48 protein-coding genes (1 of these 48 running past the window's edge) are annotated in these 57,671 nt (G+C 62.2%); 27 read left to right on the top strand and 21 right to left on the bottom strand.

Annotated features, from left to right (window positions below; all coding sequences use genetic code 11):
• Positions 1–432: the end of an EamA family transporter gene (locus SM766_RS17770; RefSeq protein WP_368948626.1), read on the top strand. Its footprint begins 471 nt before the window's first position; the window shows 432 of its 903 coding nt (coding positions 472–903); the start codon falls outside the window, past its left edge; the stop codon is at positions 430–432.
• Between the two features lie 30 nt (positions 433–462).
• Here the strand turns inward: SM766_RS17770 and SM766_RS17765 are convergent, their stop codons facing one another.
• Positions 463–1,194 (bottom strand): NUDIX hydrolase, encoded by a 732-nt coding sequence (locus tag SM766_RS17765; protein ID WP_065271120.1) that lies wholly within the window; start codon positions 1,192–1,194, stop codon positions 463–465.
• Positions 1,195–1,222: 28 nt separating this feature from the next.
• Positions 1,223–1,627, bottom strand: a complete 405-nt coding sequence (locus SM766_RS17760; protein WP_065271119.1) for a DUF983 domain-containing protein — start codon at positions 1,625–1,627, stop codon at positions 1,223–1,225.
• Between the two features lie 196 nt (positions 1,628–1,823).
• Here SM766_RS17760 and SM766_RS17755 point away from each other — a divergent pair, with 196 nt between their 5' ends.
• From SM766_RS17755 to SM766_RS17740, 4 genes are all read left to right on the top strand, one after another.
• Entirely contained in the window at positions 1,824–2,318 is a 495-nt protein-coding gene (locus SM766_RS17755; RefSeq protein ID WP_368948625.1) for an EF-hand domain-containing protein, read from the top strand.
• 67 nt (positions 2,319–2,385) lie between these two features.
• Positions 2,386–2,958 carry an RNA polymerase sigma factor gene (locus SM766_RS17750; protein ID WP_425537297.1) on the top strand — a complete coding sequence of 191 codons (573 nt, stop codon included), beginning with the start codon at positions 2,386–2,388 and terminating at the stop codon, positions 2,956–2,958.
• Entirely contained in the window at positions 2,951–3,355 is a 405-nt protein-coding gene (locus SM766_RS17745; RefSeq protein WP_368948624.1) for a hypothetical protein, read from the top strand. Before SM766_RS17750 ends, SM766_RS17745 begins: the two co-directional genes overlap by 8 nt.
• The gene (locus tag SM766_RS17740) at positions 3,352–3,906 is read left to right on the top strand and encodes a periplasmic heavy metal sensor (protein WP_368948623.1); all 555 of its coding nucleotides are present in this window, start codon (positions 3,352–3,354) and stop codon (positions 3,904–3,906) included. The genes SM766_RS17745 and SM766_RS17740 overlap by 4 nt, the downstream gene beginning before the upstream one ends.
• A 54-nt stretch (positions 3,907–3,960) precedes the next feature.
• Here SM766_RS17740 and SM766_RS17735 read toward each other — a convergent pair whose 3' ends face one another.
• Positions 3,961–5,361: a diguanylate cyclase gene (locus SM766_RS17735; RefSeq protein WP_368948622.1), complete on the bottom strand. Its 1,401-nt coding sequence runs from the start codon at positions 5,359–5,361 to the stop codon at positions 3,961–3,963.
• Positions 5,362–5,475: 114 nt separating this feature from the next.
• Here SM766_RS17735 and SM766_RS17730 point away from each other — a divergent pair, with 114 nt between their 5' ends.
• The 4 genes from SM766_RS17730 (at position 5,476) to SM766_RS17715 (ending at position 10,602) form a co-directional block, all read left to right on the top strand.
• Entirely contained in the window at positions 5,476–5,760 is a 285-nt protein-coding gene (locus tag SM766_RS17730) for a DUF3572 domain-containing protein (protein WP_274834746.1), read from the top strand.
• A 39-nt stretch (positions 5,761–5,799) separates the two neighbouring features.
• The gene (locus SM766_RS17725; RefSeq protein WP_368948620.1) at positions 5,800–6,510 is read left to right on the top strand and encodes an HAD family hydrolase; all 711 of its coding nucleotides are present in this window, start codon (positions 5,800–5,802) and stop codon (positions 6,508–6,510) included.
• 214 nt (positions 6,511–6,724) lie between these two features.
• Positions 6,725–8,284, top strand: coding sequence for a trimethylamine methyltransferase family protein (locus tag SM766_RS17720; protein ID WP_368948619.1), 1,560 nt, complete (start codon positions 6,725–6,727; stop codon positions 8,282–8,284).
• 434 nt (positions 8,285–8,718) lie between these two features.
• Positions 8,719–10,602: a methyl-accepting chemotaxis protein gene (locus SM766_RS17715; protein ID WP_274839941.1), complete on the top strand. Its 1,884-nt coding sequence runs from the start codon at positions 8,719–8,721 to the stop codon at positions 10,600–10,602.
• A 177-nt stretch (positions 10,603–10,779) separates the two neighbouring features.
• Here SM766_RS17715 and SM766_RS17710 read toward each other — a convergent pair whose 3' ends face one another.
• On the bottom strand, positions 10,780–12,996 hold the full coding sequence (locus tag SM766_RS17710; RefSeq protein WP_368948618.1) for an NADP-dependent isocitrate dehydrogenase: 2,217 nt from the start codon (positions 12,994–12,996) through the stop codon (positions 10,780–10,782).
• A gap of 398 nt (positions 12,997–13,394) precedes the next feature.
• Between SM766_RS17710 and SM766_RS17705 the strand changes: the two genes are divergently transcribed.
• Both SM766_RS17705 and SM766_RS17700 read left to right on the top strand, forming a co-directional pair.
• A complete protein-coding gene (locus tag SM766_RS17705; RefSeq protein ID WP_368948617.1) occupies positions 13,395–14,555 on the top strand; it encodes a metallophosphoesterase family protein in 1,161 nt (386 codons plus the stop codon).
• Positions 14,552–17,179: an AAA family ATPase gene (locus SM766_RS17700; protein ID WP_368948616.1), complete on the top strand. Its 2,628-nt coding sequence runs from the start codon at positions 14,552–14,554 to the stop codon at positions 17,177–17,179. Before SM766_RS17705 ends, SM766_RS17700 begins: the two co-directional genes overlap by 4 nt.
• Before the next feature lie 30 nt (positions 17,180–17,209).
• Here SM766_RS17700 and SM766_RS17695 read toward each other — a convergent pair whose 3' ends face one another.
• Positions 17,210–17,719 (bottom strand): SH3 domain-containing protein, encoded by a 510-nt coding sequence (locus tag SM766_RS17695; protein WP_425537534.1) that lies wholly within the window; start codon positions 17,717–17,719, stop codon positions 17,210–17,212.
• 245 nt (positions 17,720–17,964) lie between these two features.
• Between SM766_RS17695 and SM766_RS17690 the strand changes: the two genes are divergently transcribed.
• The 7 genes from SM766_RS17690 (at position 17,965) to SM766_RS17660 (ending at position 27,669) form a co-directional block, all read left to right on the top strand.
• Positions 17,965–18,951, top strand: coding sequence for a 2-hydroxyacid dehydrogenase (locus tag SM766_RS17690; protein WP_065273552.1), 987 nt, complete (start codon positions 17,965–17,967; stop codon positions 18,949–18,951).
• Positions 18,952–19,031: 80 nt separating this feature from the next.
• Positions 19,032–20,822, top strand: coding sequence for a gamma-glutamyltransferase (gene ggt, locus SM766_RS17685; protein ID WP_368948615.1), 1,791 nt, complete (start codon positions 19,032–19,034; stop codon positions 20,820–20,822).
• 130 nt (positions 20,823–20,952) lie between these two features.
• Entirely contained in the window at positions 20,953–22,356 is a 1,404-nt protein-coding gene (locus SM766_RS17680; protein ID WP_065271106.1) for an FAD-binding oxidoreductase, read from the top strand.
• A 228-nt stretch (positions 22,357–22,584) separates the two neighbouring features.
• Positions 22,585–25,092, top strand: a complete 2,508-nt coding sequence (locus SM766_RS17675; RefSeq protein ID WP_368948614.1) for a GcvT family protein — start codon at positions 22,585–22,587, stop codon at positions 25,090–25,092.
• A 171-nt stretch (positions 25,093–25,263) separates the two neighbouring features.
• Positions 25,264–26,502 (top strand): PQQ-dependent sugar dehydrogenase, encoded by a 1,239-nt coding sequence (locus SM766_RS17670; RefSeq protein WP_490363369.1) that lies wholly within the window; start codon positions 25,264–25,266, stop codon positions 26,500–26,502.
• Positions 26,503–26,597: 95 nt separating this feature from the next.
• The gene (locus SM766_RS17665; protein ID WP_065271103.1) at positions 26,598–26,945 is read left to right on the top strand and encodes a CidA/LrgA family protein; all 348 of its coding nucleotides are present in this window, start codon (positions 26,598–26,600) and stop codon (positions 26,943–26,945) included.
• Positions 26,938–27,669: an LrgB family protein gene (locus SM766_RS17660; protein ID WP_368948613.1), complete on the top strand. Its 732-nt coding sequence runs from the start codon at positions 26,938–26,940 to the stop codon at positions 27,667–27,669. The genes SM766_RS17665 and SM766_RS17660 overlap by 8 nt, the downstream gene beginning before the upstream one ends.
• 6 nt (positions 27,670–27,675) lie before the next feature.
• On the opposite strand, the gene SM766_RS17655 is transcribed toward SM766_RS17660, so the two are convergent.
• From SM766_RS17655 to SM766_RS17635, 5 genes are all read right to left on the bottom strand, one after another.
• Positions 27,676–28,266 carry an HD domain-containing protein gene (locus SM766_RS17655; protein ID WP_065271101.1) on the bottom strand — a complete coding sequence of 197 codons (591 nt, stop codon included), beginning with the start codon at positions 28,264–28,266 and terminating at the stop codon, positions 27,676–27,678.
• An 85-nt stretch (positions 28,267–28,351) separates the two neighbouring features.
• Positions 28,352–28,690 carry a carboxymuconolactone decarboxylase family protein gene (locus SM766_RS17650; protein ID WP_368948612.1) on the bottom strand — a complete coding sequence of 113 codons (339 nt, stop codon included), beginning with the start codon at positions 28,688–28,690 and terminating at the stop codon, positions 28,352–28,354.
• Positions 28,691–28,763: 73 nt separating this feature from the next.
• Entirely contained in the window at positions 28,764–29,420 is a 657-nt protein-coding gene (locus SM766_RS17645; protein WP_368948611.1) for a DUF938 domain-containing protein, read from the bottom strand.
• Positions 29,420–30,496, bottom strand: coding sequence for an NAD(P)/FAD-dependent oxidoreductase (locus tag SM766_RS17640; protein WP_368948610.1), 1,077 nt, complete (start codon positions 30,494–30,496; stop codon positions 29,420–29,422). The genes SM766_RS17645 and SM766_RS17640 overlap by 1 nt, the downstream gene beginning before the upstream one ends.
• Positions 30,497–30,498: 2 nt before the next feature.
• Entirely contained in the window at positions 30,499–31,449 is a 951-nt protein-coding gene (locus SM766_RS17635) for an aldo/keto reductase (RefSeq protein ID WP_368948609.1), read from the bottom strand.
• Positions 31,450–31,578: 129 nt separating this feature from the next.
• Between SM766_RS17635 and SM766_RS17630 the strand changes: the two genes are divergently transcribed.
• Entirely contained in the window at positions 31,579–32,193 is a 615-nt protein-coding gene (locus SM766_RS17630; protein ID WP_368948608.1) for a CDP-alcohol phosphatidyltransferase family protein, read from the top strand.
• Between the two features lie 45 nt (positions 32,194–32,238).
• Here the strand turns inward: SM766_RS17630 and SM766_RS17625 are convergent, their stop codons facing one another.
• The 9 genes from SM766_RS17625 to xdhA form a co-directional block, all read right to left on the bottom strand.
• On the bottom strand, positions 32,239–32,556 hold the full coding sequence (locus SM766_RS17625) for a hypothetical protein (protein WP_368948607.1): 318 nt from the start codon (positions 32,554–32,556) through the stop codon (positions 32,239–32,241).
• 211 nt (positions 32,557–32,767) lie between these two features.
• Complete coding sequence (locus tag SM766_RS17620; protein WP_065271094.1) at positions 32,768–33,841, bottom strand: BMP family ABC transporter substrate-binding protein; 1,074 nt, start codon at positions 33,839–33,841, stop codon at positions 32,768–32,770.
• 71 nt (positions 33,842–33,912) lie between these two features.
• Positions 33,913–34,833, bottom strand: coding sequence for an ABC transporter permease (locus SM766_RS17615; protein ID WP_274832287.1), 921 nt, complete (start codon positions 34,831–34,833; stop codon positions 33,913–33,915).
• Positions 34,833–35,105, bottom strand: coding sequence for a hypothetical protein (locus SM766_RS17610; protein WP_368948606.1), 273 nt, complete (start codon positions 35,103–35,105; stop codon positions 34,833–34,835). The genes SM766_RS17615 and SM766_RS17610 overlap by 1 nt, the downstream gene beginning before the upstream one ends.
• Positions 35,105–36,187 (bottom strand): ABC transporter permease, encoded by a 1,083-nt coding sequence (locus SM766_RS17605; RefSeq protein ID WP_065271092.1) that lies wholly within the window; start codon positions 36,185–36,187, stop codon positions 35,105–35,107. Before SM766_RS17605 ends, SM766_RS17610 begins: the two co-directional genes overlap by 1 nt.
• Before the next feature lie 39 nt (positions 36,188–36,226).
• Entirely contained in the window at positions 36,227–37,744 is a 1,518-nt protein-coding gene (locus tag SM766_RS17600; protein WP_065271091.1) for an ABC transporter ATP-binding protein, read from the bottom strand.
• The gene (gene xdhC / locus SM766_RS17595; protein WP_368948605.1) at positions 37,741–38,703 is read right to left on the bottom strand and encodes a xanthine dehydrogenase accessory protein XdhC; all 963 of its coding nucleotides are present in this window, start codon (positions 38,701–38,703) and stop codon (positions 37,741–37,743) included. Before xdhC ends, SM766_RS17600 begins: the two co-directional genes overlap by 4 nt.
• Positions 38,693–40,990 (bottom strand): xanthine dehydrogenase molybdopterin binding subunit, encoded by a 2,298-nt coding sequence (gene xdhB / locus SM766_RS17590; RefSeq protein ID WP_368948604.1) that lies wholly within the window; start codon positions 40,988–40,990, stop codon positions 38,693–38,695. Before xdhB ends, xdhC begins: the two co-directional genes overlap by 11 nt.
• Positions 40,987–42,348 (bottom strand): xanthine dehydrogenase small subunit, encoded by a 1,362-nt coding sequence (gene xdhA / locus SM766_RS17585; protein ID WP_368948603.1) that lies wholly within the window; start codon positions 42,346–42,348, stop codon positions 40,987–40,989. The genes xdhB and xdhA overlap by 4 nt, the downstream gene beginning before the upstream one ends.
• Positions 42,349–42,741: 393 nt before the next feature.
• On the opposite strand from xdhA, the gene dnaE reads away from it, so the two are divergent.
• Entirely contained in the window at positions 42,742–46,254 is a 3,513-nt protein-coding gene (dnaE, locus tag SM766_RS17580) for a DNA polymerase III subunit alpha (RefSeq protein WP_274832291.1), read from the top strand.
• A 142-nt stretch (positions 46,255–46,396) separates the two neighbouring features.
• The gene (locus SM766_RS17575; protein WP_368948602.1) at positions 46,397–47,995 is read left to right on the top strand and encodes a putative bifunctional diguanylate cyclase/phosphodiesterase; all 1,599 of its coding nucleotides are present in this window, start codon (positions 46,397–46,399) and stop codon (positions 47,993–47,995) included.
• A 95-nt stretch (positions 47,996–48,090) separates the two neighbouring features.
• On the opposite strand, the gene SM766_RS17570 is transcribed toward SM766_RS17575, so the two are convergent.
• Positions 48,091–48,285, bottom strand: a complete 195-nt coding sequence (locus SM766_RS17570; RefSeq protein WP_065271085.1) for a SlyX family protein — start codon at positions 48,283–48,285, stop codon at positions 48,091–48,093.
• Between the two features lie 133 nt (positions 48,286–48,418).
• Here SM766_RS17570 and SM766_RS17565 point away from each other — a divergent pair, with 133 nt between their 5' ends.
• The 4 genes from SM766_RS17565 (at position 48,419) to hisG (ending at position 52,628) form a co-directional block, all read left to right on the top strand.
• A complete protein-coding gene (locus SM766_RS17565; protein ID WP_368948601.1) occupies positions 48,419–49,222 on the top strand; it encodes a crotonase/enoyl-CoA hydratase family protein in 804 nt (267 codons plus the stop codon).
• Between the two features lie 139 nt (positions 49,223–49,361).
• On the top strand, positions 49,362–50,849 hold the full coding sequence (hisS, locus tag SM766_RS17560) for a histidine--tRNA ligase (RefSeq protein WP_065271083.1): 1,488 nt from the start codon (positions 49,362–49,364) through the stop codon (positions 50,847–50,849).
• Positions 50,850–50,853: 4 nt separating this feature from the next.
• On the top strand, positions 50,854–51,942 hold the full coding sequence (locus SM766_RS17555) for an ATP phosphoribosyltransferase regulatory subunit (protein ID WP_347509252.1): 1,089 nt from the start codon (positions 50,854–50,856) through the stop codon (positions 51,940–51,942).
• Positions 51,939–52,628: an ATP phosphoribosyltransferase gene (hisG, locus tag SM766_RS17550; protein ID WP_274836264.1), complete on the top strand. Its 690-nt coding sequence runs from the start codon at positions 51,939–51,941 to the stop codon at positions 52,626–52,628. The genes SM766_RS17555 and hisG overlap by 4 nt, the downstream gene beginning before the upstream one ends.
• 60 nt (positions 52,629–52,688) lie before the next feature.
• Here hisG and SM766_RS17545 read toward each other — a convergent pair whose 3' ends face one another.
• On the bottom strand, positions 52,689–53,120 hold the full coding sequence (locus SM766_RS17545; RefSeq protein WP_368948600.1) for a DUF1489 family protein: 432 nt from the start codon (positions 53,118–53,120) through the stop codon (positions 52,689–52,691).
• 351 nt (positions 53,121–53,471) lie between these two features.
• Between SM766_RS17545 and SM766_RS17540 the strand changes: the two genes are divergently transcribed.
• Positions 53,472–55,766, top strand: a complete 2,295-nt coding sequence (locus SM766_RS17540; protein WP_368948599.1) for an adenosylcobalamin-dependent ribonucleoside-diphosphate reductase — start codon at positions 53,472–53,474, stop codon at positions 55,764–55,766.
• Between the two features lie 514 nt (positions 55,767–56,280).
• Complete coding sequence (locus SM766_RS17535) at positions 56,281–57,321, top strand: hypothetical protein (RefSeq protein ID WP_368948598.1); 1,041 nt, start codon at positions 56,281–56,283, stop codon at positions 57,319–57,321.
• Positions 57,322–57,671 lie beyond the last annotated feature (350 nt).

The following is a 57,671-nucleotide window of genomic DNA, read 5'->3' as shown; positions in this document are numbered from 1 at the left end:
GCCTCACTGCTGGGGCTTGGCTCTGGTGTGCTTTTCGCCTTTTCCGCCGTCAGCTATCGCGGGGCATCACTGCAACTGGGCGATCTGGACCCGATCTTTCGTGCCGGAGTGACGCTGGCATCGGTTGTCTCCTTGCAGACAGTGCTGATGCTGATCTGGCTGGCGCTCAAGGAAAAGGGTGAGATTACCCGCGTCTGGCAGGCGCGCCGGGTTGCGGTCTGGGTTGGTTTGACCAGTATGGGCGGTTCGTTCTGCTGGTTCTGGGCCTTCACCTTGCAAAACGCTGCCTACGTCAAGGCGCTGGGACAGATCGAACTGGTGCTGTCGCTGCTGGCCTCGGTCCTGTTCTTCCGGGAGAAAATCACCGTCCGCGAAATCACCGGCATGGGACTGCTGATCCTGTCGATCCTCGCGTTGGTGCTGGCGATCTGACCTTCCGCCGTCACGGAGGGGTGAGCAGGTTCAGGAGCTTTCCGGCATCGGATAGCCCTTCAGCCGCAGGAACAGGCTGGTTTCATCATCGTTGCGGAAATAGGGTACGCTGTCCGGCGGATTGGTGTCGCGGATGCGGCCAGTCACCTCGGCCAGAACCACTTCGGTGATAAAGGGCAAATCGAAGGTACGAACCTCGCTGAGCGGGATCCACTGCAGATGCGACAGCTCGTCCGAGGCCTGTGAGAAATCATCGAGATCGCCGACAATGGCATCGGCATCGATCAGAAAGAACCGCGCATCAAACCGACGGGGGCGGCCCGGCGGCGTCAGTGCCCGGAACACGAATTGCAATGCCCGCGCCGAAGGCAGATGGCCGCTTTGCGCAAAGGCCTGCCAATCTTCGGGAACCGGATCGCTCCAGTCCCCCGGCGTACCCAGCAAGAGCCCGGTTTCCTCCCACAGCTCGCGGATCGCGGCAATGGCCAGTGCGTGGTGCAGATCGTGCGGCGCCTGTTCGGACAGACGGTCGCGGCAGACTGCGGGCAGAGGATCGGCCAGCGGCACGGAACTGTCTGCCAGATCCACCGCGCCGCCGGGAAAGACGAACTTGTTCGGCATGAAGGCAGCCTTGGCGCCACGCTGGCCCATCAGGACCTGCGGGTCATCGGCCATCCGATCACGTACGGCGATCACCGTCGCCGCGTTGCGGATTGCCGTTTTGTCCTGACTTGTTACGCCCTGAACCTCTGCGCTGCTCATCTGCCTCTCCCCTTTGTTTCCAAAGGGTTCAGGTTCTGTCTTCGAACCCGTGCATCCGCCGCGCCCATTGATAGGCGACGACAACCCCCTTCAGTCTGGGGAGAAGATACAGCGACGAAGCCAGACAGCCAATCGAGAAAACTGTGAACGTTACGAGAGGTGCCGGCCGCCAGGCGAAATAAACCACATGCAGCAGCGGCGCCATCAGGTGGCCCACCACCAGAATGGTCAGATAGGCGGGGCCGTCATCGGCGCGGTGGCCGGACAGATCGAGGCCGCAATTGCTGCAGCTGTCGTTCACCTTGAGGTAGGAATGCAGCAGTTTGCCTTTGCCGCATTCGGGGCATTTCTGACGCCAGCCTTTCAGCAGGGCAGGCATTGTCTCGCGTTCGGTATCGGTGTCGGGGGCCATCACGGCTTGGGACTCAGTCATGAAATATCCTGTGTTGCAAACGCATGTTTGCGCGCTTCTTGCCCGAGGGAAAGGGGGGCGCACAAGGTCTGCGGCTGGATGCCGCAAAAATAGCAGGCAAAAGTAAATCACATTTTTGCGACGGAAAGATCGGGCTGCGGCGTTTCTTCTATGCATCGGGCAGCACAGGGCTGCTACCAATCAAAGGGAAGATGACATGAAACATACGCAGTTCATCGCCGCTATCGTTGCAGTTGCCGGCCTGGCCGGAGCTACGGCTGCTCTTGCTCAATCGGGTCCCGGCCATCACGGCCCCAAAGTGTCGTTCGAGGAACTGGATGCCGATGGCAATGGCGCGGTATCGCCCGAGGAAATGACCGCCCACCGTGCGGCCCGTTTCGCGCAGGTTGATGCGAATGGTGACGGCAAACTGTCGGTCGAGGAAATGCAGGCCGAGGGTGCGCGGCGCGCAACCCAGCGTGCGGCGCGGATGATGGAACGGTTCGACAGCGATGGCGATGGCGCGCTCAGTCAGGATGAGTTGCCTGATCACTCCAAGCGTGGTGATATGTTCTCTCGGATGGACAAGGACGGCAATGGCGCTGTGTCAAAGGAGGAGTTTGACCAGGCCCGGATGAACCGTGGTGGTATGCATCATGGCGGCAAGGGCGGCAAGAATTGCGGTCAGAAACAGGGCATGGGGCAGAACTGATCCTTCAGGCGTGCTGCAAAGAACGGATACATCAGCGGGCAGGGCTTCCTTGGAAGGCCTGCCCAAGGTGAGCGCGTCGCCGGATGACGAGGTGCTGCTGGAGCTCTTTGCCCAGGGCGACCAGCGCGCGGCAGCCCTGCTGACCGAGCGGCTTGGCCCCCGTGCATTCGGGGTGGCCATGCGGGTTCTGGGCAACCGGGCCGAAGCAGAGGATGTGACACAGGAGGCGATGATGCGCCTGTGGCGGATCGCTCCGGAGTGGCGGCGCGGAGAGGCGAAGATCTCGACCTGGCTCTACCGGGTGGTGATGAACCTCTGTATCGATCTGAAACGTCGCCAGCGCGGCGGGTATCTGGACCTGGACGCGGTCCCCGACCCGCCGGATCCGGCGCAAAGCGCGCCCGAGGCGATGCAGGACGGGGCCCGCCATGATGCGCTGCAGGAGGCGCTAATGCAATTGCCCGAGCGGCAGCGTCAGGCAGTGATCCTGCGCCATCTGGAAGAGCTGGCAAATCCGGAGATCGCCGGAATTATGGATATTAGCGTTGAGGCGGTCGAAAGTTTGACCGCCCGGGGCAAGAGGGCGCTGGCGGCACTGCTTGCCGGGCGCCGGGAAGAGTTGGGGTATCACGATGGCTGACACCGAAAAAGATATCGACCTGCTGGAGGCGCTGTTCGAAGAGGCGCGGCGGGACCAGCCGACATTGCCGGATGACCTGAGTGCGCGCATTCTTGCGGATGCAGCGGATGTTCAGGCCCGGCAGGCGGCGGCTTTGGCCGTGCCCCCCGCGCAAAACCCGGCCGCGGCATTTGCCGCATCCGCAATCGGGATGTGGCGCCAGTTTCGCGCTGCGGTTGGCGGATGGCCGGCCATGGGTGGCATGGCGGCCGCCTGCGCTGTCGGGCTGTGGATCGGACTGGCGCCGCCGTCTTTCCTACCGGACCCGGCCGAGTTCACGCAGCTGTCCGTGGATACGACAGCACTGCCATACGATAGTTACGACCTGGCCGTGATGCTGGGTGAGGAGACAGAATGAGCACTGACGGACAAACCCCGGCCTCTTCGAATGCAGCGCGTCCCGGCTCCTCTGGCGGTGGAACGGGTGAACCCCGGACTGGAATGCGGCTTTGGTTGAAGGTGCTTCTGGCCGTGTCTCTTGCTGCCAACCTTGCGGTGGCGGGGCTCGCGATCGGGGCGTTCATGCGCTGGCATGACGGATCGCATCCGGGCAAGCGTCCACCCTCGGTCGGGTCGATGATCTTCCGCGACCTGGACCGGGAGACCCGGACAGAACTGCACCGTCGCGCCGAAGGGGATCATGGCAGCTATGGGGCCCGCCGCCGCGCCGAGGGCGAGGCGGTCATCGCGATCTTGCGGGGGGATCCCTTTGATGCCGGGCAGTTGGCCAGGGTCCTGGAGCAGCAGGCCGACAACCGGCGGGCCTTTCAGATCTCGGTGCAGCGGGCCTGGATCGCCCAGGTGGAGGCCATGACTGCAGATGAACGCGCCCGCTATGCCGAGCGGATGCGGGAGATGCTGCGCCGACATGCGGAATGGCACAAGGCACATAGGTCCGGGAAACCCTGATATTGCTGCGCAACGTAGGCAGTGCTGGAAACTAATAGCAGCGGTGAGGAGCGCTCAGGCGACTGCTGTGTCGGGCCGTGACAGGGTGACCTGGTTGCGGCCTGAGTTCTTGGCGCCATAGAGCGCCTGATCTGCCTTGGCGATCAGAGAGGTGACATTTGTCATCTCCTTCTCAGAACCATCGCCAATGACCGCGCCGATGCTGATCGTCACCGCGATCGGTTCATCAATTTCTGGCACATCAAAGGGAGTGCTGTTGATCGCGTTGCACAGGGCAACGGCGGCCTCGCTCGCTTCCTGTTCATTGGCGCCGGGCAGGACGATCATGAATTCCTCGCCGCCAACCCGCGCCAGCAGGTCCACCGGGCGCAGGTGGCTTTGCAGCCGACGGGAGGCTTCGATCAGAACCGCGTCGCCGGCTGGGTGGCCATAGCGGTCGTTGATCTGCTTGAAGTGGTCAAGGTCGGCCAGCATCAGGGCGAATTTATCGCCGCTTTCGGCGGCGCTGCGGGCGGTGCGGTCCAGAAATGGTTTGGCATAGCGGCGGTTGAAGAGCCCGGTCATCGGATCTTCGACAGCGGCGCGCAGCCCGTTGCGGACGCTGTCGCGCAGCAGGTCGTGGCGGTGCTTGTATTGCAGCTGGGTGCCAAGACGCAGCGCCAGTTCCTCGACGTTGAACCCGTTTTGCAGCACATCATGGGCGCCGCGGTCCAGCGCTTCGGCGGCGATATGCGCATCGGCCGGATTGGGCACTGCGATGACCACCGACTGACGGGTGGTGGCCCGGGCTCTCAGATCGGCCAGAAGCCGCAGGCCGACGCCCGACGACATTTCGTTCAGCTCGATAATGAAAACATCGGCGACGGGATCGCTCATCAACGGCTGGATGTCACCGATCTGATGGGTGCGGATGTCATGCGGCACGTGGTGGGACAGACGGTCCTGCCAGTCCCGCGCGGTCTGGATATCCTCGGCCACCAGCGCCACCGTTGCCTTGATGTTGTGGGGGGCGCGACTGCGGTCGGTCAGGGGCAGGACAAAGCCATGCGAGGCATCGCGCTGGAGGTTCAGTTCTTCATTGGCGCTGCGGGTGCGCAGCAGGCTGCGGATCCGGGCCTGCAGGATCACATCGTCCAGCGGCTGCGGCAGCACGTCGTCGATCCCTGCCGAAAGCGCCTCAAGCCGCCGCATGGGGTTATCCGTGCGGCTGACGGCGATCACCGGCACATCCGCCAGGCTGTCGTCGCGGGTCAGTTCCCGTTTCACATCTGCGGCGCTGCCATCGGGCAGGGAGTTGGCGGTCAGAACCAGATCGGGGCGGCAGCCACGGGCAATTTCCAGCACACCGGAGACCTGTGTCGCCAGCACGACATCATAATAGGCGGCAGCAAGCTGCACCTTCATCATGATGCGGTTGGTTGATACACCGTCTATGACCAGAATGGTTCCCTGCACGCGCAATCCTTTCGAGGCATGCGTTTCGATGACTAGAAGTTTTCACCTCTGCTGGTTAATAAACCCTTTCATATTTTTATTAAAATGGCCGCAAAGTGTCAGGAAGGTGCCGATATGCAGTTTTCCGCCGATCAAGCTGAAACCATTGCCTTGCAGGCCCTGGCCTGGCTGTCCGGAAATGACGAGTTGTTCCCGGTGTTTATGGGCGCAACCGGTGCCAGCGAGGACGATTTGCGCAGTCGCGCCACCGATCCGGAGTTTTTGGGCTCGGTGCTCGATTTCTTAACGATGGACGATTCCTGGGTGATGGAATTCTGTGACAGCCTGGGCCTTAGTTATGAGACGCCAATGCACGCGCGGATGGCGCTTCCGGGTGGTGCGCAGGTTCACTGGACCTGATATGCAGTGCTCAGACCCTATTGTGATCAGGATCTTGTGATGCCGGTAGATGCTTTTCTGTTCGACAAGGACGGAACCCTTTTTGATTTTGCTGCCACCTGGAACAGCTGGGCGGCCGGGGTGCTGAAAAGCCTCGCGGGCGGGGATGTGGCCCTCGCAGGCGTCATGGCCGATACGCTGCGGTTTGATCTGAAGCGGGAGTGTTTCCATCCGGACAGTTTCGTGATCGCGGGCACCAACGGTGAGGTGGCGGCGGCCCTGGCGCCCCATGTGCCGCACATGAGCGAGGCCGAGCTGGAGCGGTTTCTGGCCGAAGGTGCAGCCAATGCGGTGCTAGCCGAGGCCGTGCCGCTTGCCGATTTCCTGGACGGGCTGCTGGCGCGGGGCAAGGTGCTGGGGGTGATGACCAATGATGCCGAAGTGTCGGCGCTGAGCCAGCTTGAGCGGGCAGGGGTTCTGGACCGCTTCACCTTTGTCGCCGGGTTCGACAGCGGCCATGGCGCCAAACCGGATGCCGCGCCGCTTCTGGCCTTCTGCAAGGCCTGCGGGGTTGCCCCAGAACGCACCGCGATGGTTGGCGACAGCCTGCATGATCTGCAGGCGGGGGCGGCGGCGGGCATGCGCCGTCTTGGGGTGCTCACCGGAATGGCCAGCCATCAGGATCTGGCGCCTCACGCCGATGCGGTCTTGCCGGACATTGGCCATATTCCCGAATGGCTCGACCGCGCGGGCCAGCCAGCGGCGCAATAACCTGCGATCCTGACGTGATGTTGCTGTGCGGATCTGTCCGCGCAGCCAAAAATTTGGGCTGAACTGTTCACTTGTGTCCAGAAAATGCCTCCATGCACCCCGGGGAGTGAAAAAACGACAGCGGATGTCGTGAACGGAAAGGTTGCAGGCCTCGTTCTCGGGCCAGTTGAACGGCGCAAGAAAACACAGACGCTTCAACAGGACGGAGGTCATCATGGCACGAGCAACAGCGGGACGCAGGCGCGGCGGCGGCAGAGCAGGCGCGGCGGCCCGGCGCGGAGACGCGGCACTGGCGCAGATGCCCTGGTCGATTCCGGTGAACATTGATCGTCCCATTGAACCGCTTAGCCCGGAAGGCGTTGAAGCCATCCACGATGGCGCCATGCGCATCCTCGAAGAGATCGGTATTGTCTTCCTCAACCCCGAGGCGCTGGAGATCTTCAAAGAAGCAGGCTGCCGTGTAGAAGGCGATCTGGTGCGGATGGACCGCGAGTTCGTGATGGAGATGGTGGGCAAGGCGCCGGACAGCTTTGACATCACCCCGCGCAATCCAGAGCGCAGGATCCCGATTGGCGGCAATCATATCCTGTTCGGCAATGTTTCCTCCCCGCCCAACTACTGGGATATGGAGCTGAACAAGAAAGTCGCGGGCACGCAGGAGCAGTGCCGGAACCTTCTGAAGCTGACGCAGTATTTCAACTGCATCCATTTCGCCGGTGGATATCCGGTGGAGCCCGTGGATATCCATGCCTCTGTGCGCCACCTTGATGTGCTTTATGACAAGCTGACGCTGACCGACAAGGTGATGCACGCTTACTCGCTGGGCAAGGAGCGGGTTGAGGACGTGATGGAGATGGTGCGCATCGCCGGGGGGCTCAGCCATGAAGAGTTCGAGACCCGCCCGCATATGTACACCAACATCAACTCGACCTCGCCGCTGAAGCATGACTTCCCGATGATCGACGGCTGTCTGCGGTTGGTCCGCAAGGGGCAGGCGGTGGTTGTGACGCCCTTTACCCTGGCCGGGGCGATGGCGCCTGTCACCATGTCAGGTGCAGTGGCGCAATCGCTGGCGGAATCGCTTTGTGCCATTGCGTTGTTCCAATATGTGCGGCCCGGCACGCCCTGTGCGATTGGCACCTTCACGTCAAATGTGGACATGAAATCCGGTGCTCCCGCCTTTGGCACGCCGGAATACATGCGCGCCACCCAGATGACCGGCCAGATGGCGCGCTACTATGGTCTGCCGATGCGCTCTTCCGGGGTCTGCGCGGCCAATGTGCCGGATGGGCAGGCCATGTGGGAAACTTCGAACTCCCTCTGGGCGGCGGTGCAGTCGGGCACCAATATGGTCTACCACGCCGCTGGCTGGCTGGAGGGCGGTCTGATCGCCAGCCCGGAAAAGTTCATCATGGATTGCGAGGTGCTGCAGCAGATCCAGCGCTACTTGCAGCCGCAGATCTGCGCCACCGGCCCCGAGGAGATTGCTCTGGATGCCATCCGGGAGGTCGGCAACGACGGGCACTTCTTTGGCCTGAAACACACCCAGGACCGCTATACGGATGCATTCTATCAGCCGTTCCTCAGCGACTGGCGCAACTATGAAGCCTGGGAGGCGGCAGGTGCAGTCTGGACGCCGGAGCGGGCGCATAAGATCTATAAGGACATTTTGGCCGATTTCGAGGCGCCGCCGATGGACGACGCGATCCGCGAGGAACTGGGCGATTTCGTGGCCCGTCGCAAGACCGAAGGCGGCGCACCCACAGATTTCTAATCAAAATCGGCGACAGGGAGTCATAAGGGAAACGCCAAGCGTGGGGTCAAAATGACCCGTGGTCCTCTGATTCCCTGTCTTTTTGTCCAAATGGCCAGAAAGTTTGCATGCGCAGATTTTCTGATTGCTGCTGTCTGCCCGGATTGTGAGCCGCGGGTCTGACGCAGAGCAGGGCGGTCTCAGTTTTGATGACCGCGATAGCTTGTGTTTTCCTTGCAGTGTTCGTGGCTTACGCAGACTCTCTTGGCAGAGTCCCGTGTCGGAATAGTGAAAGCCTGGGATGGTTTCCCGGCTGGTTTCCTGAGGTATTTGGCCGAATTTCGTGCGCTTTCAGGGCCGCGTTGGCTAAAACCACCGACGTTAATCTAAGAGAAAATTAGGGAAGTATCTCTAACCTTGCATGTAAATGAGCGTCACTAAAGGACCAGTCTACTATGCCTACGTTTCTCTACCGATTGCCGGCCCGTATCTATGCGCTGGCAGGATTGGGGGTTGCTCTTGCCGCCGCTTTGACCTTTGTGCTCCTGACCCGCGCTGTCGACAACGCCTACGAGATGCGGGAAAAAGAACTCGACAGCCTGACCGATGCCATGGTCAGCGTGCTGGCCGATCTGGAGGCGCAGGTTCAAGCAGGTTCCCTGACCCCGGAAGAGGCCCAGGAACGCGGGATCGCCGCGGTTGAGACGCCGCGCTTTGGCACGGCGGGATATTTCTTTGCGCTGAACCGGCAGAACTACATGGTCGCCCATCCGGTCGCCAAGCAGCTGATCGGCAAGGATCAGACCATGTTCGAAGACGTCAATGGCGTCCTTGTGTTTCAGGAATTCCAGAAGATCGCGGATTCGACGGGCCACGGTCCGCTCATTTTCCACTTCAACAAGCCTGACTCGGACATCCCTGAGGCAAAGATGGGCTATGTGAAGCTGTTTGAGCCCTGGGGCTGGATCGTTGGCACTGGCGCCTATGTAGCCGATATCGAGGCGGATGTTGCCGCCATGCGCAATTCTGCCCTGATCGCGCTGGTGATCGGACTGGCAGCCATGGGGGTTGCAGCCTTCTTCCTGGCGCGCAGCGTGATCAAGCCGGTTGAACGGATCAAAGATCGCATGCAGTCCATGGCCGAGGGGGACACCAGTGCCGAGATTCCTGGATTGGCAAGCCACAGCGAGATCGGCGATATGGCGCGCACGCTGGACGTGTTCCGTACCTCTCTGATCCGCCAGAAAGAACTGGAAGCAGAGCAGAAAGAGCGCGACCAGGCTCAGGCTCAGGTGGTGCAGACTTTGACCAGCCGCCTGTCGGTTCTCGCGAATGGCGATCTGACCGTGCGTATCGACAGCGCCTTCCCGGAGGATTACGAGCAGCTGCGTATCGACTTCAACCGGACGGTCGAAAATCTCAGCGATACCGTGTCGAAAGTGGTGGAATCCGCGTCCAGCATTCGCAACGGCGCGGCTGAGATCAGCCAGTCTTCGGATGATCTGTCGCATCGCACCGAAAGTCAGGCCGCAACGCTCGAAGAAACCGCTGCTGCGCTGGATGAGCTGACCGCGAGCGTAAAATCCGCTGCCGAAGGCGCACGTAGCGTCGAAAACATTATGGATGAGGCCAAGCAGGAAGCCGAAAACAGCGGCGTCGTGGTGCAAAGCGCGGTTTCGGCGATGACTGAAATCGAGCAATCCTCGACCCATATCGCCCAGATCATCAGTGTTATCGACGATATCGCCTTCCAGACCAACCTGCTCGCGCTGAACGCCGGCGTCGAAGCCGCCCGCGCAGGCGAAGCAGGCCGTGGTTTCGCCGTGGTTGCCTCCGAAGTGCGCGCCCTGGCGCAGCGGTCCTCGGATGCGGCGATGGAGATCAAGACCCTGATCGGCGACAGCTCGAAACAGGTGGAACGTGGCGTGGATCTTGTCGGCAAGGCCGGGGAGGCGCTGCAGAATATTGTGCAACGGGTCAACCACATCTCGAAACTGGTGACCGATATCGCCGAGGGCGCGGCCGAGCAATCGACCGGTCTGGGGGAAATCAACACCGGTGTGGTGCAGCTGGATCAGGTGACCCAGCAGAACGCCGCCATGGTGGAAGAGGCCACCGCTGCGGGGCACATGCTGAACAGCGACGCCACCAAGCTGGCCGAACTGGTCGCACACTTCAAGATCACGGGCGGCAGCAATATCACCGCAATGCCGCAGCCTTCGGCGCCCATCGCACCGACGGCTCATGGCGAAGATGATTGGGATCTGGACGAAATTACTCCGACCCCCGTCGCCGCAACGGACGGAAATGCCGCCATCGATAAGTGGCAGGATTTCTAAGGCGAGCGATTTCCGTCTCTGAGAGGGGAGACCGGGCCTTGTGAACTGGTTCTCCTGCTCAGAAGGCACGCAAGGCGCAGAACATAGATCAAAGAAAACGCCCGGCATAAGCTGCCGGGCGTTTTTGTTTTGCGATACCGCAGTGCGGGGACAATCGCCCCCGCCGCAGTGTCAGGTTCAACCGATGATGGCGTTCAGCGTAGCGCTGGGACGCATCACGGCAGCTTTCTTGGTTGCATCGGGGTGATAGTAACCGCCGATGTCCGCCGGTTTGCCCTGAGCAGCGGCAAATTCAGTCACGATCTGCTCTTCCTTGGCGGCCAGAGTTTCGGCGATCGGTTTGAACTCGGCTGCCAGATCCGCATCCTCGGTCTGCGCGGCCAGGGCTTCGGCCCAGTAGCGGGCGAACCAGTAGTGGCTGTCGCGGTTGTCCGGCTCACCCACTTTGCGCGAGGGCGATTTGTTGTTGTCCAGAATACCCTGAGTCGCCACTTCGGCTGCGCTGCCCAGAACGCCTGCCTTGGCGTTGCCCTTGGCATCGGCAAGGAAGTTCAGCGACTCGCCCAGTGCGCAGAATTCACCCATGGAATCCCAACGCAGGTGGCTTTCTTCGACCAGCTGCTGCACGTGTTTCGGAGCCGAACCACCGGCGCCGGTTTCGAACAGACCGCCGCCATTCATCAGTTTCACGATCGACAGCATCTTGGCCGAGGTGCCCAGTTCCAGGATCGGGAACAGGTCGGTCAGATAGTCACGCAGCACGTTGCCGGTGATGGCGATGCTGTCCTTGCCTGCGGTGATGGTGTCCAGCGACTGGCGGGTCGCTTCGCGCGGCGCCATGATCATGAACTTGTCGGCTACGCCAGCGGCTTCGAGCGCCGGTTTGACGTATTTGATCAGCTCGGCATCATGGGCACGGTTTGCGTCCAGCCAGAAGATCGCCTCGGAACCGGCCAAGCGCTGACGGTCGATGGCCAGCTGGATCCAGTTCTCGATCGGCGCCTTGTTGACGGTGCAGGCGCGCCAGATGTCACCGGCCTCGACGTCCTGGCTGTGCAGGGTGTCGCCATTGGCAAGCACGATGCGGATGGTGCCGTCTGCCGGGGCTTCAAAGGTGGTGGGGTGGCTGCCGTATTCTTCGGCTTTCTGCGCCATCAGGCCGACGTTGGAGACGGAACCTGCCTTGGTCACGTCGAGCGCGCCGTTTTCTTTGAAGTAGTTGATCGTCTCATCATAGACGGTCGCGTAGCAGTTGTCGGGGATCACGCAGTTGGTGTCGCCCTTGTTGCCTGCTTCGTCCCAGCCTTTGCCGCCGGCACGGATGACTGCAGGCATGGAGGCGTCGATGATTACATCGGACGGCACGTGCAGGTTGGTGATGCCCTTGTCGCTGTCGACCATGTACATGGAAGGACGGTCGAGCGCTGCGATCTCGGATTTGATCTCAGCCGCGTTGGGCAGCGTGTCGATGGCGGCCAGAACGGCGCCCAGACCCGAGTTCGGCGAACCACCGGCAGCCGCGATCGCCGCGCCGTGTTTGTCCCACACCGGCCCGAGCCAGGCTTTGACGGCATGGCCAAAGATGATCGGGTCCGAGACCTTCATCATGGTCGCTTTCATGTGCAGCGAGAACATGGTGCCGTCGGCCTTGGTGTCCTCAATGGCATCGGCCAGGAAAGAGGACAGCGCCTTGGCGGACATGAAGGTTGCGTCGGTCACGGTGCCTTCACCCAGCGACCAGCCGTCTTTCAGCACGGTGACAGAGCCGTCCTTGGCGACGAACTCGATCTTCGCGTCACCGGCCTGTGCGGCGGTGATGGTCGCGGATTTTTCGTTCGCATAGAAATCGTTGCCCGGCATCGAGGAGACTTTGGTCTTGCTGTCTGCCGACCATGTGCCCATCGAATGCGGGTTGTTTTGGGCGTAGTTCTTTACCGCCTTGGCCGAACGGCGGTCCGAGTTGCCTTCTCGCAGGACCGGGTTCACGGCAGAGCCTTTGAGGGTATCGTAACGCGCGCGGATCGCCTTTTCGGCGTCACTCTGCGGGTCTTCGGGGTAGTTCGGGATGTCATAGCCCTGCGCCTGCAGTTCGGCGATGGCAGCGGTCAGCTGCGGCACCGAAGCAGAGATGTTCGGCAGCTTGATGACATTGGCGTCGGGGGTTTTGACCAGCTCACCGAGGGCCGCCAGATCGTCGCTCTGGCGCTGCTCTTCGCTCAGACCTTCGGGGAAGGTCGCGATGATGCGGCCGGCCAGCGAGATATCCTTGGTTCCGACAGAGACACCAGCAGCCGAGGCGAACTTGCGGATGATCGGCAGGAAGGACGCCGAGGCCAGCTCGGGCGCTTCGTCTACGATGGTATACAAAATGTCGGGGTTTGAATTTTCTGTCATATTCCACAACCTTTCAGCGATATCGGAAGCTTTGTTGACTTTGGGCGGCGGCGCTTCACCTCCCGGGTTTTGGTGATGTCCCGGGCGCGTTGCCGTACATATCGCCCCCCGTGTAAAACACGCGGCGCCGGGGCGCAATTGCCTGCTTGGATTTTCAAGGGCGCAGTTTGACGCGGGGTCGCGAATTCCCGCGGATATTGGGTTGAAACGCCCGAATGCGAGGCATTTTCCAGTGTTCGGACGCCGGTCTGCACCAATTGTAGTGCGGAGAGTGTCGTTGGCCTGCCTTAGAATCGCGGACCTGGCCGTGCAGGCGGCGGGGCTGCAAAGCCGCGTTGACCCTGTCGGTCGGCTCTGCCACCTATGACAGTGAACACTGCCCCGGTCCGGAGACCTCAATGCCGTCCATTCGTTTCCTGCACACCTCTGATTTGCACTTAGGCAAACGGTTCGGGCGGTTCGCAGAGGAAACGCGGATGGCATTGCTGCAGGCGCGGCAGGAGATTCTGGCCCGGCTGGCAAAGCTGGCGCAGGCACATGACGCCACGCATGTGCTGATTGCCGGAGATATGTTCGACACCGAAACACCATCGGATCGGGTGCAGCGGCAGGCCCTTGCGGCCATGGCGGCGGCGCCGGAGCTGCAATGGTGGATCATCCCGGGCAACCACGACAGCGGCGCGGCAGAACCGCTATGGGCGTCGCTGCGCAGCCATTTGCCGGAAAATGTGCATCTGCTGATGACGGCCGAGCCGGTGCAGATGGTGCCCGGGGTCACGTTGCTGCCCGCGCCCTGTAGTCATCGGTTTCCGGGGCAGGACCTGACCGCCTGGATGGACGAATGCGAAACCGGGGATAACGCGCTGCGGATCGGTCTGGCCCATGGTGGTGTGCTGGAATTTGGCAGCAGTGCGGTGGGCGGCGGCGACAGCGCCGAGACGATCTCACCGCAACGGGCCCAGGCGGCGCGGCTGGATTATCTGGCGCTTGGCGACTGGCATGGCCGGTTCGAGGTCAATCCGCGCACGCAGTACAGCGGCAGCCCCGAGCCGGATCGGTTCAAACACGCCGGGCGTGGTCAGTGCCTGCTGGTCGAGCTTGCAGGTCCCGGGCAGGCGCCGCTGGTGCAGCCCATTGAAACCGGTCAGTACCATTGGCAGGAGGTGGCGCTGGACCTGACGCCTGAAACAGATCCAGAGGCGGCGATCACGGGCCTGTTGCCGCCGGAGCGGGCCGACTGGCGGTATCATCTCATGTTGATGAGAGCGTCGGGCTGGGTGACGCCGCCGCAGCGGCTGGCGCTGGAACAGGCGGTGGGGCGCTATGCGCCGGAGTTCTGCCACCTGGAGCTGGATCTGTCCGCAGTGGGCACCGAACATCAGGCCGGGGATCTGGATCTTATCGCCCGGGGCGGCGCGCTGCGGGTTGCCGCGCAAGAGCTGATGCAGGCCGCCGAGGATCCGGCCATTGCCGAACAGGACCGCAGGGTGGCCAGCGCAGCGCTCAATCGGCTTTTTGCCTATACGCAGGATGATGGTGACGGGGGAGAGCGCGCATGAAACTCTGCTCCATCCGGCTGGAGAACCTGCGCCGTTTTACCGATCCGGTGGAAATCACCGGTATCGGGCCGGGGCTGAACGTCCTGGCAGCCCCGAACGAACAAGGCAAATCCACTATCTTTGATGCGCTTCACGCGCTGTTTTTCAAGGACGCTAAGGCCTGGGACAAGGAGATCCGCGGGCTGGTGCCGCATGCGGGTGGCGATCCCCGGGTCGAAGTCGAAGTGGACCATGAAGGCGCTCGCTATCGCATCGCCAAGCAGTTCTTCAAAACCTCTGGCAAAGGCGAGGTGCGGATCTGGCGCGAGGGGACGCTGCTGCATCAGGCCGACGCGGCAGAGGCCTGGCTGAAGGCGCTGATCAAACCGCCCAAGGAGGATGGCCCGTCGGGACTGTTGTGGGTGCGGCAGGGGTTGACCTCGTTCGAGGATGCCAAGGAAACGCTATCCGCGCGGCGGGATCTTTTGTCCTCGGTCGCGGGTGAGGTCGAGATGGTGACCGGCGGCCAGCGCATGGATGCGATCCGGCGGCGGGTGCGCGAGGCGCTGGATCAATTGGTGACCACGCGCGGCGCCCGCAAAGGCGGTGCGCTGGATCTGGCCGAACGCGCGGTCGCCGACTTGGTGCAGCGCCGGGATCAGCTGAGCGCGCAGGTGCAGGAGCTGCGACAGCTTCTGGATCAGCGGCGGGCTCTTCAGGTCGAGCAGGCGGCGCTGAATGACCCGGAGGAACGCGCAGAACTACAGGCGCGGCTTGAGGCGGCAGAGGCTGCGATGGAGGCCGCCAACCGGCATCAGGAGCACCTGGCGCAGGCCTCCCACGCGGTGCAGCTGGCGGAAACCGTGCTGGAAAACCATCAGCGCAAGATCGCGGTGCTGACCGCGCGGCTGGAAGAGGCGACTGTCGCGAGGGCCGCCTTGGCAGAGACAACAGAGACCGCAGAACGGGCGCGCGCGTCTTTTGAACAGCAGGAAGAGCAACAGCGGAAGCTGACCGAGGCCGCCACGCAGGCCCGCGAAGCCGCCAGGAAGGCACGGGCCACTCTGGACGCGGTGCTTCAGGCGATTTCCGTGGCCCAGGCCGAGGGGCTGCGCCGCGATCTCAGCGACCGGCTGAAACAGGCGCGGGTGCAGGCCGCGCAGATCGACAGTCTTGCCAAGGCCGCCGGGCGCAGACCTGATGAGGAGACGCTACGCCGGATCGAGGCTGCGAGCGAGGCTTACAATCTGGCCCGGCGGGCGCAGGAGGCGACTGCAACTGCGGTGACCGTCCATTATCAGGCGGGCCACGAGGGTAGTATCCGCTTGGATGGGGCAGGGATCCCAGAGGGAAAACGGATGCCGCTTCCGGGCGGCGGGCGGCTGGTTGTGCCGGGGGTAGCAGAGATTGACATCCATCCGGGTCAGGCTGGTGGCGCCGAGGCGCTGGAGCAGGCACAGGCCGCGCTGACGCAGCTCTTGGAGCAGGCCGGTTGCACCAGCGTCGAGGAGGCCCGCACGCGGCACAAGGCACGGCAGGAGGCGCAGCAGCAGCGGCAGGAGGCGCAGACCCTGCTGAAGGTGTTGGCGCCGGACGGGATCAAGGCGCTGATCGATCAGGTGGAGGCACTGCCACAGGCACCTGAGGCAGACACACCGGAGGAGGGCGGCGTTCCCTTGCCAGATCGGGCAGAGGCCGAGGCGACCTTTCGCGCCGCCGAGCAGGAGGCCGAGGCGGCGGAAAACGCGCTGGAGGCCATTCGCAGCGCGGCGGCAGACTCCCGTCTGGCGATGGAGAACGCCTCGGCACGCGCAGATGCAGCGGTGCAGCGGCTGGACCGCGCTCTTGCTGTCATCGAGGGGCAGGAACAGGCGGCAGAGGCGCTGCAGCGCCTGTCGGAAGACCTGCCCGCCCTGCAGCAGAACCTGTCACAGGCCAAGGCCACCGAAACCGCCCTGCGCCAGGCCGCACCGGACCCGGCGCAGACCCGTGCCATTCTGCAGCGGGCACAATCGGCGCAGGATGCCGCACGCCAGCGGGCGCAGGAGGTGGCGCGGGATCTGGCGGTGCTGGAAACTCGGATCGCCACCCATGCCAGCGCCGCAGTCGAAGAGGAGCTTGCCGACACCGAGGGGCAACTGGACCGGGCACAGAAGCGTCTTGCGGCGGTTGAATTCGAAGTTGCGGTGCTGCGCCGTCTTGATGCGGCGCTGGAACGTGCAAGATCTGAGGCGCAGGAGCACTATGTCGGGCCGGTGATGGCGGAATTGCGTCCCCTGTTGCGGATGCTCTGGCCCGAGGCGGAACTGTCGGTTGATGCGGGCAAGGTGCTGCCCGAAGAATTGCAGCGCGGCGGTGAGACGGCAGCCTTTGACAGCCTGTCGGGCGGCACGCAGGAGCAGATCGCCCTGCTGGTGCGACTGGCTTTTGCCCGGTTGCTGGCCCGTTCAGGCCATCCTGCGCCGGTCATTCTGGACGATGCGATCGTCTATACCGATGATGCGCGGATCGAGAAGATCTTTGATGCGCTGACCATGCAGGCGGATGAATTGCAGATCCTGGTGTTCTCCTGCCGCCAGAAAGCCTTTCGCGGCCTCGGGGGGACGCAACTGACGATCCGGCCCGTGGAAGCGGGCAGCCAATAGCAATCAGGACCCGCCCAAGGTTCGCTGGGGTTATTCGCGAATTTCCTCGGGGTAAACACCCCAGATCGTGGTCTTTGGCGCCCAGCCGCTGTAGCCGCCAGCAGAGATTTCGCACCAGTCGATGGTGCATTCTCCCAGACGTGCAACCACGCCCAGTTCAAAGGCGGCGGTTACTGGCGCTGCCTTGTCCGGTCTGGAGTGCACGGTCAGCAGATCTTGCTGCACCAGCGCCATGCGCACGCCTGAAATCAGTGTGTAGTGCACCCAGCCGCCGGCGTTGTCATGGTCGCGCACGCGGCGCCAGTGGCCATATTCGGCGGTCACCTCCAGAGGCATGCCGCGCCGTTTGAACACCCAGTCGATCCGGTGGGTCAGCGAGGGGCCGCGCCGGATGTTGGCCTCGGAGGCTTTCATCGAAACGAAGCGGGGCAGGGGTAGATTCGTGACCGGGCCACGCGCGTCCTTGGCCATTGCCCCATGCGCAGCTGCCACAGTCGCGCAAATGGCCACCGCAAGAAGGCGCAATTTCAAAGCCGTCATATTCACCGCCTGCTCGTTCTGTGCCGGTTCCGGCGCCGGTCCGGGGGCTGGCCTGCCGTGTCAGCCCGGTTTCTTGTCCGGTCGCGTCCGCGTGTCCATAGGTCATAGGATCAGATGATCTGGAGGGAAAGACCCGAATGTCGCGTCACTTGGACCGAGGAGGCGGAAGGGTTCTTGTGCCTGCCTGCATCCTGCGCCACGATGCCATGGAGGTGCAGGAACTGAAAAGCCATGGGAGAGCGCAAGTGGTAAGAGAACGTCTGACTGTTGTCGTTACGCGACGGTTGCCGGAACCGGTCGAAACACGGCTAAGCGAGCTGTTCAACGTGCGGCTGCGCAGCGATGACACACCGATGACGCGCAGCGAAATGGCCGAGGCGATGCAAGAGGCCGATGTGCTGGTTCCGACGGTGACCGACACCATCGACGCGGCACTTCTGGCGCAGGCCGGGCCGCGGCTGAAACTGATTGCGAATTATGGCGCCGGTGTCGATCACATTGACGTGGCCACGGCGCGCCAGCGTGGAATTCTGGTCTCCAATACGCCGGGTGTTCTGACCGATGATACGGCGGATATGACCATGGCGCTGATCATGGCGGTGGTACGCCGGATTCCCGAAGGTCTCGCCCTGATGCAAAAGGGCGAATGGGACGGCTGGGCGCCGACCGCGATGCTGGGCGGGCGGCTGGCGGGCCGTCGTCTGGGCATTCTGGGCATGGGCCGGATCGGTCAGGCCGTTGCTCGCCGGGCCAAGGCATTCGGCATGCAGATCCATTATCACAACCGCCGCCGCCTGCGCCCCGAGATCGAGGAAGAGCTGGAAGCGACCTATTGGGAGAGCCTCGATCAGATGGTCGCGCGCATGGATGTGATCTCGGTCAATTGCCCGTCCACGCCCTCGACCTTTCACCTGATGAACGCCCGGCGGCTGAAGCTGATGAAGCCGGATGCGGTGATCGTCAATACATCGCGCGGCGAGGTAATCGACGAACACGCGCTGACCCGGATGCTGCGCGCCGGAGAAATCGCCGGGGCTGGGCTGGATGTCTATGAACATGGCACCGACATCAACCCGCGCCTGCGCGAGCTGCCCAATGTGGTGTTGCTGCCGCATATGGGGTCGGCCACCATCGAAGGGCGGATCGAGATGGGCGAGAAGGTGCTGCTGAATATCAAGACATTCGAGGATGGCCATCGCCCGCCGGATCAGGTGGTTCCGGCCATGCTTTAACACAGGATTGATCTTTGCGACGCGGGCTAATGGCCCGCGTTTGCGTTTTGAGGCAAGGCATTGTTTTGGAGGAGGCGATTATGAAGAAGATCTTTTTGATGTGCCTGTGCATGTCCGCAGGCACGGTGAGCGCGCAGCAGGCTGCAGATGCGGTGGCGCCGGAACCGGCTGAAAAAGGCGGGGCCGAGGCGCTGTCGCCTCAGGTGGCTTCTGCGCTCAAGTTCAAAGACGCCGGTCTGCCGGTCGAGGCGGACAACTGGATGGTGGCCGCAGCCAATCCTCACGCGGTGGAGGCCGGGGCGGCCGTGCTGCGCGCCGGGGGCACTGCGGCGGATGCCATGGTTGCGGTACAGGTGGTTCTGGGACTTGTCGAGCCGCAATCCTCAGGGCTGGGCGGTGGTGCCTTTCTGGTCTGGTACGATGCGGAAACCGGCGAGATGACGACGCTGGATGGGCGTGAGACCGCGCCGCTGGCGGCCACGCCGCGGTTGTTTCAGGATGACAGCGGCGCGCCGCTGAAATTCTTCGACGCTGTTGTCGGGGGCCGCTCTGTGGGCACTCCCGGCACGCCCGCGCTGCTGGAAGCAGCCCATCGCCGCTGGGGCAAGGCCAACTGGCCGTCGCTTTTCGAAGCAGGGATTTCGTTGGCCGAGGATGGGTTCGCGGTGTCGCCGCGTTTAGCCGGTCTGATCGAACGGGACGCCGAGCGCCTGTCGCGGTTTTCCGCAACCGCCGAGTATTTCCTGCCCGGGGGCATGCCGCTCAAGGCGGGAGACAGGCTGGTCAACCCGGCCTATGCCGAGGTGCTGCGGACCCTCGCAACAGATGGCGCGGATGGGTTCTACACTGGGCCGGTTGCAGCGGATATCGTGCGCACGGTGACCGGTGCTCCGGGCAATCCCGGCGTTCTCTCCGCTGTCGATCTGGCGCTTTATCAGGTCAAGGAACGCCCGGCGGTCTGCGCCGAATACCGCGCGTTTGAGGTCTGCGGCATGGGGCCGCCGTCCTCCGGGGCGCTGACCGTGGGGCAGATCCTTGGCATGCTGGGGCAATTCGATCTGGCGGCGCTGGGCGCCGAAAGCCCTGAGGCCTGGCGGCTGATCGGCGATGCCTCGCGTCTCGCCTTTGCTGATCGGGGCCGTTACATGGCGGATAGTGATTTCGTGCCGATGCCCACGCGGGGGCTGGTCGATTCCGCCTATCTGGCAGAGCGGGCGAAACTGCTGGCAGGCGACGATGCCTTGCCCGAGGTGGCGCCGGGCGCGCCGGAATTCGACCACGCGGGGCTGACGCGGCAGTGGGCCGATGATGCGTCGATCGAGTTCCCTTCGACCTCGCATATCTCGATCGTGGACCGCTATGGCAACGTGCTGTCGATGACCACCACCATCGAAAACGGCTTTGGCTCGCGGCTGATGACCAATGGGTTCCTGCTCAACAATGAGCTCACCGATTTCTCCTTCCGCACGCACCGGGATGGGGTGCCGATTGCCAACCGGTTGGAGCCGGGCAAACGGCCGCGCTCCTCAATGGCGCCCACCATCGTGACCAAGGACGGCGCGCCGGTGCTGGCCATCGGATCGCCCGGCGGCAGCCGGATCATCGGCTATGTCGCTTCCTCGATCATTGCCTGGGCTGATTGGGGCATGGATGTTCAAAAATCCGTGTCCGTGCCGCATGCCGTGAACCGGTTCGGCACCTATGATCTGGAAGAGGGCTCGGCAGCGGTTGGATTGGAAGCACCGCTCACGGACATGGGGTATAAGGTCAATGTCCGGGGGCTGAATTCAGGTCTGCACGCGATTGAGATCGGTGAACGGTTGAAAGGCGCTGCCGATCCCCGCCGCGAAGGCATTGCCCTGGGGGAGTAAATAATGCGGACCGGGGGGAGAATGGTCCATCACCGCGCCCCTTCAGCCCCACTTGCGTCTGCAGGTGTTGAGACTATATTGCCGCTCGTGTTGACGTGACAACACGAGCCTGGAGGAGAAAGGACGACCCATGGTGCAAGCCACTTCACTGCCGCGGAACGAGCCGGGGATCAAAGCCGCCATAGGCGTTTTGAAACAGACATTCGGTGACCGGCTTCAGACCGGGCAGGCCATCCGTGAACAGCATGGCCACACCACCACCTGGATCGAAACCCAGGCGCCGGATGCGGTTGTCTTTCCCACCTCGACCGAAGAGGTCGCCGCCATCGTAAAGACCTGCGCCGAATATGGCGTGCCGGTCATTCCCTTTGGCACCGGCACCTCGCTGGAGGGCCATGTGAACGCTCCTGCAGGTGGCATTTCCGTGGATATGGCGCGTATGGACAAGATTTTGGCCGTGCATGCCGAGGATCTGGATGTGGTTGTGCAGCCAGGAGTGACGCGCGAGCAGCTCAATACCTTCCTGCGCGATCAGGGTCTGTTCTTTCCCATCGACCCCGGCGCCAATGCCTCGCTTGGCGGGATGGCTGCGACGCGGGCCTCGGGCACCAACGCGGTGCGCTATGGCACGATGAAAGACAACGTGCTCGCGCTTGAGGTCGTCATGGCTGACGGCGAGGTGATCCGTACCGCCCAGCGGGCCAAGAAATCCTCGGCCGGATACGATATGACCCGGCTGATGGTTGGCTCCGAAGGCACCCTTGGCCTGATCACCGAAATCACCCTGCGCCTGCAGGGCATCCCAGAGGCGATCCGCTCTGCGCGCTGCGCCTTCCGCTCGGTGGATGATGCCTGTCGCGCGGTGATGATGACCATCCAATACGGCATTCCCGTTGCCCGGATCGAAATGCTGGACGCGATGAGCGTCAAGGCCGCAAATACCTATTCCAAGCTGGACCTGCCCGAAGTGCCGCTGCTGCTGCTGGAATTCCACGGCTCCGAAGCGGGCGTAGTGGAGCAGGCCGAGATGTTCAGCTCCATCGCCGAAGAGTTCGGCGGTTTCGATTTCGAGGCGACCTCCACCGCGGAAGAGCGCAACAAGCTCTGGCAGGCGCGCCATGATATGTACTGGGCCTGCCTCGGTCTGCGCCCCGGTGCCAAGGGGATTTCGACCGACGTCTGTGTGCCGATCTCGCGGCTGGCCGAATGCGTCTCTACCGCCCGCGAAAAGGCAGAGGAAATGGGACTGATGGCGCCCATGGTCGGCCATGTAGGCGACGGCAACTTCCACGCGCTGCTGCTGATCGACATGGACAGCGCCGAGGAACGGGCCAAGGCGGATGAATACGTCGGCTGGCTCAACGATCTGGCGATTTCCATGGATGGCACCTGCACAGGTGAACATGGCATCGGGCAGGGTAAACGCCCCTATCTGACCAAGGAACTTGGCGCCGCGACCCGCTATATGGCGGCGGTCAAGGCAGCACTGGATCCGGATAATATCCTGAACCCGGGTAAGATCATTTCCGATTGATCAAAGCGGTTAAAATCATGAGCCTTTAAGGGCGGTGCGGGCGTGAACCTGCGCCGCCCTTTTGCGTTCGGCGCGGGGCAGGGATTCTGTTGCGCGGCCAAGATTCCGCACGGCAGGGCGCGAAAGGTCGGTTTTGTCGACTTTTGCGTCGGATGGATTTCGCGGTGATTTCAGGAATTCCGGCATACCATTGCCAAACCCTAGTCATTTCTTCCGGAGAAGCGGGATATGAAAACCCAAGTCAAAGCACTGGTTGTCGGCGGTGGCGCCGTCGGGACCTCGATCGCCTATCATCTGGCCAAGGCGGGCTGGGACGATGTGATGCTGATCGAACGGGACGAGCTGACCTCGGGCTCTACCTGGCACGCGGCCGGCCTGTTGCCGCTGTTCAACATGTCCTATGCGACCACCCACATCCACAAGTACTCGGTCGATTTCTACAAGACGTTGGAAGAAGAAACCGGCCTCAACGCCGGGTTTGCCGTGGTGGGCAACCTGCGCATGGCGCAGACGCAAGAGCGTATGGACGAATACATGCTCTATGCCTCGACCGCCGAGACCTGCGACGTCGATTACGAATGGCTGACCCCGGAGCAGATCAAGGAACGCTGGCCGCTGATCGAGACCGGCGACCTGAAGGGCGCGATCTACCACACTGAGGACGGTTACATTAACCCCGCCGATGTGACCCAGGCGATGGCCAAGGGCGCCCGTCAGCGCGGTGTCGAGATCGTACGCAAACTGCAGGCCGATGCCTTCCACTGGAATGGCACCCACTGGGAAGTCACCTGCACCAAGATGGTCGAAAAGGGTGGCAACCTCGTCGAGAGCGACGAGCAGGTGGTGATCACCGCCGAGCACGTGGTGACCGCCTCCGGCAACCACGCGCAGCGCACCGCCAAGATGTTGGGTATCAAGATGCCCGCGATCCCGGTCGAGCACACCTTCATCGTCATGGACAAGGACCCCGAGCTGGTCAAATGGCGTGAAGCGGGCAACCCGGAGCACCCCGTCGTGCGTGATGCCGACAATGAATCCTACGCGCGTGAAGAGCGTGGCGGCTGGATCCTCGGCATCTATGAACATGGCGCGCCCGCGCGGTTCGAGCATGGCGTGCCGGACAGCTTCCGCGCTGATCTGTTCCCGTTGGATCTGGACCGGATCGCCGATCAATACATGGCGATGGCAGAGCGCGTGCCCTCCTGTGCCGAAAGCGGCCTCAAGGACGATTTCAACGGCCCGATCTGCTATACGCCCGACGGCAACCCGCTGGTCGGCCAGGCGCCCGGTCTGCGCAACATGTGGCTGGCCGAAGGCTTCTCCTTCGGCATCACTGCTGCGGGCGGCACCGGCTATTACCTGGCGCAGATGATGGTCGATGGCGAGGCCGAGATCGACATGGCGTCGCTCGACCCCAAGCGGTACTCCTCCAACTGGATGACGACCGAGTTCGCCGCGCGCAAGAACGAGGAAGCCTACGAGCACGTCTACATCCTGCACCACCCGGACGAAGAGCGCCCGGCCTGCCGCCCCTTGCGGACCTCGCCGGCCTATGACCGTCAGGCCGCCCGCGGTGCGCAATTCGGCTGGGTCAACGGTTGGGAACGCCCGAACTATTTCGGCCCGCTGGATGCGCCGGAGAACTTCGACCACGATGCACGTTCGTTCCGCCGTGGTGGCTGGTGGCAATACGCGGTCGAAGAGGCCAAGGCGATCCGTGAAGGCGTCGGCCTGATCGACGCGACCGCTTTCACCAAACACGTGGTCAAGGGCCCCGGTGCCACCCAGTTCCTCGACTGGTTCACCTGCAACAAGCTGCCCAAGGTGGGCCGGATCAACCTGACCTATGCGCTGACCTCGGCCGGGACCACCCGCACCGAATACACCATCGTGCGCAACGGCGAGAACAACTATTACCTCGTCTCTGCGGGTGCCTGGACCGAATATGACGCGGACTACCTGCGCAAGGCGGCCGAGGACAAGATGGAGGAGTTCGGCTATATCGAGATCCAGGACGTGACCACCCAGTGGGGCGTCTTCGCCATCGCTGGCCCCAAGTCCCGCGATGTGCTTAAAGAGGTGATCAAGGACGCTGATCCGGAGACCGCGCTCAGCAACAAACGCTTCCCCTGGCTGTCGGCCAAACAGATCGAATTGGGCATGTGCCCGGTGAATGCGATCCGCGTAGCCTATACGGGTGAGCTGGGCTGGGAGCTGCATCACCCGATCGAGATGCAGAACTACCTGTTCGACCTCTTGGAGAATGCAGGCGAGAAGCACGGTATGAAGCTGGTCGGCGCCCGCGCCCAGAACTGGCTGCGTCAGGAGAAGAGCTACCGCGCCTTTGGGCACGAGCTGGGCCGCGACGCGACCCCGCTTGAGGCAGACCTGCCGCGCTTCGTCGATCTGGAGAAGGACTTCTACGGCAAGGACGAAATGGTCGCCAAGGGCATCCGCTCCAAGTGCTGCACCATTCTGATCGACGGTCCGTCCGACACCGATCCCTGGGGCCGCGAGGCGCTTTATGCCGAGGATGGCACCCGCGTCGGGCGTCTGACCACCGGCGGCTATTCGGTGGCCTTCGAGAAGAGCATCGGCATGGGCTATGTGAAACCGGAATACGCGGTGGAAGGCACCAAGCTGAAGGTCAAGATGCTGGACCAGCTGTGGGATGCGGTCGTGACCTGCGACAGCCCCTATGATCCGAAGAACGAAAAGATCCGTGTGAACGGATAAAACAGCAAAGCCCCGGCCACCGTGCTGGGGCTTTTTTGTTGGAATGACGGACCGGTCGCGCTTTGCTGCCGGTTGTCCTGCTTCTTTTTCCGACTATCCTTTGCGAGGTGCCGCGCATGGCTGTGGCGTCTGCGGGTTGTTGATCGAATTTGCGATTTCAGGGAGAAGAGGATGAGACTGGTCTTTGGCAGTGCAGCTTTGTGCCTGATGTTTGCTGCGTCTGCATCTGCGCAGTCTGCCCCCGGAGAACCGGGTGCGATCAGGATCACCGGATCCGCCGAACACACCTATATCGACCAAGACACGGCAGATGCCGATGCGTTGCGGCGCGTGTTGGAGGGCATCCGTTTGCCGACGGGGTTCAGGATCGAACTCTATGCGCTGGTTCCCGGTGCCCGCCACATGGCGCTTTCCCCTGGTGGCACAGTCCTGTTCGTCGGCACAAGGCGGGACAAGGTCTGGGCGGTTCTGGACCGTGACCGCGACGGCGCTGTGGATGAGGTCAAGGATTTCGCGCCCTCCCTGAGCCTTGATATCCCCAATGGCGTGGAGGTTTCTCCGGACGGTGATCTGTTCATCGCCGAACGTAACCGGGTTTTGCGCATTGCGGGCGCCGAGGCCTTCGATCAGAACGCTGACATGGTCGCGGTGCCAATCGTGCCGCAGGGCAGCCTGATCCCCGAGGCCGAGGAAAGCTCTTATCACACGGCGCGGGTCATCAAGCTGGGGCCGGACAACAAGTTGTATATCTCGCTTGGGCAGCCCTTCAACGTGGCGCCACCGGAAAAGCTGGCGCTTTACAATGAAACCGGGATTGGCGGGATCATCCGCATGAACCGTGATGGCAGTGGGCGCGAAGTCTTTGCCTATGGCGCGCGCAATTCCGTTGGACATGACTTTCACCCGGAAACCGGAGAGCTGTGGTGGACCGACAATCAGGTCGATGGCATGGGTGACGACATTCCGCCCGGCGAAATCAACCGCCAGACGGAAAAGGGCCAGCATTTCGGCTTTCCCTGGTACGGTGGCGGCTCCACCCGGACGCGCGAATACGCGGGGCAGGAGGTTCCGGTCGAGGTGGTCATGCCTGCGGTCGAAACCATCGCCCATGCGGCCGATCTGGGCATGAGTTTCTACACCGGGGACATGTTCCCCGAAAAATACCTCAACGCGATCTTTTCCGCCCAGCATGGGTCCTGGAACCGCTCCGAGCGTGTCGGCGCACGGGTGATGGTGACCTTCATCGACGCGCAGGGGAACGCGGCCATCGAACCCTTTGCCGAAGGCTGGCTGAACCAAGACGGTGAATATGATGGTCGCCCGGTGGATGTCATCCAGCACCCGGATGGCTCCATTCTGGTGTCGGATGATTTTGCCGGTGCCGTCTACCGGATTTCCTATTCCCCGTAAGCCTGCTGCCTTGTCCGACCCGATGAGAGGGCACACCGCTTGTTTGGATGCCAGAGGGATGCCACAGTCACCTCATCAGGTGCAGGAGGGATAAGATGCTGGGTTTCCTTACGCTTATACTGGTGTGTCAGCTGGCTGGGGAGTTCATCACCGGCGCCTTGGCGCTGCCTATACCGGGGCCGGTGCTGGGCATGGTGTTTCTGTTTGTCATTCTGATGTTGCTGGGCCGGGTGCCCGCGCAGCTGGATCAGACGGCAAACGGTCTGTTGCGCTCAATGTCGCTGTTGTTTGTGCCGGCCGGGACCGGGGTAATCCTGCATTTCCAGCTGCTGGGACAGGCGCTGTTGCCGCTGGGGCTGGCGCTGGTGGTCTCGACGTTGGCGACCATCGCGGTCACCGGGCTTTTGATGCAGTGGCTGGGGGCAGGGTCGGCCGATGGATAACCTGCAGGACACCTGGGTCTATCTCAGCGCATCGCCGCTGTTCCATCTCACCCTGACGCTGGTGGCCTTTCAGCTGGCCAGTTTCCTGTTTGAGAAAACCGGCAGGAACCCATTGCTGAACCCGGTGCTGGGGGCGGTGCTAATCGTTGTGGCTGTGCTGATGTTGACCGGGACGGATTATGGCAGTTATTTCGAGGGCGCCCAGTTCGTGCACTTCCTGCTGGGGCCTGCCACGGTGGCCCTTGCGGTGCCGCTCTATCGGCAATGGTACCGGGTGCGCCGTTCGGCTCTGGCCATCGTGGTGAGCCTTGTTGCCGGATCGCTGACCGCCATCCTGTCGGCCGTGGCGGTGGCCTGGATTGCAGGCAGTTCCGAGGCGGTTCTTGCATCGGTGGCGCCGAAATCGGTGACGGCGCCCGTGGCAATGGGCATTGCCGAGAAACTGGGCGGCCTGCCGTCGCTGACCGCGGTTCTGGTGATCGTGACCGGTATTCTTGGCGCCATGCTGGGGCCGAAGGTTCTGGACGTGACCGGCGTGGTCGACTGGCGCGCGCGGGGGCTGGCGATTGGCACCGCCAGCCACGGGATCGGTACCGCTCGAGCGCTGCAGGTGAACGAAACCGCAGGCGCCTTTTCCGGCCTTGCCATGGGCCTCAACGCGCTCGCAACCGCGCTGCTGCTGCCGATCATCTGGAGCGGCATCCTGTGGATCATGGGCGGCTGAGCCGGCTCAGCTGTCGCTGGTCTCGTTCAGCTCCATGTGGCCTTCGCCGCGCGCGAGCACCCGGCGCAGGATCGGTTCGAAGAATTCCAGCGGTTTCGTCGGGTAATCCGGGTCAAAGGCGCATTGATCATAGTCGTGACAGAATTTGCGGCAGTCTTCCCAATAGGGGCTGTCGCGGTATTTGTCGCGTGCGTGGCGGTCGCCGCCAAGGTGGTGATTGTAGTAATACCCCTGAAAGACGCAGTGGTGTTTCAGGATCCACCAGGTGCGTTCGCTGACATAGGGTTTCATCATCGCGGCGGCCAGTTCGCCGTGGTTATAGGGCGACAGGATATCGCCCACATCATGCACCAGCGCCGCAACGACGATTTCGTCATCGGCGCCATCGGCATGGGCGCGGGTGGCGGCCTGAAGACAATGCTGGAAGCGGTTCACCGGGTAGGGCGTCCAGTCCTCGTCAAGCGAGCGGATCGCGTCCAGAATGCGGTCGGGCAGGGCGGCGTTATAGGCCTCCTCATACTCCATGACCGCATCCCAGTCTGCCTTCCCAGCCTCTTCAAAGCTGGTCCAGGTGGGTGTGTGACGTTGATCTTTCATGGCAGGCTCCCGGTTGATCTTTTCCGGAAGCCTAGCCGCTGTTTTTCGAATGGAACAGGCCATTCTGTGTGTGGTGATCCACGCCTCAGGCGGCGGTCAGTTCGTCAAAGCAGGTCATCGCCTTGGCCGCGTACATCATCGCGGGTCCGCCGCCCATCTGGATCGACATCGCCAGTACGTCGGCCACTTCTTCGCGGGTGGCGCCAGCCTTGATCAGGGTTTCCACGTGCAGCCCGATACAGTCCTCACACCGCAGGGCGACCGCGATGCCAAGCGCCACGAATTCCTTCTGCTTGAACTCCAGCGTGCCACCCTGCTTCACCGCCTTGCCAAGGGCGCCAAAGGCCTGCGCGGTCTCGGGGATCGCCCGGTTCAGATTGCGCAGCCCGTTGCGGGTTCCGTCCAGTTTCTCCTGCCAGCCCATGATCTGTCCTTCATCATCATATTCATTTTCCTGAAGGAGTAGGGTGGCTGCAGTACTGCGGCTTTGATCTGGGTCAGAAATCCGGTTTTTGCGCCACCAGGGCCAGATTGTTTGCTGGCATTTCGATCACCTCGGCCAGATCAAGGCCCGCCTCCAGCAGCCAGTCGATGGTGTCGAAATCGTCCTTGTAGCCGATCTGCGGATCATGGTCCGTCAGAGAGGCGTGGAACCTCTGATCGCCTTCGCTTGTCAGCTCACCAGCGCGCATGAAGGGTCCATAGATCGCGATCCTGCCGGCCGAGGCCAGCGCGCGTGCGGCTTCGCGGATCAGGGTCTTGGCGTCTTCCTCGGTGATAAGGTGCAGAAGGTTCGACAGGATGATGAAATCGACTGGCCCGACCGTTGCGGCCCATCCCGGTGCTGTCGCATCCAGTTCTGCAGCGGGGCGCAGGTTATCAAGGCCTGCCTCTGCGACATAGGCATCGATGCTGGCGCGCCGGGCTGCGTCCACCTCGGTCGGTTGCCAGATCAACCCTGGCAGGCGCCGGGCATAGGCCACCACATGTTGACCGGTGCCGCTGGCGATCTCCAGCGCGCTGCCGGTTTCAGGGGCGATGTCGGCCAAGAGATCGCACAGGGGATCGATATTGCGCTCGGCAGAGGGGGCGAAGAGCTTGCCATCCTGCGCAGCGGCGACAGAGGCGGTGCCGGGAACAGAGCGAACGGGCATCAGCGCAGCCTTTCTGGTAACAGGGAGGTAATGATATCGCGGTCCAGTTCGGGCGTCCTGCCGCCGATCAGATCGCGCAGCAGGCGCGAGGCGGCTGGTGCGGTCTGAAAGCCATAGCCGCCCTGCGCCGCGCACCAGATGAAATCGGGGCGGTCAGGGTCCGCGCCCAGCACCAGCGCGCCATCGCTGACGAAACTGCGCAGACCGGCCCAGTTGCTTTCGACCCGTGTGACGGGTTCGGTTACCTTTTCCTCATAACGCGCCAGCCCTTCGGCCAGCACCATATCGTCGGCAAAGGCATCGTGCGGCTCAACCGGGTCGGCATCCGCAGGGGAGACCAGCAGCTTGCCTGCATCGGGTTTGGCGTACCAACACTCCCCGACACCCATCATCATCGGCCACTTTGTGACATCGTGACCGCCCGGCGCGGGCAGTCGCGCCATGGAGCGGCGCTTGGGAGTGATCCCGATGGGCGCAACCCCGGCAAGGGCGGCGATACGATCCACCCAGGCCCCTGCGGCATTGATTAGTTGCTTGCCTACATAGGCCCGACCGCCTGCCGTCACCTGCCAGCCTGACCCGCTATGCTGGATCGCGGTGACCTCGGCCCGTGTGATCACCTGTCCGCCTGCACCGCGAACCACGCGGGCAAAATCCTGGATCATCCGGTCGGTATCCAGATCCTGCGCATCCTCGTGCAGGGCGGTCATGGTGACGGAGGCCGGATTCAGGATCGGCACCCGGGCATAGGCATCGTCGATATGGATCTTGTGCAGATCCAGTTCTGCGACATCTGCCGCAAACCCGTCTTCTTCGCCGGGGCCTGCCACCAGCATGAAACCGCGCGGCGTCAGGTAACCGCCATTGGCATTGTAATGGTAGTCGGCGCTGGCCTTGTTGAGCGCGACAACGGCTGGGTTGCCATAGCTTTCCTCGAACATGGCGGCCGAGCGCCCCGAGGCGTGATAGCCAAGCGCCTCTTCCGCCTCCAGTACCGTGACGCTGCCGAGCTCCGACAGCCGTGCGGCGGCGCTGATCCCTGCGATGCCGCCGCCAATGACGATAAAATCACTCATGCCTAAATACCTTCGTCCTGTTCTTCCAGCCGGTCTGTCGCCGGCGCCGGGCGCGGGCTGAGCGCTGAAATCCGCGCATAAAGATCGGCACTCATATCGAAATCCATCGCCGCAAGCGACGGCGCAAGTTGTTCTGCGGTGCGTCCCGAGATGATCGGCATCGGACCGCTGGAATGGGCCGCCACCCAGGCCACGGCAAGGGTCGCCGGATCGGTGCCAAGCTCTTGCGCCAGCGCGGCCAGATCTGCGGCGGCGCGGTGCATCCAGTCCTGCCCATAGCGGCTGTTGTAGCGGGGATCTTCCTGCAGGCGCCCTTCGCCACTGCCCTCGGCGTATTTGCCGGTCAGCAGTCCGCCGCCCAGCGGAGAGTAGGGCGCGATGGCGATGTCCTGATCTGCGCACATGGGCAGGATCTCGACCTCGGCCTGGCGTTTGACCAGGGAATACATCGGCTGCAGGATATCAATCGACAAATCGAATTTGGCGCCGATCATCTGCGCCTTGACCACCTGCCAGGCGGCGAAATTCGACAGGCCCACATAGCGGATCATCCCCTGTTGTTTCAGGGATGCAAAACATTCCAGCGTTTCGGTGAGGTCGGTTTCGGGATCGAACCGGTGCAGGTAAAGGACATCCACCATATCCAGATCTAACCGCGCCCGGCAGGTGTCGAACTGCGCTCGCATGTTGGCTTCCCCTGCGCCGCCGGTATAGCCCACCTTGGTCGCGATCAGCAGCTTGTCGCGCTCCCCCTTGATCAGGCGGCCGAGGATCTTCTCGCTTTCGCCCTCGTTATAGACCCAGGCGGTGTCGAAATGGGTGATCCCGGCTGCGCGGCAGGCGTCATACATTTCGGCCGATTGCGTTGCGTCGGCGCGGCCTCCGAACTGCATGGTGCCAAAGGCAAAGCGGCTGACGGGGGCGTGGTCGGGGGTGGTCAGGATGCGTGTCATGGCGGCAACCTGCCACGTCGCGGGAACAGGGAAAAGAGCGAAGATGACGCAACAACAGGCTTCTGCCAAAAACGCCGCTGCGCGCAATTGTGACTGGAGCGCGCAGCGTTTGCAGGGCACAACAGAGCCATGTTTGATGCCCGCATCCGCCCGTTGATCGACCCTGCGTTGAACGCGCAGGGCAGGGTCATTGCGCGCTGGGGGATCAGTGCCAATCAGGTGACGCTGTTAGGGCTGGCGCTGGGGCTTCTGTCGGCTGCGCTGATTGCTCTCGGGATGTTTGGCTGGGCGCTGCTGCCGTTGTTGCTGTCACGCCTTGCCGATGGGCTGGATGGGGCGGTGGCGCGGGCCAGCGCGCCGACGGGCTTTGGTGGCTATCTCGATATCACCTGCGATTTCCTGTTCTACGGAGCGGTGCCCTTGGCATTCGTGCTGGCGAACCCTGGGGCAAATGGCGCGGCAGGTGCCTTTCTGCTCATGTCTTTTTACGTGAACGGTGCCAGCTTCCTTGGCTATTCCATCCTGGCCGAGCGGCACCAGATGTCCAGCACCGCGCGCGGCGTCAAAACGCTCTACTTTACCGGGGGGCTGCTGGAAGGGGCCGAGACAATCGGGTTCTTCGTGGCGCTGTGCCTGTTTCCGGGGGCCTTTGCCCTGATGGCCTGGGTGTTCGGCGCCTTGTGCTTCGTGACGGCTGCGTCGCGCGTGCTGTTGGCCTATCGGGTGTTCTCGCAGAAGCGCTAGGCCCCCCGGTGATTACTGTCGAGGCTGCGCTGTCTATGCGCCAGCTTATCGGCGTCTGATCCGATCCCGTCGTGCGATAATGTGAGTGACCGCACAGACCGGAAGCCAGATCTGAGCAAGCAGACCTGCGCCCAGTACGTTCCAGAACAGCGCCTCGGCACCGCCCGAAAAACCGAACCTGGTTCCGGAGAGCAGGAACGCCACGCAAAAGGCGATCAGGCAGGACAGGAAAAATGCGCGCCATGGCTGGTTCGGCAGACGCCGGATCGTGAGAATAGACGCTGCGCAAGCAACCACGGCAAGGGCGGTGGAGTAGGGGAGCCAGTCGCCCGCCAAGAGATAGCCGTAATCGAAAAACTCCATCCTTTTCTAGGCCTCCCGGTCTAGCGCCCGCCGATGCTGGTGCGATGAGGATATTAGGAGAGTTGGTCGTGGTCTGCAAAAGGTTGCTTTGCTGCAGAAGTTGGGGTCGCCCAAGATTTGCGGAGTGGCTGTGCAGAGGAGAACTGCAGCCACCAAAAGAAAAGGCCCGCCAATCTGGCGGGCCTTTCCGTAACTCGTCTGGGCAAGCCGCTTACTGCGGGATATCGCCTTCGATGCCTTCCACAAAGAAGTTCATGCCGGCCAGGGTGCCGTCATCGGCGGTTTCACCCTCTGCCAGCCATGCCGAACCGTCCTGCTTGTTCAGCGGGCCGGTGAACGGGTGATAGGAACCGTCCGCGATCGAGGCTTTCAGCGCCAGCGCGGCTTCTTTTACGTCGGCGGGAACCGCGTCGGAGATTTCACCGATGCCCACCATGCCCGGGCCGATGCCGTCCCAGGTGTCAACCGAGGTCCAGGTGCCGTCCATCACGGCCTTGGTACGGGCGATGTAATAGGGCGCCCAGTTGTCGATGATCGAGGAGACGCGCGGTTTCGGCGCATACTCGGCCATGTCGGAAGCCTGACCAAAGGTGATCACGTTGCCTGCGGCCTGTGCGGCCGCCTGCGGCGCAGTGGAGTCGGTGTGCTGCAGGATCACGTCGGCGCCCTGTTCGATCAGAACCTTGGCGGCGTCGGCTTCTTTGGCCGGGTCGAACCAGGTGAAAGCCCAGACGATCTTGAAGGTGACGTCGGGGTTCACTTTCTTGGCGTGGATATAGGCAGAGTTGATGCCGCGGATCACTTCGGGGATCGGGTAGGAGCCGATGTAGCCGACGATGTTGCTCTCGGTCATGTTGCCCGCGATGGTGCCCTGAACGGCGCGGCCTTCATAGAAGCGTGCAGAATAGGTCGAGACGTTGTCGGCGCGCTTGTAGCCGGTGGCGTGCTCGAACTTCACGTTCGGGAATTTCTTGGCGACGTTGATCGTGGGATCCATGTAGCCGAACGAAGTGGTGAAGATCAGATCCGCGCCTTGAAGGGCCATCTGGGTGATCACGCGCTCGGCGTCGGGGCCTTCGGCGACGTTTTCCACGTAAACGGTTTCGACCTTGTCGCCGAATTCCTCTTCTACGGCCAGGCGGCCCTGATTGTGCTCATAGGTCCAGCCACCGTCGCCGACGGGACCGACATAGACAAAGCCTACCTTGGTCTTGTCTTCGGCCATCGCGCCGGTCGCAAGGCCAAGCGCCATGGCGGCGCTGGTCAGAAGTGTCGTCAGTTTCATCAAAGGGATCCCCCGTGTTGTTTATAATGTGCCCGGATGCCCGGGCAGGGTGTTTGGCCTGCCGTCAGATCCTAACGGGAGGCATGGAAATTGCGGCCAAGGGCAGCGGGTGCGCTGCTCTTATCCGCTGATAGAATGACAAGCACCACAATGGTGATCAGATAGGGTGACATTGCCAGATACTCGACCGGGATGGCAACGCCTGCTGCCTGAAGATTAAGCTGCACCACGGTAACACCGCCGAAAAGATAGGCGCCCAGCAGCACCCGCCAGGGTTTCCAGCTGGCAAAGACCACCAGCGCAAGGGCGATCCAGCCGATGCCGGCGGTCATGCCTTCGGTCCACTGGGGGACCCGGATCAGGCTGATATAGGCACCGCCCATGCCTGCGCAGGCGCCGCCGAACAGGATCGCCAGCACCCGGATGCGCAGCACCTTGTAGCCAAGCGCGTGGGCCGCATCGTGGTTTTCCCCGACCGCGCGCAGGATCAGACCCACACGGGTGTATTTCAGTACCACCCAGACCACCGCTGTCAGGACAATGCCGAAATAGAGGATGATGTCATGGCCAAACAGGATCGGTCCAACGACGGGCAGATCGCTCAGTACCGGGATATGGATGTCCTGCATCTGCGGCGGTTTGATGCCGACATAGCTTTGTCCCATCAGCGCCGAGATTCCGAGCCCGAAGAGCGTGAGTGACAGGCCCGATGCGACCTGGTTGGCCTTGGCAAACTGGGTGAGGATGGCGAAGAGGGTGGACAGCGTCGCCCCCGCCACTGCGGCGATGACAAAGCCGAAGAGCGGTGAGCCGCTTTCGACGGCGGTGGCAAAGCCGGCGATGGCGCCGGTGATCATCATGCCTTCGACGCCAAGGTTCAGAACGCCTGCCTTTTCCACCACCAGCTCGCCCACGGCGGCCAGCAGCAAGGGTGTGGCTGCCACCATGAGGGAGGCGATCAGCAGGACCGGATTGATTGCAGAAAGATCCATTAGATGTCCCTCATGGCCAAAGCTAGGAGAAGGAAGCCGCTTGCTGCGAACAATGTGCCAGTTGCGACGGCTGTGCTGGACAGTACACGCTTCAGTACAGGTTGCGATGTTGTCTGCCCAACAAAGGCTACTGCTACGATGACCGGAATAGTAATGAACCAGAACATTGCCAGTGCAATAATCCACAATTGCAATCCAGCTAGATGCAGTACGGCGTACACGACCAACGCACCCAGGATGCCGAAAACGAGATTTGTTGCAGTGTCTCCCATCACGCCACCTCCGGCTTGCCGATTGCGATACGGAAATTGGTGAGCAGGTCGAATGCCAGAAGGAAGAACAAAAGCATCCCCTGGAAGACCTGGATCGCTGCCGAGGGCAGGCCCATGTTCGATTGCGCGATATCGCCGCCAATATACGTCAGCGCCATCAGCCCTCCTGCCAGCAGGATCCCGACGGGATGCAGGCGACCAAGAAAGGCCACGATAATGGCAGTGAACCCATAGCCCACGTTGAAATCGATCGAGACCTGGCCCGACGGGCCGGAGACCTCGAACAGGCCCGCAAGGCCGGCCAGCATGCCGGAGGTGCCAAGGCAGAACAGCACCAGCCGCGCCGGGTTCACGCCGGCAAAACGCGCGGCGCGCGGCGCTTCGCCGGTCAGGCGGATCTGATAGCCCAGCATGTGCCGGTTCAGCAGGACATAGGCAAAGATCACCGCGATCAGCGCGGCAACCACACCCCAGTGCATGCCGGAGCCTGCGATCAGATCGGCGTTATGGGCGCTTTCATATTGTTGCAGGTTGCGGCTGCCGGGAAAGCCAAAGCCTTCGGGGTTTTTCAGCAATCCCAGCGACATGGAGGCGAGGAACTGTTCGGCCACATAGACCAGCATCAAGGAGACGAGAATTTCATTGGTGCCGAAGCGAACCTTCAGAAAGGCCGGAATCATCGCCCAGATCCAGCCGCCAAAGGCCCCTGCGAGGACCATGAGCGGGAAGATGTACCAGGCTTCATGGGGATAAAAGGCCAGCCCCATTCCGGCGCCGAACAGCGCGCCCATGATATACTGTCCCTCGGCACCGATGTTCCAGATCCCGGCGCGAAAGCCCAAGGACAGGCCGATGGCGATCAAGACCAGCGGCGCGCCTTTAATCAGCAACTGCGGGCGGTAGTAGAAGGCGAACTCGCCAAACAGCGGTTCCCAGAAGATGGTGCGGATCGCCTCGACCGGGTCCTTGCCCAGGATTGCGAACAACAGCCCGCCCGCGATCATCGTTGCCAGCACCGCCACCAGCGGCGTGGCCATCGACCAGGCGCGCGACGGCTGTGGCCGTTTCTCAAGCCGGATCATGCGTCGGCTCCTTCATTAATAGTCAAATACTGGCAGAGATCAGACATGCGCCACCTCCATGCCGTGGGCGCCGCCCATCATCAGGCCGATTTCATCCACCGTCAGCCCCGCAGCCGGGCGCGGGGCGCTCAGGCGGCCTTCGTTGAGAGCGGCGAAACTGTCGGAAATCTCCATCAACTCGTCCAGATCCTGACTGATGCAGATGACGGCGGTGCCACCTGCGGCCAGATCCAGTAGCGATTGCCGGATCGCGGCGGCGGCAGAGGCATCGACGCCCCATGTGGGCTGGTTCACCACCAGCACCTCGGGGCGTTGCAGCACCTCGCGGCCGATGACGAATTTCTGCAGGTTGCCCCCGGACAGGGAGCGCGCCGCGTTTTCCGGTCCCGGCGTGCGCACGTCGAATTCGGAAATCACGCGTTTGGCAAACGCCTTGGCGGCGGGCCAATTGAGGAACCCGCGGCTGACCAGGCCTTCGCGTACGGCGGCGGTCAGCATGGCATTTTCCGTGAGGCTCATGTCCGGCGCTGCCGCATGGCCAAGGCGTTCTTCGGGGGCCGACAGCAGCCCAAGGCGGCGCCGCGCAACCGGACCCAGCTTGCCGATTGGCTTCCCGTGAAGTTTCACCGCATCCGGAACCGACAGGGTCTCACCCGACAGAACTGCCAGCAGCTCATCCTGGCCGTTGCCGGCCACGCCGCCGATGCCCAGGATCTCTCCCTTGCGCACGCTCAGGTGGACATTTTTCAGCGCGGTGCCAAAGGCCGAAGGTGCGGGAACCGACAAGCCGCTGATGTCCATCGCCACGTCGCCCAGATCCCGGCCAGCGCGTTCCGGGGTCTTGAGAGCGGTACCCACCATCATCTCGGCCATGTCGCGGGCCGAGGTTTCGGATGGGGTGCATTCGCCGACATTCTTGCCCAGCCGCAGGATGGTGGCGTGATCGCACAGGGTACGGATCTCTTCCAGCTTGTGACTGATATAAAGGATCGAGGTGCCTTCGCTGCGCAGTTTCTGCAGGGTCTCGAACAGGATCTCGACCTCCTGCGGGGTCAGCACCGAGGTTGGCTCGTCCATGATCAGCAATTTCGGGTCCTGCAGCAGGCAGCGGATGATCTCGACCCGCTGGCGTTCCCCGGCAGAGAGATCGCCCACTGTGCGGAATGGATCGAGCGGCAGACCATAGGTTTCAGAGACCTCGCGGATGCGGCTGGCCAGATCGCGTAGCGGCGGCGGGTTTTCCATGCCAAGGGCGATGTTTTCCGCCACGTTCAGCGCATCGAACAGGGAAAAATGCTGGAATACCATGGCGATGCCATCGGCGCGGGCGGCGCGCGGCTCGGCCGGGGCAAAGGGCGCTCCGCGCAGCAGCATCTGGCCGCTGTCCGGCTTCACCAGCCCGTAGATCATTTTCACGAGGGTGGATTTGCCGGCGCCGTTTTCGCCCAGAAGGGCGTGGACCTCGCCTTCGCCGATGTCGAAGGACACCTGATCGTTGGCAACGACGCCCGGGTAGGCCTTGGTCAGGCCCTGGAGGCTCAGAAGGGGTACAGTCACGCGTGCCGGTCCTTTCTTAGTTCCTGTTCTGCGCTGCCTCTTGCATCCAGCGCCAGCAGCTGCGCCGTCACACCGACCGCGATTGCCTGCGGGTGTTTGCCCAGGGCCGGATCCCCAATCGGGCAGGTGATCCGGTCAATCCGCGCGGGGGCGTGGCCTAGGGCTGCAAGCCGGGAACGGAAGCGCGCCCATTTGGTCGCGGAGCCGATCAGCCCGGCAAAGGCAAAGTCATGTTTCAGCAGTGCGTGGCATAGCGCCAGATCTAGCTCATGGGAATAGGTCAGAACCAGATGTCGGGCAGTTGACGGCGCGTGAGCCACCAAAAGCGACGGATTTTCAGCCCATACTGGGGTTATGGTGTCCGAAATATGCTCGGGAAAACGGTTTCGGGCGGTGTCGACCCAGGTGATGTCGTGATCGGGCAGGGGCGCCAGAACATCGACCAGCGCGCGCCCGATATGGCCCGCGCCCCAGATCCACAACGGGTGCTCTGGCCGGTGCCTGGCTTCGATCATCCAGCCGTCGATCAGCTGCGGGGCCGGGCGCTGGCCCTGATTGCGCTGCCGGGTCAGCAGACGCCGCACCGTGAGCGGCATCGGGCTGTCCTGTCCTGCAGGGCGCGCGATCACCTCGGTGTCGAGGCGTTCTAGGTCATTCGCCTCATAGACTTCGCTCAGCAGCGTTACCGATCCGCCGCAGCACTGGCCCAGATCGGGGCCAAGCGCGTGGGTGCTGAGAACCGATGCCCTGTCCTGCACGGCGGCCGTTTGCGCTGCTTCATATTCAAGCGCGCCTCCGCCGATGGTACCGGATTGGGCAAAACCATCCTCTGTGCGCCAGATCAGCATGGCGGCGCCCACTTCGCGCGGGGAGGAGCCGCGGATGGCGGCGATCACTACGCGGGTGACACGACCGTGTGCTGTTACTGCGGCCTTGAGCCCGTCCAGATCAAGTCCCATCACTGGTCCTCCGCGCCGCGCGCCAGATCTCTTCGGCGGTGGCCGGTGCATCAAGGGCAGGATAGGCCGCACCAAAGGCGGACACCGCATCCGACAGCGCCAGCCAAGCCGAAATCCCCAGCATGAAGGGCGGCTCGCCCACCGCCTTGGACCGGTAGATGGTTTCTTCGCGGTTCTGCCCGTCAAAAAGCGCCACGTTGAAGATATCCGGGCGGTCAGAGCAGGCGGGGATCTTGTAGGTCGAAGGCGCATGGGTGCGCAGAGCGCCCTTGTCGTCCCAGACCAACTCCTCGGTGGTGAGCCATCCGGCGCCCTGCACATAGCCGCCTTCGACCTGGCCGATGTCCAGCGCCGGGTTCAGCGAGGCGCCTGCGTCATGCAGGATATCGGCGCGCAGGATGCGGTTTTCGCCGGTCAGCCGGTCCACCACAACCTCGGTCAGGGCGGCGCCATAGGCAAAGTAGAAGAAGGGGCGCCCCTGGCCCTTGATCCGGTCCCACTCCAGTTTTGGAGTCTTGTAGAAGCCGGTCGACGACAGGCTGATCCGCCCCTCGTAGCATAGTTTCGCCGCCGCATCGAAGCTGAGCTCCAGAGCGTCGCCGATCCGAACCACGCCATCTGCAAAGACCACATCCGCAGGCGCTGCCTGATGCAGGTTGGCCAGATGTTCGGCCATGCGGGCACGGATGGTGTCGCAGGCGGCCTTGACCGCCATCCCGTTGAGGTCAGACCCGGAAGAGGCCGCCGTGGCGGAGGTATTAGGCACCTTGGCGGTGTCGGTGGCGGTGATCTTCACCTTCTCCAGTGGGATGCCAAACCGGCTGGCGGCCACCTGCGCGACCTTCTGGAACAATCCTTGTCCCATCTCGGTGCCGCCGTGGTTCAGGTGGACGGAGCCATCCTGATAGACATGCACCAGCGCCCCAGCCTGGTTGAGGTGGGTCAGGGTGAAGGAAATACCGAATTTGACCGGAGAGAAGGCAAGCCCCCGTTTGAGGTGTGTCTGCCTCTGGTTCCAGTCGGCGATTTCTGCCTTGCGGGCGGCATAATCCGCGCTCTCCAGCAATTGCGCGGTCATCTCGTGCAATTCGAAATCGCCGACCTCCATGCCATAGGGGGTGGTGTTGTCGCCCGTGGCGGTGCCGGGGGTGGCGTAGTAGTTGCGTTGCCGCAATTCGACCGGGTCCAGCTTCAGATCATGGGCGATATGATCCATCACCCGTTCGATCCCGACCATGCCCTGAGGGCCGCCAAAGCCGCGATAGGCGGTGGCGCTTTGCCGGTTGGTCTTGAGACGATGACTTTCGATGCGGATCGCGGGGATCGCATAGGCGTTGTCAGCGTGCAGCATGGCGCGGTCAGCCACTGGCAGCGACAGATCCTGCGCCCAGCCGCAATCCACCAGATGGGTGAACTCCACCCCCAATAGGCGGCCGTCCGTGTCAAACCCCGCCCGGTAGGAAATGCGGAAGGCGTGACGTTTGCCGGTGATGACCATGTCGTCATCGCGGTCATAACGCATCTTGCACGGGCGCCCGGTGTGGCGCGCGGCCACGGCGCAGGCGACGGCCAGCGCGTTGCCCTGGCTTTCCTTGCCGCCAAATCCGCCACCCATGCGCCGGGTCTCCACCCGCACCGCATGCATCGGCAAGCCGATGGCCTCGGCCACCTTGTGCTGGATCTCGGTCGGGTGCTGGGTCGATGAATTGACCAGCATGCCGCCATCCTCTTGTGGCTGGGCCAGCGCAGCCTGTCCTTCGAGGTAGAAATGCTCTTGCCCGCCAAGATCAAAGCTGCCTTCGACCATACGAGGGGCGGCGGAGATGGCTGCGGCGGCATCGCCCTTTTGATAGATGCGCGGGCCTTCCTCGAACCGGCTGTCGGCGGCCAATGCGGCCTCCAGCGTCAGCAGGGGTGTTTCCTCGGCGTAGTCGATGACGGCCTTGCGGGCGGCGATGCGCGCGGCCCGGTGGCTGGTTGCCACCACCAGAAACACCGGCTGGCCGACATAGTTGACCGCGCCGGATGTCAGCAGTGGCTCATCATGGTTCGACGGGGAGACATCATTGTCAAAGGGCAGATCACCGGCGCTCAGCACCGCGACCACGCCGGAGCTTTGGCGGGCGGGCTCCAGATCCATCTTGGTGATGCACCCCTTGGCGATGGGCGACAAGCCGAACGCCAGATGTAGGGTGCCGCGCGGCGTCGGGGTGTCGTCCACATAGCGGGCGGCGCCGGTCACATGCAGGCGGGCGGCGTCGTGGGGCAGGGGTTTTGCAACGCTCATTGGCCCACCTCCAGCACGCTGACGGTTTCGCCCGCGAGATCCGCGAAACAGCGTTGCAGCATGTTGCGGGCGCAGTCGAGACGGTATTCATCCGAGGCGCGCATGTCCCGCATCGGGGTGAAGTCCTTGTCGAATTCCGCTTGGGCAAGGGCAATGGTTGCCGGTGTCCAGGTTTGCCCAATAAGAGCGGCCTCAACATTGGACGCGCGCTTGGGAATGCCTGCCATGCCGCCAAAGGCGATGCGCGCCGCGCGCACGATGCCATCTTCGACCGTGACATTGAAAGCGCCGAGCACGGCCGAGATGTCCTGGTCAAAGCGTTTGGAGAGCTTATAAACGCGCAGGGTATCGGGCTGACGCGGGAAAGAAACCGCCTCGACGAATTCGCCCGGCTGACGGTCCTGTTTGCCGTATTCAAGGAAGAAGTCTTCAAGCGGCAGATCGCGACGGGTATCGCCCTTGCGCAGATGCAGTGTCGCCCCTAGCGCGATGAGCGCGGGCGGGTTGTCCCCGATGGGGGAGCCATTGGCGATATTGCCGCCGACCGTGGCGGCTGCGCGCACCTGCTGCGAGGCATAGCGGCGGATCATCTCGGCATAGGAGGGATGCAGCGGGGCGATGGCAGCCCGCATCCGGTTCATGTCGACCATGGCGCCGACGCGGACTGTCTCGTCGCTGATCTCGATCTGTTTCAGGTCGGTGCAGCGGTCTAGGAAAATCATATGTTCCAGATCGCGCAGGCCCTTGGTCACCCAGAGACCGACATCCGTCGCCCCGGCCACCAGCGTTGCCTCGGGGTAAGCGGCGTAGAGCGCGGCGAGATCGTCGGATGAGGTCGGCATGTTATCAAGGGGTGTGGCCGCAGGTGGGGCCTCGGACGCGATCCAGTCGGGCACAGGCTGGTCGGCTGCCGCCTTGGCCGCGCGGACGATGGGCGCATAGCCGGTGCAACGGCACAGGTTCCCGGCCAATTGGTCGTCGAAATCGTGGGCGCCGTTCTTGTGTGCGGTGACCATCGACATGACGAAGCCGGGGGTGCAGAACCCGCACTGGCTGCCATGATGGTTGATCATTGCGTCTTGGACCGGGTGCAGGCTGCCGTCCGGCCCGGCAGCGCCTTCGACGGTGCGCACCGATTTGCCGTTCAGCTGTGGCAGGAACAGAATGCAGGCATTCAGCGGCTTTGCGCCCTGTTCATCGGTCACCATCACCGTGCAGGCGCCGCAGTCGCCCTCGTTGCAGCCTTCCTTGGTGCCGGTCAGGCCGCGCTCTTCGCGCAGCCAATCGAGCAGCGTCGCCGACGAATTCGCATCGCTCAGCGTTACCTCCTCACCGTTCAGATGAAAGGTGATTGTCATCTTGTGAAACCCGTCGCCTTACCCTGTTTTCCCGTACTGCCAACCCTTCGATGCGACGTAGAAGAGCCAGCGGGATATATGCATGCTTGTTAAGCATAGCCTAGAAAGCCCAAGCGGATTCTGGCAAGAAAAAGCGACACTACGGGCGGCAAAAGCTTTTGGCCGTGAAATCGTCCGGTCGAATGATTTCCATTTGTTATTAGTGCGGTAGCGGGGATTTGAGTGCGCTGGCTTGCCGCGCCTGTTGAAAACACTTTCAAAAAGAGGCGAAGAATACAGCCCATTATTCAGGCGAAAAGACAGAATCTGCGGTGACAGGCGGCAGCGCGCAAACTGCCGGGCGCGGCACGAATGCGCTTTTCTCCTGCACGTGGGATCGGATAGCTTGCAGCCATGACCAACGCTCCCCGATTCATTCACCTGCGCACCCACACCGAATACTCTTTGCTGGAGGGGGCGCTGCGGCTGAAGAAGCTGCCGGATCTGTGCAAGGCAAACGATATGCCTGCCATTGCGGTGACGGATACCAATGCGATGTTTTCCGCGCTGGAGTTCTCGGTCACCCTGTCCGGCGCCGGGATCCAGCCCATCATCGGCTGTCAGGTGGATCTGACTTTCGAGAAGACCGAACCGGGAGAGCGCCCCAAGGCGCCGGCCCCCATCGTTTTGCTGGCCCAGAACGAGGAGGGGTACGAGCATCTGATGAAGCTGTCCTCCTGTCTTTACGTGGACAAGGGTGGGCAGCTGCCGCAGGTCACGCTGGAGGATCTGGAGGTCAATTCGGCGGGTCTGATCTGTCTGTCCGGCGGGCCGGACGGGCCGGTGGGACAGCTTTTGCAGCAGGGACAGCGCCCGGCGGCCGAAGCGCTGATGCAGCGGTTGAAGGCGATCTACCCGGATCGGCTGTATGTAGAATTGCAGCGCCATCCGGGCGAGGACGGGCAGCCCGATGCGGAAAAGCTGACCGAACGCGGCCATGTGGAAATGGCCTATGCGATGGAACTGCCGCTGGTCGCCACCAATGACGTCTATTTCCCCAAGACCGAGATGTATGAGGCGCATGATGCCATGATCTGCATCGCGGAAGGCGCCTATGTGGACCAGTCCGAGCCGCGCCGCCGCCTGACCGCGCAGCATTATTTCAAAAGCCAGCAGGAGATGGTGACGCTCTTCGCCGATCTGCCGGAAGCGGTCGAGAACACGGTGGAAATCGCTAAACGCTGCGCCTTCATGGCCTATCGGCGCGACCCGATCCTGCCGAAATTCGCCGACGATGAGGTGCAGGAACTCAGGCGGCAGGCCAACGAAGGCTTGCAGAACCGCCTTGCCGTGATCCCGCACGCAGTCAGCGTAGAGGAATACCAGAAACGGCTCGACTTCGAGTTGGACATCATCGAGGGCATGGGCTTCCCCGGCTACTTCCTGATCGTTGCCGACTTCATCAAATGGTCCAAGGACAACAATATCCCCGTTGGGCCAGGGCGGGGCTCGGGTGCGGGCTCGTTGGTGGCCTATGCGCTGACCATCACCGACCTTGACCCGCTGCGCTATAGCCTGCTGTTCGAACGCTTCCTCAACCCGGAACGGGTGTCGATGCCCGACTTCGACATCGACTTTTGTATGGACCGGCGTGAAGAGACGATCCGCTACGTGCAGCAAAAATATGGCCGCGACAAAGTAGGCCAGATCATCACCTTCGGTGCATTGCTATCCAAGGCGGCGGTGCGCGATATCGGACGCGTCTTGCAGATGCCCTATGGCCAGGTGGACCGCCTGTCCAAGATGATCCCGGTGGAAGGGGTGAAACCTGTCTCCATCGAAAAGGCCTTGCAGGACGAACCTCGCTTGAAGGAAGAAGCCCGCAATGAGCCTGTGGTGGACCGGCTTCTGACATACGGTCAACAGGTCGAAGGTCTGCTCAGGAATGCCTCGACTCACGCGGCGGGGGTGGTGATTGGCGACCGGCCACTGGATGCGCTGGTGCCGCTTTATCAGGATCCGCGGTCGGACATGCCCGCGACCCAGTTCAACATGAAATGGGTGGAACAGGCCGGTCTGGTGAAGTTCGACTTTCTGGGCTTGAAGACGCTGACCGTAATTCAAAACGCGGTGGATCTTATCAACCAGTCCGGGCGCGATCTGCACATCGCAGCCGATGGCACCCAGCTTTATGAGCCGCCCGAAGGCGCGGTGAACGAGATCAACGCCATCCCGCTGGATGACGAGGCCTCTTACAAGCTTTATTCCTCGGCCAAGACGGTTGCCGTGTTCCAGGTGGAATCCACCGGCATGATGGATGCGCTGAAGCGCATGAAGCCGAACTGCATCGAGGATATCGTTGCGCTGGTGGCGCTCTATCGTCCCGGTCCGATGGAGAATATTCCAACCTATTGCGAGGTGAAGAACGGCCAGCGCAAGATCACCTCGGTACATCCGCTGATCGACCATATCCTTGAGGAAACCCAAGGCATCATCGTCTATCAGGAGCAGGTGATGCAGATCGCCCAGGTCATGGCGGGCTATTCGCTTGGCGGCGCCGACCTCTTGCGCCGCGCGATGGGTAAGAAGATCAAGGAGGCGATGGACGCCGAACGCCCGAAATTCGAAAAGGGCGCCGCGGAAAATGGCGTCGACAAGAAGAAAGCCTCGGAGGTTTTCGACCTTCTGGAGAAATTCGCCAACTACGGTTTCAACAAATCCCACGCGGCGGCCTATGCGGTGGTGTCCTACCAGACGGCTTGGCTGAAGGCGAACCACCCGGTGGAGTTCATGGCCGGGGTGATGAACTGCGATATTCACCTGACGGACAAGCTGGCGATCTATTTCGAAGAGGTTCGAAAGGGGCTGAGCCTGCCCTACGTGCCGCCTTGCGTGAACCGGTCAGAGGCGACGTTCAACGTGGTGAACGGCGAACTGGTCTATGCGTTGGGCGCGCTCAAGAACGTCGGCGTCGATGTCATGCGGCTGGTGACAGCGGCGCGGCGCGAGGATGGCACGGAACGGCCCTTTGTCAGTATTTTCGACTTTGCCCGCCGGGTGAATCTGAAGAAGGTCGGGAAGCGCCCGCTGGAAATGCTGGTACGGGCCGGAGCCTTTGATCAGCTCGACAGCAACCGCCGCCGCCTGTTCGAAAGCCTCGAGGGGCTGGTCAATTATTCTGCCGCGATCCACGAACAGAAGAATTCCAATCAGGTCTCGCTATTCGGCGAGGCGGGCGACGATCTGCCGGAACCGCGCCTTGCTGGTACCCCGGACTGGCTGCCTGCCGAACGTCTGGGCGAGGAGTTCAAGGCGATCGGTTTCTACCTGTCTGGTCACCCGCTGGACGACTATATGCCCGCCTTGAAACGCAAGGACGTGATGACCCTGGATGAGGTCACCGCCAAGGCCGAGCGCGGTCCCTTCATGGCCAAGATGGCCGGGGTTGTCGCCGGGCGGCAGGAGCGCAAATCGGCGCGCGGCAACCGCTTTGCCTTTGCCCAGCTCAGCGATACCAGCGGCGCCTACGAGGTGACCCTGTTCTCCGAAGTTCTGGAAAAGTCGCGCGAGTTCCTTGAGACCGGTGCCAAGGTGGTGATCACCGCCGAGGCGACCATGGAAAGCGATCAGCTGAAACTGTTGGTGCGCTCGGTCGGGCCAGTCGATGCGGCTATTGCCGATGCCGGGAAAAGCTCGCTCAGGGTCTATGTCAGTGATGCCAGCGCCATCGGCACCGTGGCCCGCGTGCTGGAGGATGCAAAATCCGCCGCCCGCAACGCCAGCCGGGGCGAGGTGCTGATGTATCTGCAGGATCCCGGTCTTCCGGGCGATGTGGAAATGGATCTGGGGCAGATCTTTCCGATCAACCCGCAGATCAAGGGCGCGCTGAAGTCGCTGGAAGGTGTTTTGGACGTCGAGGAAATCTAACCCTAGACCCGGCGGGAAACCACCGCGCCGGGATGTGGGGAGGGAACCGTTAAAGCTTTAGATAAACGTCTTCTTCTTGCTGAACGTGTTTTTAGGATAACTGGCATAGTCAAAGGGAAACCTTTTGCACTAGGGCTGCTTCGTGTCATCGTTTTTCGCCAGATTGAAAGACTACTGGGTCTACCTGCTGATCTGTGCAGGGACGATGGTAACCTTTGTGATCAGCGTTGAAATCGATGCATTTGATACCTTCTACGAGTATAGTCGCGCGCATGAGGACTGGGAGCTGGACGAGATCGCCATTCTGGTGCTCAATCTGGCCTTCGGGTCGTTTGTTGCGCTGATCGTAAGGTCCCGCCAGTTGGCCCGCGTTGCAGGGGAACGGGACCGGGCCGAGAAAGAGGCGCAGCAGTTCGCGTGGCATGATCCCCTGACGGGCCTGCCGAACCGGCGTGCGTTCGTCGATCACCTGGCTACGCTCGACAGCGCAGACGGGGCATCGGGCGGGGTTGTGCTGATGCTGGATCTTGATCGGTTCAAGGCGGTCAATGACATCCACGGACATGCCTATGGCGATCTGGTCCTGATGGAGTGTGCAGCGCGGCTGCGGGCAGAACTCACTGCGGATGATCTTGTCGCGCGTCTGGGCGGAGATGAATTTGCAATTGCGCTGGCTCCGGAGACCACCGCGACGCGCGCTGAAAGCGTCGCCCGGCGTTTGCTGACTGCGATTTCACAGCCGATTCTGGTGGATGGTATCCGGCTGTCCGTCGGCACCAGTGTCGGACTGGCCTTGCTGACACCCCGGCATAAGGCGTCAGACGCCCTGCAATACGCGGATCAGGCGCTCTATTCGGCCAAGAAAGGCGGCCGTGGGCAATTTGCCTGGTTCGACGCAGAGTTGGAACATGAGGCGCGGGAGCGGCGCGCATTGGAGCTGGATCTGAAAGAGGCCGTAGCGAATGACGAAATCGCACCCTTTTTTCAGCCGGTCTTTGACATTGCCACCGACAGGTTGCGCGGCTTTGAGGTGCTTGCGCGCTGGACCCACGCCACCCGCGGCGTGGTGCCGCCTGATCTGTTCATTGAAATCGCCGAGGATGTCGGGCTGATTGCCCCGCTGGGCTGGAGCGTCCTGCGCCAGGCCTGCCTTGTGGCGCGCAGCTGGGATCCGCGGGTGCGGCTGGCGGTGAATGTGTCGCCGACCCAGTTCCGCGACGGTCATCTGGTCGAGCGGATGAAAGAGGTGTTCGAGGAAACGGGCTTTGATCCCCGCCGGTTGGAAATCGAGCTGACGGAAACCGCAATCATGTCGGATTTTGCCATGGCGCAATCCACCCTAAGACAGCTGCATGCACTGGGCGTCACAGTGGCGCTGGATGATTTCGGGGCGGGTTTCTCGTCGCTGTCAAACCTGCGGCAATTACCGTTCGACAGTATCAAGATCGATGGCAGCTTCATTTCCGACATCAAGGATCGGCCCGAAAACCAGCGAATCGTATCGGGGATCCTGGCCCTGGCGCATGGGTTGGATCTGAAGGTGACGGCGGAAGGAGTGGAAACCGATGCGGATTTCGACTTCTTGCAGTCGGTGAAATGCGAAATGGGGCAAGGGTATCATTTCGCCCGCCCCATGTCGGGGGAAGACGTGGCTTGGATGCTGGAAACAAAGTGGTCATCGCTGCGGCGCATGCGCTCCAACTCTGATCCGGAGCAGGGCCGGTTCTCCAAGGCAGGTTAGCGCCGCGTACCTGAAACGCCGCAGCGGCGGGGCGGAAACGGGTGACCGTGGCCGGGGAAGGGGCTTTCCAGCCTTGCCTGCAATCATAGACCCGCTCAGTAATGCGGCGGCCGCTCATCTCCGAAAATCACCCCGCCGGTACCTTCCTGTGATCGGGTTGCCTCGCGTTCGAACAGCATCTGAACCCGGTGGGTTAGGCGATCCAGTTCGGTTTGCTGACGGGCAATCACATCGCTCAGCTCGTCAACGGTGCGGGTAAGATGCGCGATCTGTTCTTCCAGGTGCTGCATGATGTGTCTCCTTGGCTGCGCAACGTCATACGCGCGCCGGGCTTGCCGGTCCATGGGGGAAACGCCAACCTGCTACCGCGGTGGGCCGACGGGAGACGGCCGACAGGCACAGGATCGACAGGGGGGATGCGCCATGACAATCAGCAGTGAAACACAGGATGGGGTCACTACCATCTCCATCTGCCGCCCCGAGGTGCGCAACGCGGTGGATCCGGATACGGCCCGCGCGCTGTTCGAGGCGTTTCTGGGGTTTGACGCAGATCCGGGCGCTCGGGTTGCTGTGCTGACCGGGCAGGGCGGTTATTTCTGCGCCGGGTTTGATCTGAAGTCCGCCGGATCGGGCGCTGCGGATGCCTGGATCGCCGGGCTGGATATTCCTGAAGGGTGGTCTGATCCCATGGTCGATCCACTGCCCGGACCGATGGGACCCTCGCGGCTGATGCTGCGCAAACCGGTGATCGCCGCCATCGAAGGCCCTGCCGTCGCCGGGGGGCTGGAACTTGCCGCCTGGTGCGATCTGCGCGTGATGGCTGACGACGCGACCGCAGGTGTATTCTGCCGCCGCTGGGGGGTGCCGCTGATCGATGGCGGCACGGTGCGCCTGCCGCGCATTCTGGGGCAGGGGCGCGCAAATGATCTGATCCTGACCGGACGCCCGGTGCAGGCATCGGAAGCCCTGTCGATGGGGCTGGCAAGTCGGGTCTGCGCCCCAGGGGCTGCGTTGGAGGAGGCTCAGGCGCTGGCGGCCGATCTGGTGCGCTATCCGCAGGCCTGCATGTTGGCCGATCATCTCTCCGCCCGCATGGCGCCAGCGGAACTGGCGGCGGCACTGAAACGCGAATGGCAATCGCGCGCAAGCTTCGTGGCCGAAGGGCGCGACGGCGCGGCGCGCTTTGCCGCAGGGAAGGGTCGTAGCGGGGACTTTGCCAATATCTGACGGGGCGGGGCCGGGCACGCACCTGCGGCGCAAAGGCCGCGACGTCACCTCAGCGCGTATCGTTACCTTGCCGTTGTTACATGCATCGGCTAGACCCCGCGGCACGTATCAGACCAACGACACCCGTGAGGAGGCCACAATGGCCAAAGTCAAGAAACAACCCCGCCCCAAGGCCATCACGCCCAAGGGTTTCCGCGATTATTTCGGCGCCGAGGTCACCCAGCGCACCGAGATGCTGCATGCGATCGCCGGGGTTTACCATCGATACGGGTTTGATGCGCTGGAATCCTCGGCCGTGGAAACGGTGGAGGCGCTGGGCAAGTTCCTGCCGGATGTGGACCGCCCGAACGAGGGTGTCTTTGCCTGGCAGGAAACCGACGAGAGCGGTCAGGGCGACTGGATGGCGCTGCGCTATGATCTGACGGCGCCGCTGGCGCGGGTTTATGCCCAGCACCGCAACGATCTGCCCACCCCCTATCGCCGCTACGCGATGGGGCCGGTCTGGCGCAACGAAAAACCGGGACCGGGCCGCTATCGCCAGTTCTACCAATGCGATGCCGATACCGTTGGTACCGCTTCGATGGCGGCGGACGCTGAAATCTGCGCCATGCTGTCTGACACGCTGGAAACCGTCGGCATTCCGCGTGGCGACTATCTGGTGCGAGTCAACAACCGCAAGGTTCTGAACGGTGTGCTTGAGGCCATGGGACTTGAGGAAGGCGCTGCCTCCCGCGATGACGTGCTGCGCACCATCGACAAGTTTGACAAGGTCGGCGAAGAGGGCGTGCGCCAGCTGCTGACCAAGGGACGGCTTGATGCCTCGGGCGCCTATATCGATGGCGTTGGCCTTAGCGAAGAACAGGCCGCACCGGTCCTGGCCTTCCTGACCTCCAAGGCTGCCGACACTGCTGGAACGCTGGAAAACCTGCGCGCTGCCGTGGGCGACAGCAAGATCGGCGCCGAAGGCATTGCCGAGCTGGAACAGATTGGCGCGTTGCTGGCGGCGGGTGGCTATGGCCCCGACCGGATCGAGATCGACCCCTCGGTGGTGCGCGGTCTTGGCTACTACACCGGTCCCGTGTTCGAGGCCGAGCTGACCTTTGAAATCCTTGATGAAAAAGGGCGCAAGCGGCAGTTCGGCTCGGTTGCGGGCGGCGGTCGTTATGACGGGCTGGTGAAACGCTTCACCGGGCAGGAAGTGCCGGCCGTTGGGGTCTCCATCGGTGTCGACCGTCTGCTGGCGGCGCTGCGCGAAAAGGGACGTCTTGCCACCCAGCCGACCGGGCCCGTGGTGGTCACCGTGATGGATCGCGACCGCATGGCCGATTATCAGGCGATGGTAACCGAACTGCGCAACGCTGGCATCCGGGCCGAGGTCTATCTGGGCAATCCCAAGAATTTCGGCAATCAGCTGAAATATGCGGACAAACGCCATTCCCCCGTCGCCGTGATCGAAGGCGGCGACGAAAAGGAAAACGGTGTGGTGCAGATCAAGGATCTGATCCTTGGGGCAAAGATTGCCGAAAACGCCACGCTGGAAGAATGGAAAGAAAGGCCCAGCCAGTTCGAAGTGCCGCGCACGGATCTTGTCGCGAAGGTGCGCGAGATCCTCGAAAGTCAGGGATAGTCCGATGCCCACACGTTCAGACATATTGGCCCGCGCCGCACGGTTGCGGATGAATTTCGAGGCGGCGGGTGCCCAGGCAGTCGAGCCGCCGCTGTTGCAGCCTGCTGAAACGCTGCTGGATCTTTACGGCGAGGACATCCGCGCCCGCGCCTATATCACCTCGGATGCGCTGCGCGGCGAACAGATGCTGCGCCCCGATTTCACCGTGCCCGTCGTGCAGATGCATATGCGCCAAGGCGCCGATCCGGCCCGCTATACCTACTCGGGCGAGGTGTTTCGCCGTCAGGAACATGACCCGGACCGCGCCAATGAATATGTGCAGGTCGGCTATGAGGTCTTTGACCGCGCCGATCCCGCCGGGGCGGATGCTGAGGTTTTTGCCCTGATCGCGCTGCAGTTGCGCGGCCTGCCTTTGCGCGCCGCAACTGGCGATATCGGTATCCTGATGGCCGCCGTCGAGGGGCTCAACACCACCGACAAGCGTAAATCCGCGCTGATGAGGCATATCTGGCGGCCGCGCCGGTTCCGCAGTCTGCTGGAACGCTATGCCGGGCGGGGCACCGTGCCGGAAAGCCGTAAGAAGCTCTTGTCCACCGAAGGTTCCTTGAGCGGATCCGCCCCCGCGATTGGCAAGCGCCGCGCCGCCGAGGTTGACGCACGGGTTGAACTGCTGCGCGCCGATGCCGCCATGCCGCCGATTTCCGAGCATGAGCTGTTGGCGTTGGAAGCGCTGATGGCCGTGCGCGAAACCATCCCCTATGCCATCGAGCAGATGCGCGATATCGCGGTGGATCTGCCGCAAATCCTGCCCGCGCTGGATCGGCTGGAGGCGCGCAGCGCCGCGATGAAGGCGCGTGGCATCGATGTCGACAGTCTCGATTTCGAAGCCTCCTACGGGCGCACCTCGATGGAATATTACGACGGCTTCGTCTTTGGTTTTTATGCCGAAACCAAACCCGGATTGCCGCCGGTTGCCAGTGGCGGGCGCTATGATGCGCTGACCCGGCAATTGGGGCAGGGCGACGAAATCCCGGCTGTGGGCGGGGTGCTGCGCCCTGATCTGATGCTGATGCTCGAGGAGGTGCAGTCATGAGCCTGAAGCTTGGCGTGCCGTCCAAGGGGCGGCTGATGGAAAAGACCTTTGACTGGTTTGCGAAACGGGGCGTGACCCTGTCGCGCACCGGGTCAGAGCGTGAATATGCCGGGGCAATCGAAGGCGTGCCGGGGATGGAGCTGGTGCTGCTGTCCGCCGGGGAAATCCCGCGCGAACTGGCGGCGGGGCGGATTCACCTTGGGGTGACGGGCACCGATCTGGTGCAGGAAAAACTGCCCCGCTGGGAACAGCAGGTCGAAGAGCTGGAGCCGCTGGGGTTCGGGTTTGCCGATCTGGTGCTGGCGGTGCCGCAGTTCTGGATCGACGTGGATACGCTTGATGATCTGGACGCGGTTGCGGCGGCGTTTCGCCAGGCCCATGGGCACCGGCTGCGGATTGCCACGAAATACCACCGGCTGGTGCGTGAATTCCTGACCGAGGCCGGTGTAGCCGATTACCAGCTGGTCGACAGCCAGGGTGCCACCGAAGGCACGGTGAAGAACGAGACCGCTGAAATGGTCGCCGATATCACCTCGACCGGAGAAACCCTGAGGGCCAACCACCTGAAGCTGCTGAGCGATGGTTTGGTGCTGAAGTCCCAGGCCACTCTGTGGCGCAGCCGCGAGGCAAAATACAGCGCCGATGAAAAGGCCGCGCTGAATACCCTGCTGGACATGATTGGATAAACTCTCACGTCGGCCTGCGGCTCCCGCATTTGCGGGGGCCGGGTTCCGCGGCAGGGCGCGTTACAGGACGCCGATCTCCGCCAGCGCTTGCGACAATTCGGCGGGCAGGGGCTGTTCCTCTTCGCGCCCCTCGGGCAGGTCTGCGGGGCTGTCCTCGGGCTTCAGATAGCGCCAGCCCTGAAAGGGACGTTTGGGCGCGGTGTTGGTGCGATGCAGGTCGCGGTCCAGCACGATAGCGCAGCGGCGAATTCCGTCCTCGCCGGTGACCTCGTCCAGCCGCAGAATGCGCTGGCGGCATTGGATCAGCCCCTTGATCACCCAGAAGATCGAGCCGCCATTCAGCAACTCTGCCTCGCGTTTCGGCCACATGCGGGTCACGTGGCGGGGCAGGCCTTCGGGCAGCATCTGGCGGTACTGCTCCTGCCAGGTCTGAAGGGTTTCAACGCTTTCGGTCCCGACCGAGAGTTTGACCAGATTGATGTGTTTTTCCAAGGTCGTCCCCCAAGTGCCCAGTCACTGTGTCCGGGTTCTTTATCCTAGACCTTTTGCCGCGCGCAGCAAGCGACTGCAAATCGCTTTTGCGTGGGAGGCACCTGCGCTGCCGCCATGGCGCAAGTCCGGGCGGGGCAGTCGAAAATTCTCCCACAGTTATCCACAGGCTGCCCACAGGTTTCTCCCCGCAAGCAACAGCATCTAGTGTTTCGTTTGGGGTTAGGCGTCAATATGTGGTAGGGTCAAGGGTAAAAATCTATGTCGAAATCGTAAATTTGCGTTGAGGCTTCTCTAAACCGTGTAGTATCGAGAGCGCCACGCCGTAACGACCAGCCACGAGGGATTCGCTGTATGAGCCGCTTTGCCGCCCCCATTGCCGAGCAGATCTGGGACATGAAATACCGCTTCAAACAGGCGGATGGGACCCCGATTGACGTCACTGTCGAAGACAGCTGGCGCCGGATTGCGCGCGATCTGGCACGGGCCGAGGACAAGCCCGATGTCTGGGAGGAAAAGTTCTTCGAGGCGCTGGAAGATTTCAAATACCTGCCCGCAGGCCGCATCACCGCAGGGGCGGGGACCGCGCGTCAGGTGACCCTGTTCAACTGTTTTGTGATGGGCACAGTGCCCGACAGCATGGCGGGTATCTTCGACATGCTGAAAGAAGCGGCCCTGACCATGCAGCAGGGCGGCGGCATCGGCTATGACTTCTCGACCATCCGCCCGCGCGGCGCGGATGTGAAAGGCGTGGCAGCGGATGCATCAGGTCCCTTGTCCTTCATGGATGTCTGGGACGCCATGTGCCGCACCATCATGTCCGCAGGCTCGCGCCGCGGCGCCATGATGGCGACCATGCGCTGCGATCACCCGGATATCGAACAGTTCATCACCGCCAAATCCGACCCGGCGCGGCTGCGTATGTTCAACATGTCCGTTCTGGTCACCGATGACTTCATGGATGCGGTCAAGGCAGACGGCTCCTGGGATCTGGTCTTTGGCGACAAGGTCTATCACACGGTCGAGGCACGTGATCTGTGGAACAAGATCATGCAGGCGACCTATGACTATGCCGAACCGGGCGTGATCTTCATCGACCGGATCAACAAGGCCAACAACCTCTCCTACGTCGAGGAAATCTGCGCCACGAACCCCTGCGGCGAGCAGCCCCTGCCGCCCTATGGCGCCTGCCTTCTGGGCTCCGTCAACATGGCGCGGCTGGTGTCGAACCCGTTTGAAGACAACGCCGAGCTGAATCTTGATGCGATGCAGGAGCTGGTCGCCACCGCGGTGCGGATGATGGACAACGTCGTCGACGTCTCCAAATTCCCGCTGGACGCGCAGGCTGCCGAAGCCCAGAACAAGCGCCGGATCGGCCTTGGTGTCACCGGGCTGGCTGATGCGCTGCTGATGCTGGGCCTGCGCTATGGCTCGGACGAGGCGGCGCGTCAGACCGACGAATGGCTGCACCAGATCGCCCGCGCCGCCTATCTGGCCTCGGTGGATCTGGCCAAGGAAAAAGGCGCCTTCCCGCTGTTCGATGCAGAAAAATATCTGGCGTCGGGCAACATGATGAACATGGACGAGGACGTGCGCGACGCGATCCGCGAACATGGCATCCGCAACGCGCTGCTGACCTCGATCGCGCCCACCGGCACCATCAGCCTTTACGCGGGTAATGTCTCTTCGGGGATCGAGCCGGTCTTTGCCTATGCCTATACCCGCAAGGTGCTGCAAAAGGACGGCTCGCGCACCGAAGAGGAAGTGGTGGACTATGCGGTCAAGATGTACCGCGACAAGTTCGGCGCCGATGCGGAACTGCCCGACTATTTCGTCAACGCCCAGACCCTGGCGCCTGCGGATCACGTCAAGATGCAGGCAGCGGCGCAGAAGTGGATCGACAGTTCCATTTCCAAGACCATCAATTGCCCGGAAGATATCTCGTTCGATGACTTCAAGGATGTCTACATGCAGGCCTGGGACCAGGGTTGCAAGGGCTGCACCACCTACCGCCCCAATGATGTCACCGGATCGGTCCTGTCGGTCAGCGAAAGCGCCGATACTGCGCCGGGTGAAACTGCGGATGCACCGCACGAAAGCGACACGGAGAACGGCGCAGAAGTGCTCTATATGTCCGAGCCGCTGGACCGTCCGCAAAGCCTGGAAGGCCATACCTACAAGCTTAAATGGCCCGACAGCGAGCACGCGATCTACCTGACCATCAACGACATCATCATTGGAGGCCACCGTCGCCCGTTCGAGGTCTTCATCAACTCCAAGAACATGGAGCATTACGCCTGGACGCTGGCGCTGACGCGGATGATCTCGGCCGTGTTCCGCCGTGGTGGCAACGTATCCTTCGTGGTGGAGGAACTGAAAGCCGTCTTTGACCCACGTGGGGGGGCCTGGGTGCAGGGCAAATATATCCCCTCGATCCTGGCGGCCATCGGCGGCGTGATCGAAACCCACATGGTAGCAACCGGGTTCCTCGAAGGGGAGGGCATGGGGCTGAAGTCGGATCCCAAGGCGGAAGTCGTCACTCTGAATACCCCGCGCGGCAAGGCCTGCCCAAGCTGCGGCCAGTTTGAAATGCAGATGGTCGAAGGCTGCATGACCTGCCGCAGCTGTGGCCATTCCAAATGCGGCTGAGCGTGGGGTAACCAAAAGTCAGAGCAAGCATATGAATGCGCAAAGGAAAGCATAAACCTGCGCAAGGGCTGTCAAGGGGGAAACGTCCCTCTTGATGCGCTTTGTGGGGGGCGCTGATACCGAGTGATAGAGACGCCTGGGCTAAAGCTCGGGCGTCTTTTTTGTGTTTGGGGGTACATCAACCTTCGGACCTGGAACCTTCCGTCTGGATGGTTTCAGGGCACTTGATAGGCGTCAGCCAGATTGTCCGCTTCGCGCAGGTAGCGACCTTTGCAAAGTCACTGTATCTGGCGACATGGCGAGCGATCCATGCCGCAGGCGCACAAGGAAGAGCTGACCTTCGCCGCAGGCGCAGCCGCCGACCACCTTCGAACGGCGGGAATGCGGGACAAAGCGCTCTTTCGCTGCGATAGCTTCAATGACCGCTTTCGTGTTCTCCACCAGGTTTGTTAAAACGCGTTTATTTGTCAGTTGACCCGCGGTATGGGTTCAGCGCGACAGCCTCAGGGACACCATGCTTTTATACATTTTTTTGGGTTTTCTCATCGGCTTCACCCTTTCCCTACGCTTTGTCGGCAAGCCACGAAGAGAACTGATTTGGGGGATGGTACTGGGTGGCGTGCCTCTGGCGCTGCTGCTTGGGCCGGGTAACGCGCCTGTACAGGGCATCGGCTCAGCTCTGAACTTTGCTTTCTTTGCACTGGGGCCAGTCATGCTAGTTCCGTTTGTGGTCAGCAGTGCAGCGCTCGGTGTAGCTGGCGCTTCTGCTGTGCTGTGGATCGGGCAGGGGCGTGCAAGCTGGGTCGGTTGGGCCATGGGCACCGCAGTCGTCGGGATAGTTGCGGCGTTGACGCTGATGCCCGTTGCGCAGCATGAGATAGCCAAGCTCCAACTCGCCGAAGACCGCGATGCCCGCGCCAAGGCGATCATCCGTGCAAATTTCAAAGGCACATTGGCCGGACATCAAGTAGCTTTTCCAGCCAGCCCGCGCCTGCATGTGTTCCATAATTGCCGCCCTGGATACCTTGGGTGCTCCACCAACCTGACCAATCCCGTGAGCATTTTGACCAAACCGGATGAGGCGCTGCTAAATGAACGCCATGATCCGATCAGTTTTCGGATCATTAGTGTGTCATCGGTGGAGACAGAGTGCCGCCTCGGCGATTACTGTCTAACACAAGAGAAAATCGACCATTGGTGCGCTGAAATTCGTCCCGACCAAGCAGACGGCATCTGGTGCCGCGACATGCCACCGATGAATTTCTCTTTGCGAACAGATGCAACGCCCGGTCCGTCTGATCGCGACGAGCCTGAACTGTCCGCACGCTATGCTGCAACACCACTTGGGCCTGGGCGGGTCACGTGTTTCTACAGTCCCGATCCCACCGAGACTGACAGGCAAGGCGCAAGCTGCAAGCTCTTCTTTGATCTCGTAGATGGGGTCAAAGCGTCTATGTTCGCCCGCCGCGCGCAGATCATATCTGACGAGGCATCTTTGGCTGCAACCATTGCAATAATCCCCGAGTATTGGACAGCGCTGTTGGCCAGGCGTTAGCAGACATAAGTTCTTTCTGCAGCATCGGTCAAAGTGGGCTCAGAGCCGCCTTGCGGCGCTGCGGCACCAGGGGTGCAGCGAAGGCGCGCCTCGTTCCCGTCCCCAGGTGACGCCAGACAGCCCAAAGACGACCTTCCAGCGGGGCGCAGCGCAAGCTCTACTGCAGGCGCGAGAGTTTTCCGAAGAGCGGACCTTCGGCTCCACTCAGCTGACCAGAGCGACGCTGCAATTGACCTGCCCCCCGAAATCTCCCGCACTTTAATGTAGAGTTTGCTCAACCTCTTGATGGAGCAAACAGATGCGAAAGAGCCGTTTTACAGAAGCACAGATCATCGGAATGATCAAAGAAC

This window comes from Pseudophaeobacter sp. A-200-2, from assembly GCF_041008815.1.
Taxonomy (GTDB): domain Bacteria; phylum Pseudomonadota; class Alphaproteobacteria; order Rhodobacterales; family Rhodobacteraceae; genus Phycobacter; species Phycobacter gallaeciensis_A.
This window is presented reverse-complemented; position numbering and strand designations above follow the sequence as displayed.

What these genes read in the sequence shown, in the direction of transcription:
- SM766_RS17615 (WP_274832287.1), bottom strand. Translation starts at nt 34,833, where the DNA reads ATGGATCTTTCTGCAATCAATCCGGTCCTGCTGATCGCCTCCCTCATG.
- SM766_RS17645 (WP_368948611.1), bottom strand. Translation starts at nt 29,420, where the DNA reads ATGCCCGTTCGCTCTGTTCCCGGCACCGCCTCTGTCGCCGCTGCGCAG.
- hisS (WP_065271083.1), top strand. Translation starts at nt 49,362, where the DNA reads ATGGCCAAAGTCAAGAAACAACCCCGCCCCAAGGCCATCACGCCCAAG.
- hisG (WP_274836264.1), top strand. Translation starts at nt 51,939, where the DNA reads ATGAGCCTGAAGCTTGGCGTGCCGTCCAAGGGGCGGCTGATGGAAAAG.
- SM766_RS17675 (WP_368948614.1), top strand. Translation starts at nt 22,585, where the DNA reads ATGAAAACCCAAGTCAAAGCACTGGTTGTCGGCGGTGGCGCCGTCGGG.
- SM766_RS17705 (WP_368948617.1), top strand. Translation starts at nt 13,395, where the DNA reads ATGCCGTCCATTCGTTTCCTGCACACCTCTGATTTGCACTTAGGCAAA.
- SM766_RS17700 (WP_368948616.1), top strand. Translation starts at nt 14,552, where the DNA reads ATGAAACTCTGCTCCATCCGGCTGGAGAACCTGCGCCGTTTTACCGAT.
- SM766_RS17540 (WP_368948599.1), top strand. Translation starts at nt 53,472, where the DNA reads ATGAGCCGCTTTGCCGCCCCCATTGCCGAGCAGATCTGGGACATGAAA.
- SM766_RS17655 (WP_065271101.1), bottom strand. Translation starts at nt 28,266, where the DNA reads ATGAAAGATCAACGTCACACACCCACCTGGACCAGCTTTGAAGAGGCT.
- SM766_RS17620 (WP_065271094.1), bottom strand. Translation starts at nt 33,841, where the DNA reads ATGAAACTGACGACACTTCTGACCAGCGCCGCCATGGCGCTTGGCCTT.
- SM766_RS17650 (WP_368948612.1), bottom strand. Translation starts at nt 28,690, where the DNA reads ATGGGCTGGCAGGAGAAACTGGACGGAACCCGCAACGGGCTGCGCAAT.
- SM766_RS17665 (WP_065271103.1), top strand. Translation starts at nt 26,598, where the DNA reads ATGCTGGGTTTCCTTACGCTTATACTGGTGTGTCAGCTGGCTGGGGAG.
- ggt (WP_368948615.1), top strand. Translation starts at nt 19,032, where the DNA reads ATGAAGAAGATCTTTTTGATGTGCCTGTGCATGTCCGCAGGCACGGTG.
- SM766_RS17625 (WP_368948607.1), bottom strand. Translation starts at nt 32,556, where the DNA reads ATGGAGTTTTTCGATTACGGCTATCTCTTGGCGGGCGACTGGCTCCCC.
- SM766_RS17730 (WP_274834746.1), top strand. Translation starts at nt 5,476, where the DNA reads ATGCAGTTTTCCGCCGATCAAGCTGAAACCATTGCCTTGCAGGCCCTG.
- SM766_RS17720 (WP_368948619.1), top strand. Translation starts at nt 6,725, where the DNA reads ATGGCACGAGCAACAGCGGGACGCAGGCGCGGCGGCGGCAGAGCAGGC.
- SM766_RS17670 (WP_490363369.1), top strand. Translation starts at nt 25,264, where the DNA reads ATGAGACTGGTCTTTGGCAGTGCAGCTTTGTGCCTGATGTTTGCTGCG.
- SM766_RS17755 (WP_368948625.1), top strand. Translation starts at nt 1,824, where the DNA reads ATGAAACATACGCAGTTCATCGCCGCTATCGTTGCAGTTGCCGGCCTG.
- SM766_RS17630 (WP_368948608.1), top strand. Translation starts at nt 31,579, where the DNA reads ATGTTTGATGCCCGCATCCGCCCGTTGATCGACCCTGCGTTGAACGCG.
- SM766_RS17745 (WP_368948624.1), top strand. Translation starts at nt 2,951, where the DNA reads ATGGCTGACACCGAAAAAGATATCGACCTGCTGGAGGCGCTGTTCGAA.
- xdhC (WP_368948605.1), bottom strand. Translation starts at nt 38,703, where the DNA reads ATGGGACTTGATCTGGACGGGCTCAAGGCCGCAGTAACAGCACACGGT.
- SM766_RS17760 (WP_065271119.1), bottom strand. Translation starts at nt 1,627, where the DNA reads ATGACTGAGTCCCAAGCCGTGATGGCCCCCGACACCGATACCGAACGC.
- SM766_RS17565 (WP_368948601.1), top strand. Translation starts at nt 48,419, where the DNA reads ATGACAATCAGCAGTGAAACACAGGATGGGGTCACTACCATCTCCATC.
- xdhA (WP_368948603.1), bottom strand. Translation starts at nt 42,348, where the DNA reads ATGACAATCACCTTTCATCTGAACGGTGAGGAGGTAACGCTGAGCGAT.
- SM766_RS17765 (WP_065271120.1), bottom strand. Translation starts at nt 1,194, where the DNA reads ATGAGCAGCGCAGAGGTTCAGGGCGTAACAAGTCAGGACAAAACGGCA.
- SM766_RS17740 (WP_368948623.1), top strand. Translation starts at nt 3,352, where the DNA reads ATGAGCACTGACGGACAAACCCCGGCCTCTTCGAATGCAGCGCGTCCC.
- SM766_RS17535 (WP_368948598.1), top strand. Translation starts at nt 56,281, where the DNA reads ATGCTTTTATACATTTTTTTGGGTTTTCTCATCGGCTTCACCCTTTCC.
- SM766_RS17605 (WP_065271092.1), bottom strand. Translation starts at nt 36,187, where the DNA reads ATGATCCGGCTTGAGAAACGGCCACAGCCGTCGCGCGCCTGGTCGATG.
- dnaE (WP_274832291.1), top strand. Translation starts at nt 42,742, where the DNA reads ATGACCAACGCTCCCCGATTCATTCACCTGCGCACCCACACCGAATAC.
- SM766_RS17635 (WP_368948609.1), bottom strand. Translation starts at nt 31,449, where the DNA reads ATGACACGCATCCTGACCACCCCCGACCACGCCCCCGTCAGCCGCTTT.
- SM766_RS17570 (WP_065271085.1), bottom strand. Translation starts at nt 48,285, where the DNA reads ATGCAGCACCTGGAAGAACAGATCGCGCATCTTACCCGCACCGTTGAC.
- SM766_RS17680 (WP_065271106.1), top strand. Translation starts at nt 20,953, where the DNA reads ATGGTGCAAGCCACTTCACTGCCGCGGAACGAGCCGGGGATCAAAGCC.
- SM766_RS17660 (WP_368948613.1), top strand. Translation starts at nt 26,938, where the DNA reads ATGGATAACCTGCAGGACACCTGGGTCTATCTCAGCGCATCGCCGCTG.
- xdhB (WP_368948604.1), bottom strand. Translation starts at nt 40,990, where the DNA reads ATGAGCGTTGCAAAACCCCTGCCCCACGACGCCGCCCGCCTGCATGTG.
- SM766_RS17710 (WP_368948618.1), bottom strand. Translation starts at nt 12,996, where the DNA reads ATGACAGAAAATTCAAACCCCGACATTTTGTATACCATCGTAGACGAA.
- SM766_RS17725 (WP_368948620.1), top strand. Translation starts at nt 5,800, where the DNA reads ATGCCGGTAGATGCTTTTCTGTTCGACAAGGACGGAACCCTTTTTGAT.
- SM766_RS17640 (WP_368948610.1), bottom strand. Translation starts at nt 30,496, where the DNA reads ATGAGTGATTTTATCGTCATTGGCGGCGGCATCGCAGGGATCAGCGCC.
- SM766_RS17695 (WP_425537534.1), bottom strand. Translation starts at nt 17,719, where the DNA reads ATGACGGCTTTGAAATTGCGCCTTCTTGCGGTGGCCATTTGCGCGACT.
- SM766_RS17610 (WP_368948606.1), bottom strand. Translation starts at nt 35,105, where the DNA reads ATGGGAGACACTGCAACAAATCTCGTTTTCGGCATCCTGGGTGCGTTG.
- SM766_RS17715 (WP_274839941.1), top strand. Translation starts at nt 8,719, where the DNA reads ATGCCTACGTTTCTCTACCGATTGCCGGCCCGTATCTATGCGCTGGCA.
- SM766_RS17555 (WP_347509252.1), top strand. Translation starts at nt 50,854, where the DNA reads ATGCCCACACGTTCAGACATATTGGCCCGCGCCGCACGGTTGCGGATG.